Genomic DNA, 56,695 nt, shown 5'->3' on the forward strand with positions numbered 1-56,695 from the left:
TGGCCCGGTTCCGTGTGCACGGCCAGGTGGTGCAGGATCCGCGGTTCCTCGCCGGCACCGTCGATCTGCTCGCCGCCGAGAACGGAGCTCGGCTCACCGACTGCTCCGACGCGTTCTACTCCTCCCCGGCCAACATCATCCTGCCCGGGCGGGCTCGCAACATGGGCGAAGGTTGGGAAAACTCGCGACGACGCAACGGCGGCAACGACTTCGCAGTCTTCGCCCTCGCTTCACCCGGTGCTCCGCGGCACGTGGAGGTCGACACCAGCTACTACGTCGGCAACGCACCGGGGTGGATTCGACTCAGCGCCATCGATTCTCGTCGCCGACACATCACGGACCCGACGGCATGGAGCGAGATTTTGCGCCGTACCGCCGTTCAGCCGGATACGCGTCATCGCTTCCTGCTGAACGAGGTCGACGCGTACACGCACCTGCGACTGGACGTGTACCCCGACGGCGGCCTGTCCCGATTGAGATTGTTCGGGGAACTCGACGCTGAAGCCCTGGACGCCGCTGATGTGGCGTGGAAGTCGTCCGAGCTTCAGAGTGTTTCCAGTGCAGTCTGATTCGATCGATCTGGTCGTTCGCGCTTCGCGGGCGGTGATCGGCGGACGGGAGGTCGCCGCTTCGGTCTCGGTGGTGGACGGCCGGATCGTGGCGATCGACTCCTATGATGCTGGTGGTGCGGTGCTCGCCGGCACCGTGGTCGAGCTCGGGCCAGACGAGGTGCTGCTGCCGGGTTTGGTGGACACGCATGTTCACGTCAACGAGCCGGGGCGTACCGAATGGGAAGGGTTCGCCAGCGCCACCCGGGCTGCCGCGGCTGGTGGCATCACCACCATCGTCGATATGCCGCTCAACAGCATCCCGCCGACGGTCGACGTTGCAGCTCTGGAAATCAAGCGGCGGGTGGCAGCGGATCAGTCGGTGGTCAATGTCGGATTCTGGGGCGGAGCCGTGCCGGGGAACATCGATCAGCTCAGACCATTGCACGATGCGGGTGTATTCGGCTTCAAGTGCTTCCTGCTGGCGTCGGGAGTGGACGAGTTTCCGCCGCTGACGATCCCGGAACTGGAGAAAGCTCTGATCGAGATCGCATCGTTCCACGGGCTGATGATCGTCCACGCGGAGAACGCCGAGGTCATCGCCGAGGCACCGTCCGCGTCGGGCCGCGAGTACTCGGAATTCTTGGAATCGCGTCCACGTGCGGCCGAGAACCGGGCCATCGAGCAGGTGATCGAGCTGTCTCGGCGGACGGGGTGTCGGGTGCACATTCTGCACCTGTCGAGCGCGGATGCATTGCCGATGATTGCTGCGGCCAAGCGGGACGGTGTTCGGGTGACGGTCGAAACCTGTCCGCACTATCTGTGTTTCGACGCCGAGGCCGTGCCGGCCGGGGCGACCCAGTTCAAGTGCTGCCCGCCGATCCGCGAGGCCGGCAATCGCGAGTTGTTGTGGCAGGGCTTGGCTGACGGCACGATCGACACCATTGTCACCGATCACTCGCCCTGTACGCCCGACCTGAAGCGTTTCGACACCGGGGACTTCGGCGATGCGTGGGGTGGCATTGCGTCGCTGCAGGTGTCACTTGCAGCGGTGTGGACCGAGGCGCGTGCTCGCGGCTTCGCAATGACCGACATCGTGCGGTGGATGGCCACGAACACGGCCGATCAGGTGGGTATGGCAGATCGGGGGCGCATCGAAGTAGGTTGTGCTGCAGATCTCGCGGTGTTCGCGCCGGATGAGAAGTTCACCGTTGACGTCGCGCAGCTGTACCACCGTAACCCGGTGACTGCGTACGACCGACTGGGCTTGTCGGGTGTGGTGCGACGGTCTTGGATCGCGGGCTCGGAGTCGTCGACCGGACAGCTGTTGCGGCACCAGCGCTGACCTTCTAGAACGGTGGCTCTGCGGAGTCTTCGGCTATGGGTTCTGTTTCGGGGTCGTGGTTGTCGGGTGGGTTGGGTAGGCGAGGTGGCCGGATCGTTTCCGTGTGGTGGGGATGTGTGGTCTGAGGTCGTTGCCGAGGATGGGTACGGCTGTTGCGTTGGTGGGCAGGGTGATTCGGGTGGTCTTGGATGTCGATGTCCACAGGATCGCTCCGCCGGGGAGCATGACGGCCTTCCAGTAGCCGGCGGTTTTGACGGAGTGGTGGTAGTCGCAGAGGCATTGGAGGTTGTTGACGGTGGTCCAGCCGCCGCCGCGTGGGTTGGCGTGGTCGAAGGGGGTGATGTGGTCGAGTTGGCAGCGTGCGGCGGGTCGGTGGCAGCCGGGGAATCGGCAGTGTTTGTCGCGTAGTCGGACGGCGGCGGTGGTGAGGGTGTCGGGTCGGTAGATCAGGGCGCGGTCGGTGAGCGGGTCGCGGGGTACTGATTTTCCGAGGGTGGGGTCTGCGGCGATGGCGGCTTCGAGAGCCGCGGCCAGCGATGCGCTGCCGAGGTAGAGGCCTGAGGGTGTGTGACCTGTGGGGATCGTCCGGTTGTTGCGCCGCATCGCGGAGGGCACGTCGAGGGCAGAGCTGTGCCGTGTGCCCCGGCCGACGGGTGTGTGGGTGCAGAACAGGGCTGCGGCGGAGGTCAGTGTTCCCAGGCGACGCTGGCGTGGATTGTCGCTGGCGGCAGCGGCAGCGGCAGCAGCAACGTCAGCGTCAGTTGCAGTCGAGCCTGTTCTCGGTTCCGGGCCTTGGGCTGACGTCGCCCCGGATGTTGTGGAGTCGGATGGTGTTGTGGGAGAGCGTGATTCCGAACAGTTCGGTGTGATATCAGGTGCCGGCGGTGTCTGTCCCGCAGGTGACAGTGACGCTGACGCCGGTTCAGACGAAGCTGCGAGGTCAGGGCCGGTGGCCGACGTTGCCTGAGCGGGAGGGTCGATCACTGGCGTCCCTGTGCGTGTTGCGGCGTGTTTCCGGGCAGGATCGGCGTCTGGGTCGGGAGTTGCCGGCGGGTCGGTCGCAGGTGCGGGTGTGGACTCGTCGTTCTCCTCGGCATCGCCGGTCTCCCCGTTCTCCTCGGCATCGCCGGTCACGTCGACCCCATCTGCGAGTGTCTGTGGTGACTCTGGTGCCGGTGGTGGCGCTGGTGCCGATGCGGGTGCTGCTGGTTCCGGTGTCGGTGTCGAGGTGTTCCCCGGCGCAGGTGCAGGTGCAGGTGAACTGGCCGGGGTCGGTTCGGTCGAGGAATCTGTCGCCGCCCTCGAGTTCGCTTCCGGCCCAGTTCCCTCTTCGGCATCAGCATCAGGGTCCGCGTCCGAGCGCGTGTCGTTGTCTTCGTCCGTCGCTGTTTCCGTCTCGGGTTCTGTTGCAGCCGATGTCTTCTCGCTGTCTGGGCGTCGTTCCCATTCCCCGGTCTCTGGGTTCTGCACAGCGAGTCCGAGTTTCTCGGCGAGGGTCACTGCTTCGGTGGGCAGGATCTGCCAGTGACTGTTGCGTGCCAACTCTCGCGCGAGGTCGGGGTCGATGGATCCGTGCCCGGCGAGGTAGGCGGAGTTGGCCAACAACCCGATGAGGGTGGCGATGTCGACGGTGATCATCGTCAACGGCACCCGACGATCCGGCAACGCGGTGTCTTTCTTCGGGCAATCCTCGCGTTGGCACAGGCATGCCAGTCGGGGTTCGCCGTGCATGCGGGCCATGAATGCATCGCACAGGCGTTCTTTCTTCCCGCGCGGATCTTTCGGGCAGAGAGTATCGGCCATCTCCTCGAGGAGTTGCCATGCGGCGGCGGCTTCGGGGGCGGTCAACTCGGCTCGAATGCGGGCCAGTTCTCCGGCGGGACTGTAGGTGACGGTCCGGAACTTCTTCGCGAACTCCCGCAACGCGGCCGCTTCCTCGGGTGCAACGCGCAGCAGGATGTCCCAGATCGCCTGCTCGAGCGGACCAGGGGACGACCTCCTCGCCGCCTCGACCACCTCTTTCTCGACCGACCTGACGATGTCGTCGGAAAGATTGTCGAGGATCCGGCACACCGTCCGAACGCGGGGAAGGTCTATCTCACCTGCCTCGAACGCCACCCGCAGCAGCGGCATCCGCGTGTGCAGGGCGACGCCGACGGAGACATACGATTCGGCGACGGTCGCCGAGCAGCCCAATGCCACTGCCATTTCGGTGCGTCCGTATCGGCTGTAGTGCTTGTGTTTGGAGTCCCGGGTGATCCAGTCGCAGTGCACGCGATAGCAGGCGGTGATCTTGCGGGCGGCCTGTCGATTTTCCTCACGCGCGGCAGCGGTCAACGCCTCCAGTGACACAGTCGGGACTGCACCCATCTTTCACCCCCCGGTGAGCAAGAAACGAACGCGTGTTCGAATACGAGAATGGTATCTCGACCTACCGACAGAAACGTAAATACATTGGCTCGGGCGCTCTGAGCATGGGCAACAGGAGGAACTGCTGCTCGGTGCGCCCGCGAGCTCGGCGGCATTGCGAGTTTCGCGCGAATCATGTTCACCTGTATCAGTGGTGGTACGTTCCGAGCGATTTCCGCTGAAGACGCGGAAGCCGACCGCATGTTTGTCGAGTGTCGGTGGCATCATCGCGGCGTGCTTCCAGCGTGGAGGTTGTGACAGTGAACGATCAAAAGATTCCGCCCGGATCTGATCGACCGCAACGAGAGTCCCCATTCTTGTTGGCTCTCGGCATGGCGGTGATCATGACATGGGCTTCGGCGTCGACAGCGACGCTGATCTACGCGCTCCTCGGCAGAACCGGATACCCACTGTCGGTTCTACTGCTCGTGGCACCGCTGGTCCCGTTCTATGCGTGGGTGATGCGTAAGGAGAAGGCACTGCAAGCCGGACCGAATTGGGATCGGCAGAAGGACAAGTTCTTGGCGGTGGTCATCTTCCCGGTTGTGGTTGTGGCCGTCATGCTGGCTGTGCTCGCACCGGTTCCGGTCCTGACGAACGCGCTTCCCACTGGAGGGGCGTTCGGTGCGACCGTTGCCTCGGCGGTCGTGATCGTCATCGCGATCATCGCGCGTGGTCAATGGCGCTCACGACGCGAGCACTAGTTCGAGATTTCGCCGGGCACTTCTACGTTGCTCACACCACGAAAGGTCGAATCGCAACAGGCGTACGGTCGCAAGGGCCCGATTCCTCGACTCGAAATGGACTCCAGTGCCCAGTTCACATGTGCAGATTCCCATGACCGACGGCGCGGCGGACGCGTTCGTCACCTACCCTGACGGCGATGGGCCGCATCCCGCAGTCCTGCTCTACATGGACATATTCGGCGTGCGATCAGTGTTGGAGGCCATGGCCCGCGAACTGGCCGAGCACGGTTACTACGTGCTGGTCCCCAACCTCTTCTACCGACACGGACCAGCACCGGTGGTCGAGCTACCCGAGCTCATCGACAGCGAGTCACGCCCGGCGCTCGTGGAGAAGCTGATGCCGCTGTTGGCCGAGCACACCGCTGACCGAGCCCGCGCCGACGCCGACGCCGAGGACTATCTCGCATTTCTCGACGAACAGCCGGCAGTGGGCGCCGGAAAGGTAGCAGTGGTCGGCTACTGCATGGGCGGAGTCCTGGCGATCCGCACGGCGGCCGCATTCCCCGATCGAGTCAGCGCTGCTGCAAGCTTCCATCCGGGGAAGCTCGTGACCGACGAGCCGGGCAGTCCCCATCAGTTACTCCTTGACGTTGCGGCTACGTCGGATCGTTCCGCAGGCTCCACTCTTGCCGCTGTCCACATCGGCCACGCTGATGGCGATATGACGCCCGAGGCCCTCGACGAGCTCGACGGAGCCCTCGACGCGGCTGGACTCGAGTACACCTCCGAGGTCTATCCCGGTGCTGTACACGGATTTACGATGGCCGACACCACCGCATTCGATGCAGCTGCACTGCAACGGCATTGGGATCGTCTGTTGCCTTTGCTCGAACGCACGATACGTGTGGGCTGAGTCGGGCCGATACTTACGCGTACTTCGCATCCCCCGCCGCCCCGTCGTGGTGGATCGGGTCGGCCGTGCGTGTCAAGGGCAGAGCGCTACCCCCGCGTCGCACGGCCACGAATTCCGCCGCGATGGCCAGTGCAGTTTCCTCGGGCGTTCTCGCCCCCAAGTCCAAGCCGATCGGCGACTTCAAGCGTGCGAGCTCCTGCTCGGTCAACCCGACGTCACGCAACCGGACCGCGCGATCGTCGTGAGTCCTGCGTGATCCCATGGCCCCGACGAAGGCCACCGGCAATCGCAGGGCCACCTCGAGCAGCGGTACATCGAATTTGGCGTCGTGCGTCAGGACGCAAATCACCGTCCGGGCATCGACGGCCGTCCGCGCCAGGTAGCTGTGCGGCCATTCGGTGACCACCTCGTCGGCGTCGGGAAACCGTGCAGCAGTGGCGAATACCGGTCGCGCGTCACAGACCGTCACGTGATACCCGAGGAACTTACCCACGCGGGCGAGTGCGCCTGCGTAGTCGATTGCCCCGAAGATCAGCAGCCGCGGGGCCGTGGCGTAGGACTGCACGAACACGTCGAGATCAGGCCGGCACCGCACCGACCGGATACCGGTACCGCCGGAGTCCAGCATCGCCAGCGCCTCACCGACGACCACGGCGTCGACGTCGGAGAACCCGGTGCTGCCGATAGTGGCCGAGGAGGACACTGCAAGCGATTCCCCTGACCCGGAGAGCATCGTGACCGTGGCCACCGCAGCGTCCGACGCGATGGCCGCGAGCACGGCACGCGGAGGACCGAGGCGTACGAACACCTCGATCACTCCCCCGCAGGTCAGACCGACAGCGAAAGCATCGATGTCGCTGTAGCCGAACGACTCTCGCTTGGACTCACCGGTCTCGAGAACCTCGCGGCACAGCTCGTACACGGCGCCTTCGACGCAGCCACCGGAGACGCTGCCCACTGCTTCACCGTCGGCGCAGACCGCCATCGCGGCACCCGGAAGCCTTGGGGCACTTCCGGATACCGCGATGACAGTCGCTACCGCATAGGGAATGCCAGCGCGGTCCCAGGCGGACAGGCGATCGACGATCTCTTTCACGTTACGAGATTCCCAACGCTTCTTCGATCGGGTGCAGGGCGAAGTAGACCAAGAATATACCCGACATCAGATACAGCAGCCAATGCGTCTGGCGTGCTTTGCCTTTGGCCAGACGAACGAGGGTGTACGAGATGACACCTGCCGCGACTCCCACGGTGATCGAGTACGTGAACGGCATCAGCACAATGGTCAGGAAGGCGGGGATCGCGATTTCGGTGTTCTCCCAATCGATCTTGCGTACGTGCGTCATCATCAGCGCGCCCACCAGAACCAGGGCCGGCGCAGCTGCACCGACGGGAACCACCCCGGCCAACGGAGTGAAGAAGATCAAGCTGGTCAGCAACCCGCCTGTGACGACGCTGGCAAGACCGGTTCGGGCACCCTCGGTGACGCCGGCCGCAGATTCCACCACGGCGGTGTTGGCGGAGCCGTTGATTGCGCCTCCGACGATGGCACCGATGCCGTCGACGGTGAGGATTCGGCTCAGTCCGGGCATCCTGCCTTGCTTGTCGACCAGGCCAGCTTCCTCGCCGACACCGAGGATGGTGCCCATGGCGTCGAAGAAGCCCGACAACACCAGTGTGAACAGGACAACCGATGCCGTGACGATTCCGGCTCGGGCGAAGCCGCCGAACAGGTCGACGTTGAATAGCAGGTCGAATTGTGGTGTGGCGACGATGGAGTCGGGCACCTTCGGTACCACCGGGCCCCACGCCTCCGGCTCGATATCGAACACCGAGTTCAGGATGATGGCAAGATTGGTGGCCACGAAGATGCCGATCAGCATCGCGCCCGGCACCTTCCGAACGAACAGCATGATCATCAGGATGAGCCCGACGCAGAACACGAACACCGGCCAGCCGGCGAGCTTGCCGAAGGTGCCGAGGGTGACGGCGGTTGCTGCCGACTCGTGGTGCCCGACGAACCCGGCGTCGACCAGGCCGATGAGCGCGATGAATGCACCGATTCCGACGCCGATCGCTTGCTTGAGCACCAGTGGTATGGCATCCATGATGAGTTGCCGAATGCCGGTGAGAGCGAAGACGACGATGACGACGCCCTCGAGAACCACCAGACCCATCGCCTGCGGCCAGGTCATGTACGGGGCCGCCTGGAACACCACGATCGGCGTCACCCCGAGGCCGGCTGCCATCGCGAGGGGCGCGTTTCCGACGACCCCCATCAGGATGGTCGTCAGCCCGGCGGACAGTGCCACCATGGTCGACAGCTGAGCCGGATCGAGCGTGGCACCGGTGACATCGCGTGCATCACCGATGATCAGAGGGATGAGAACGATCAGGTAGGCCATGGCCACGAATGTGGTGACACCACCACGAATTTCGCGTGACAGCGTCGAACCGCGGCCGGTGATGTAGAAGAACTTGTCGATCTGGGATCGACCTCGTCCGCTTTGGCGAGTGCTGGATGTGTCTACGTCGGTCATGATCGGCCCTCCCAGGGCGTGATCAACCTCGTCGAGCGTCGGGCCGGGCCGACATGCCGGGGGAGTTGGCGTCGGTACGGTTGTGCCGGACGAGGTTTCGTCGAATGGGGATGGAACTCGGATCAGCTGTTGATGATGTGTTCGGGTCGAACGGGTACGCGGGTCAGCGCGAGTCCGGTGGCGTTGCGGATGGCGGCGACGACGGCGGGCGTCGACGAGAGGGTGGGTGGCTCGCCGGCACCACGAAGGCCGTACGGTGCCAGGGGATCCGGGTTCTCGAGGATGTCCAGCTTCATGGGCGGCATGTCGAGAATGGTCGGAATCAGATAGTCGGTGAACGACGGGTTCTTCACCAGACCGTCCACGACGACGATTTCTTCCATCACCGCGAGGCCGAGGCCCTGCGCTGTGCCGCCGTGGATCTGGCCTTCGAGTGAAAGCCGGTTGAGGATCTTGCCGACGTCCTGCACGGCCGCCATCGCGACGACCTTTACGAGTCCGAGTTCGACGTCGACGTCCACCACCGCGCGATGGACACACAGGGCGAGCTGGGTGTGGCTCGCGCCCTGTCCGGTGACCGGATCCATTCCGCTGGTAGGGCGATGGTGGAATTCACGCGTCTGCTCGATGACGCGATCGCCGAGCACGTCCTCGATCGTGGCCAGCACGCCGTCGGTGGCCGAGACGATCTTGCCGCCGTCGAGGCTGAGGTCGGCCACCGCGCGGCCCAGGTACAGGCCGGCCAGGACGAACACCGCCTCGCGCACGGCCTCGCACGCGGTCTTGACTGCGCCACCGGTCATGTACGACTGGCGCGACGCGGACGAAGAGCCGGCATTGCCGACCTTGGTGTCGGCGGGATGGATGACGACCTTGGTGACGCCGAGTTCGGTGCGCGCGATCTGCGCCTCCAACGTCACCAGTCCCTGCCCCACCTCGGCAGCAGCCGTGTGCACCAATGCCGTTGCCTCGCCGCCGATCACCTCCAGCCGGACGCGAGCAGTGGAGTAGTCGTCATAGTTCTCGGAGAAGCAGATGTTCTTGATGCCGACGCCGTATCCGATCCCACGTACGACGCCTTCGCCGTGGGTGGTCTGCGATGCCCCACCCGGCAGATTCCGTATGTCCGACGCGTCCAGCGGGGCAGGTAGTTCCATCGCCTCGGCTCGGGCGAGCATCTCGGCCAGTGGGGCAGGTGCTTCGATGACCTGGCCGGTCGCGAGGATGGAACCTTGGCTGACGGCGTTGATCTGGCGGATTGCCACCGGTCCGATACCGCAGGCCTCGCCGAGCTTGTCCATCATCGACTCGTACGCGAAACATGCTTGCACTGCGCCGAATCCACGCATCGCACCGCACGGTGGATTGTTGGTGTACACCCCGTACGCGTCGATCTCGATGTTGGGGATGACGTACGGTCCGACACCGAGCGAGGCCGCGTTGCCGACCACGTTGAGGGTGGCCGAGGTGTACGCACCGCCGTCGAGGATGATCTCGACATCGGCGAACACGAGTTTGCCGTCCCTGGTGGCACCGTACTCGTAGTGCATCTGTGCGGGGTGGCGGTGTACGTGGCCGAAGAACGACTCGTACCGGTTGTAGACGATCTTGACCGGCTTGCCGGTGTGCATGGCGAGCATCGCCGCGTGGATCTGCATCGACAGGTCCTCACGGCCACCGAATGCACCACCGACGCCGGCCAGCGTCATTCGGATCTTCTCCTCGGGCAGGCCGAGACACGGCCCGATCTGCGCCAGATCGTTGTGCATCCACTGGGTCGCGACATAGAGATCCACGCCGCCGTCCTCGGCGGGAACGGCCAAGCCGGACTCGGGTCCGAGGAACGCTTGATCCTGGATGCCGACGGCGAAGTCGCTGCTGACGATGACATCCGCGGTGGCCCGTGCGGCGGCGACGTTGCCGACGCGCACCGGCTGATGTCGCGCCACTCCGCCGCGTTCCTGCACCTTCGGGTAGTCCGGATCCAGGGCTGCGCGTCGGGCATCGGTGAGAGGCTCGAGCACGTCGTAGACCACGACGATCTTTTCCATTGCGCGCCGTGCGGTTTCGGGATGGTCGGCTGCGATCAACGCGATCGGTTCGCCCTCGTGGCGCACCTCGTCGAAGGCCAATACCGGCTGATCCCAGGTGTGGTCGAGTCCGAAGCACTTGCGTCCGGGCACGTCCTCGTGGGTGAGTACCGCCTCGACGCCGGGAGTTGCCAGCGCCTTCGAGATGTCGACGGAGACGATCTTCGCGCGGGGATGCGGGCTGCGAAGCGTTGCGCCCCAGAGCATCCCGTCGATGAACAGGTCCGACGAATATGCGAACTCGCCCTTGACCTTCAGTGTGCCGTCGGGTCGCAGCGGGCTGTCGCCGACTCGACCTCGTCCCGGGGCGGGAATGTCGGCGGGAGCTTGCCGGGGTGTGGTGGTCGGGGCGCTCACAGCACGTCCTCCGCGAGTTTCATCAGGCGACGGTGCGCATCGGCTCCGGCGCGGCCTATTTCGTCCTGCGGTGCGCTGGTCAGGACATCGTTCTCGACGATCGTTCGACCGCCCACCATCAAGCGCGCGAGCGGCGGCGTCTGCCCGTACGCGAACGCGACGACCGGATCGTCCACGGCCGAATAGAACCCGTCGGTGCGCCAGATCGCGATGTCGGCGAGCTTGCCGACCTCGAGCGAACCGATCTCGCCCTGTCGGCCCAGTACCGTTGCGCCGCCCAGTGTTCCGATCTCGAGTGCCTGACGCGCCGTCAGTGCTGTCGGACCGTACTTGGCCCGCTGCATGTACATGGCCTGACGGACCTCGCCTGCGAGGGGCACCATTTCGGCCGAGGCGGAACCGTCGACCCCCAGGCCGACGGGTGCGCCGGCGGCGAGCAGGTCCGAGATCCGTGCGATACCGGCGCCGAGCCGAGCATTGGAACTCGGGCAATGGGCGGTGCCGGTACCGGTGGCCGCCATCTTCGCGATGTCGGAATCGTGCAGGTGCACTGCGTGGGCGAACCACACGTCGTCGCCCAACCAGCCGACCTGCTCCATGTATTCGACCGGGGTGCAGTTCATCTGAGCGAGGCAGTGCTCCTCTTCGTCGAGGGTCTCGGCCAGATGCGTATGCAGCCGAACGCCTTTGGCGCGAGCAAGCCCTGCGGACTCCACGAGCAGCTCTTTACTGATCGAGAACGGTGAACACGGTGCGACCGCGATGCGGAGCATGGAACCGAAGGAGGCGTCGTGATAGGTGTCGATGGCCTCGGCGGTGGCGGTGAGGATGTCGTCGAGTGATTCGACCACCTCGTCCGGTGGCAGGCCGCCGTCGGACACACCCCGGTCCATCGAGCCTCGGCACGGCTGGAAGCGGACTCCGATGCGCTGCGCCGCGTCGATCTCGGCGGCGAACAGATCGCCTCGGCCCTGGGGGAAGATGTAGTGATGATCGGTGCTGGTGGTGCATCCCGACTTCGCCAGCCATCCGAGCCCGGCTGCGGCAGCACCGCCGACGACCTCGGCATCCATCTTCGACCACGGCTTGTACAGCGCAACAAGCCATTCGAAGAGCGTGTTGTCCTTGGCGAGGCCCTGGGACGCCCACTGGTAGAGGTGGTGGTGTGTGTTCACCAAGCCCGGGGTGACCAGGCAACCGGAGGCGTCGATGGTCTCGGCGCCGGGGATGATCGGGGCGGGGCCCGATCCGATGGCGGTGATCATCGTGCCCTCGACGACGAGGTAGCCGTCGGGGATTTCGTCGCCGACGATGGGCGCGATGTAGGCACCCGAGATGACAGTGGTCATTTGGCTTCGGCCTTTCGAGTTGCTGCAAGCCGCACGGCGTCCAGGATCTTCTCGTATCCGGTGCAGCGGCAGAGGTTTCCGGCGAGTGATTCACGGATCTCGACGTCCGACGGATTGGGAACGCGCTCGATCAGATCGTGTGCTTGCACCACGAGCCCGGGGGTGCAGAAGCCGCATTGGACGGCTCCGCATTCGACGAACGCCTCCTGCATCGGATCCAGCTTGTCGCCTTCGGCGAGGCCTTCGACGGTACGAATCTCGCGGCCCTCGACCTGACCGGCGGCCACCAGGCAGGCACATGCGGGGACGCCGTCGAGATAGACGGTGCACGAACCGCATTCACCCTGCTCGCAGGCATTCTTGGATCCGGGGAGTCCCATGCGTTCACGCAGCAGGTAGAGCAGACTCTCGCCCTCCCAGACGTCGTCGGCTTCCATGTCTTTTCCGTTGATGGTGCAGTTGACTCGCATGTTCAGGCCACCTTCCGTGCGGCTGTGAGGTCTCGCCATGCCCAGCCCAGTGTTCGCCGGGCCATCACGGACAGGGCGTGCTTGCGGTAATCGGCAGTGCCTCGTACGTCGTCGATGGGACTTGCTGCCGCACTGACCAATCGGCCGAATTCCTCCGATACCCGCGGATCGAGGGCACCGTCCCACTCGAGTTCGGCCGCGAGGTAGTTCTCGGCATCGTAAGCCCGGCGCGGCGTCGGCGCAGCGGAGCCGAGCCCGGTACCCACGCGACCCTCCTGCGGAAACAGTGCGATCGAGAACGAACAGACGGCGATAACCATCGCGTTGCGGGTGCCGATCTTGGAGAAGTACTGCGGTCCCGCAGCCGGCGCTACGTGAAAGGCGCGGATGAGTTCGTCGGGCAGGCAGGAATTGCGCTTGACGCCGAGGTAGAACTCGGTGGCGGGGATCATGCGTACTCCGCGCTCGGCCGATTCGACTTCGACGGTCGCGCCCGCCGCGAGCAGAGGCGCGTGCAGATCGCCTGCCGGCGACGCGCCGCCGAGGTTGCCGCCGACGGTCCCGCGATTGCGGATCTGCGGTGAACCGACGGTGCGGGACGCCTGGGAGATGCCGGGGAGCATGTCTCCGAGCTCGGCGATGATGCGGACGTACGGCACGCCTGCGCCGACCCGCAACGTCCCGTCGGAAAGCCGCTCCCACTCGGTGAGTTCGGTGATCGGGTTCAGATCCAGCAGTGCGCCTGGCCGGTGCAGGTCGAAGTTCATCTCGACCATGACGTCGGTGCCGCCCTGGATGGGCACCACGTCGACGTCGTCGGCCTTCGCGGCCAACGCGTCGCCCCAGGTCTGTGGTCGTAGAAATTCCATCGTGCTGCTCTCCGCTCACGTGTCTTTCGGTCGTGTTCACCCAGTACAGCCGCCGGAGGCCATGCGAACGAGAGACAGGAACGACGAAGTATGACGCCGATCACAGTGTAGGTTTTGGAGGATCCTACGAAGAGGAGGTCGATGCACCGTGAGACTGCGTGATCTGGCCGATCTCCCCGACCTGAAACTGCAGCCGATCGTCACTCCCGAGCACTTCGATCCGACCATCCGATGGGTAGTGACCACCGACATGCTCGATCCGAGCCGATACCTCAGCGGCGGAGAGCTGGTGCTGACCGGTCTGATGTGGCGGACGGGCCCCGAGGACTCGAGGACGTTCGTCCGGGCGGTGTCCAAGGCCGGAATCTCGGCGCTGGCGGCATCCGACGACGGCGTGGTGCCCGACGACCTGGTCGACGCCTGCCTCGAGCACGGCCTGCCGCTTTTTCGGGTGCCCGCCGACATCGCTTTCGCCACGGTGACCGAGAGCGTGGTCCGGCAACTGTCGACGGCCCGGGCCTCGGACCTGAGCCTGGTGCTCGATCGGCATCGACGCCTGGTGGCTAGCGCGGGGCCCGGTGGGGGTCTCGGTCCGCTGCTGGAGATGGTCAGCTCCGATCTGGGGATGAACTGCTGGGTGGTCACCTCATCGGGGCGGGTACTCGCCGGATCCGACAATCCGCCGGACACCGAAGCAGTGGCGCAGGATTTCATGAGCTCGGTACGGCTACCGCGCTATTGCCCTGAGCAGCGAGTCTCGGTGTTCGCCGTCGACGGTGAGTCCGCACCGCGGGTCGTGGATTGGTTCGTGGCCTTCGAAAGCGATTGGCAGACATGGGATGCGCCGAGGCTCTCCCTGGCCGGACAGCTGGCGTCGATCGTGGCGGTGGAACGCAGTCGCGTCGACGATCGCCTGTCCGGGTCGGGAATTCTGGCGCAGGAATTCGTGCGCACGATCGTCGGCGGTGCGACGGCCGCTGACATCCTCGCCCAGATGCACGTCATCGGGCTCGACATCGAAACACGTTATGCTGCAGTGGCTGTGGCCACGTCCGGGGAGACGTTGCGGCTCGGCGAGCTACGCCCGCTGTTACGAGAAGTGCTGGCACCGTTGGAGATCACCCTCGGAATCGTCGACGGTGAGGCCATCGCGTTGGTGGAGGCGCGAACCGATCGAACCGATTCCGTCCGGCGAGCGGTCCACACGTTGGCACCGGGACTGGTCGGTAGCGGCACCTCGATCGGTGTCAGCGCTCCGACCGCGCCCGCCGACATCCGAAGCGCGATCGAGGAAGCGCGCTACGCCCGCAGACTCGCCGAGCGTCGTGGCTCGGACTGCAGTGTCGTCGGGCACGACGAATTGGCCACGCTGACAATACTTCTCGCCAACGTTCCCGACGACGTGCGACGCATGTTCACCTCGAGACTACTGACTCCCCTGGTCGACTACGACGACCTGCACAACAGTGATCTCGTCGAGACACTGTCGGTGTACCTCGACACCAACGGAGCCTGGACGCGATGTGCCGAACAACTGCACATGCACGTCAATTCCGTCCGATATCGCATCCAGCGCATCGAGGAACTGACCGGCCGCGATCTGTCGCGACTGGAGGACAGGATCGAGTTCTACTTGGCACTACGTCTGCGGTGACCCGTCGCGGTCTACCCTGGAGCCATGGCTCTCATTGCAACACTGGATCTGACGTTCAAGCCCGAGTCTCTCGCCGACGCGCGAGCACTGCTGCGCACGGTGCTGGCCGAAACCCGCGCGTTCGAGGGTTGCCTCGGCGTCGACGTGTGGGTCGACGAGGAGAACGAGGCCCACGTGGTGGCCTACGAGACATGGGAGTCGGCCGAGGCCGATGCGAAGTACCGCGAGTTCCGCGCCGGTCCCGGCCAGATCACCGAACTGCCGCCGATGCTCGCTGCCGCTCCGACACTGACGAAGTTCACGGTCGACTCGTCGATCTAGTTCTCGGCTGGAGGGGCCGCGCAGCTAACCGGTGATGTCCGACAGCGGTAGTGGTCGTCCGGTGAGAAAGCCCTGCACCATGTCTGCTCCGAGTTCGGCGGCCACTCGGAGTTCCGCTTCGGTTTCGACGCCTTCCATGATGACCGTCGACCCGATCTCGTGTGCAAATCCGATCACCGATGCAGCGGCGGCCCTTCGGATCGGGTCGGTGTCGATTCCGTGCACAATTGCGTAGTCGATCTTCAGGGTGTCGGGGCGCAGTTCGACCACCTGGCGAAGTCCGGCGAAGCCGGCACCTACGTCGTCGACGGAGATGGATATGCCTGCCCCGCGCAAGGATTCGATGGTTCGGGCGACCGCGCGGTAGTCGTGGACCCGCTCGTGTTCGGTGATTTCGATGTGGAACTGTCGGTTCTTCTGGAACGGCTGCAGTACGTCGGCCAGGTCGGTCGAGCGAATGGTGTCGGCAGACGCGTTGAGCGAAATGAAGATCTCGCAGGGAAGTGACGCGGACGCGGCCAGCGCGCGGTCGATGGCGGCGGCTTCGAGAAGCGGTCCGATTCCCGCATTGGTGGCGTCGCGGAACCACATCGTCGGCGAGCCGTAGCCGAAAGGAAAGCGAGACAGTGCCTCGTAACCGACAACCGTTGTGGTGACCGTGTCGCAGATGGGTTGGAACACCACGTCGGGCCCGCCTCGCGAGATCAAGGTCTCGATGCGCGTGCGGATGTCCGCTCGCGTTCCGGTGCTGGTTCCACGGGCGCTGCCGTCGTCCTCGGAGAGTCGAGACTTGTCGCGATACATCTCGATATCGGCCGATGCGATCAGTTTGCGCACGATGGTAGGGGTGATGGGTTCGCCCCCGAGTAGTTCCGAGGCAGAACCGACACTGGCGGTGAAAGGCGGCCCGGAGAAGCTTTCGTCGAGACCGATCCGGATCCTGTGGTCGGCCGATTCGATCTCGCCGGGCGAACCGATGTGCACGATGACGAACTCGTCTCCGCTCAGGCGCGAGACCACCGATGTCTGCGGTACCGCGGCGGTGAGCCGTGAGGCGATCTCGATCAGTACTGCATCGCCGGTGGGATGACCGAATCGGTCGTTGATGTCCTTGAACCGATCGATGTCGAGAACGGTGACCCCGATGGTTCGATCCGAGGGGCTGTCGGTGGAGGCGGTACCGACGTCATCGATCGCCTCGAGCAATCCGCGCCGGTTGTACAGGCCCGTGAGCGAATCGATGACGGCTCCCGATGCCCGAGAACGTAGATGCCGGATGTACGCCCGCATCATCAAGGGGGTGAGGTACAACGTGACGACGGTGACTGCGGTCGCCGCCACCAGCCACGGGTTCTTTCCCTGGCCGACCGCAAGTACGCCGAGCGCAAGTACCGTCGCCACCGAGACCGCCAGGTGAATCCACATCACTCGGAAAGAGCTTGCAATGACGGTGAAGACAGCCACGATCGTGAACATCATGCATCCGGCCAGCGGCACATAATGGTCGGTGCTGCTGAAAAGGATGCCCACGATGCCGACGTCTGCGTAGAACACGAAGGCATTGGCCACACGCGGTGACGGCCATGGTCCGAGGAACCACGCGATCGCCACCGGTATCGTCGTCAATGCCCCGATGAGGACGAATACCGCCAGGCCGTCGTAGTGGATGCCGGTGGGAACCATCAGGATCCCGGACAGACCGAACAACAGTGTCAGGGTTCCGACGAAATACCGCACCCAACGCTCGCGCGCTGTGTTCGCGAAGTACGTGTAGTCGTCGTCGACGCTCGCGCGCGTGGCGTCGAGCCCAGGCCTGTATCGCGTACGGCCCTCGGCCGTCACCGCAATCCCCGGTCTGGAAATGGGCATACCTCTCATGGGCAGATCCCCGGCCGGCTGAACGCTACCAGCGCCACGTGGAGCTGTGCCGGAATCGGGCATACACGCCGTCTGCAGTGCGTCAGACCATGTCTCGCTTGGTGAGCCACCGTAGTGTCGGCCACCCGAGAAACACCGGCAACCAGCAGGTCAGGACGCGATAGAGCAAGACCGACGGCACGGCGATGGAGGCGGGCACTCCGAAGGCGGCCAGACCACCGATGAGTGCGGCCTCCACGGCACCCACACCGCCCGGCGTCGGCGCGGCCGAGGCCAGAGTTCCGCCGATCATCGTCACCACCGTCACGGTGACGAACGTGGTGCCGCCGCCGAAGGCCTCGATGCTCGCCCACAGTGCGAGCGCGGCACCCAACGTCGTGGCCGCGCAGCCGAGGATGATGATCGAGAACCGTTTGGGGTCGCGGGCGAGTTCGCCCAGTTCGCCGAGGACTTCCTTGATCTGCGGACGAACGGCGACCCGCAGCCAGCGTCGTAGCTTGGGTACGAACATGAACGTCCCGACGACGCCGAAAGCGGCACCTGCGATGAGATACAGCACGGTGTTGCCCGGCACCATGTTCGACAGACCGGACGAGGTGCCTGCGACGACGCTGAAGAAGATCAGCAGGCTCACGTGCGTGATCACCTGGACCGATTGTTGCAGCGCCACAGCCGCCGTCGCGCGAACCGTTCCCAACCCACCCTTCTGCAGGAAGCGCACGCTCAGGGCCAGTCCGCCGACGCCGGCGGGTGTCGTCGTCGCCGCGAAGGTGTTGGCGACCTGCATCACCGTCAGATTCCAGAAGCTGACCTTGCCCAGCGCGCACGCCCACAACGCGGCTCCGGCACCGACGTACGTCAGCGCGGACACCGCCAGACCGAGCAGAGCCCACCACCAGTTCGCCGAACCGAGTTCGGTGACGAACGCGGGCACCGCACTGATGAACGGGTATGCGACGTAGACCAATCCGATCAACAGCACGAGCGAGATGATCTGGTTGCGGCTGAATCGGGTGACCTGTTCGGCCTCGATCTTGGCGGCACCGGTCTGCTCGAGAACCTCGAGCCGGACTGCCTTCATCGTCTTGTCGGCGTCGCGCACCGATTGGCGAATACGCGGCGGGATGGCGGACTTGGTCAAGCGACCCGAGGCCGCAACCACGGTCTCGAAGCCGAGTACGTCGATGGCGGTGGCGACGGCGCGCTGGGAGCCGAACAGGTCTGCGGTGGTGAGCAACAACTGCGCGACGTCGGATTGCATCTGGGAATCCGAGGCACCCAGTTCGGCATGACCGAAACCGCAGAAGAGGGCCTTGCCGTCGTTGATCCGGAGTTCGTTTCGGTGCAGGTCGCCGTGGGAGATCTGGTTCTCGTGCAGAGTGTGCAGGGCCGACCACAGAGCGCCAAGGGTGGCGTCGTCGTGCTCCGCCTCGATCGGATCACCGATGGGAAGGCTGTGCGCGTACAGGGTCCATCCTCTGTCGAGCGCGGCCACCGCCAGTGGGTGACTTCCCGCCGCACCCAACCCCTTGATGGCAAGGCCCATCAGGGCACGATGCTCGACGGCCCGGCGCATCGACGCGTGCAGCGGCGCAGTTTCGCTGCCACGCAGTGTGATCCACCGCCAGGACTGGCGTAGGGCACCGCCGCTGCGCTGATTCTGCCCGTACAACTCGACCACCACATCGGCGTCGGGAGTGTGTGCGTTCAACACCAACGGGCCGGGGCCGGCCGGGCGGACGACGGTGAAGCTGCGAACGGTGACACCGCGGCTGTGGAACAGGCGAACCGCCGCGTCGAGCGGAACCTCGAGCGCGGGAGTGCCGACGAGCAACACGATGACGGCTCCGACGAGCCAGCCGACCGCAAGTCCCAGCATCGAGCGAGCCGGAACCACGGTGGAGACGACAAGGTGCATCGGTACGAAGGCGAGCAACAGCGTCCACCATGCTCGACGCCACTTCGCGGACAGGCCGGGGCCGGAGACCGTCAGAGCCGCAGCCAGCATCGCGATCCAGCGAGAATCGTCGAGGAATTGCGCGAGGAACGTGTCGAGTCGCTCCGGAACGTCGAGGTCCCAGGTGGGAGTGGAGATCCCGGTTCCGGTGATCGACAACGCCAGCGCGGCGAGCAGTGCCGCGGCCGCGTACCCGGCGAGGAGTTTCCATTTGCGGCCCGCGATCAGTCCGATCAGCACGCCGAACGGGAGCGCGAGAATGGCGACGCCGTAGACGATGTAGACGGCATTGGATTGGTCGGGGCTGAGCACGCCGACGATGTTCGACACCGATTGCTCGAGTGCGTCCCACTGATTTCTGGTGATCAGCGAACCGGCGATCACCACACCCAGTAGCGCCGCGGCCGATACGACCCGAATGATGTCGCTGGTTCTGCGCACCAGCGGCTGAAGCAGGTTCCCCGCTACGGGAACGTCCCGCCCATCCACACGCATGGGGTCAACCTACCGTGCGGTACGCCTGCGGAGTTCGTTGCGGACGGTGGGCCATTCGGATTCGATGATCGAGAACACGACGGTATCGCGCAACGAACCGTCGGACATGCGTTGATGATTGCGCAGAATCCCGTCCTGCTTCGCACCCAGTTTCGCGATCGCCGTCCGCGACTGCAGGTTCATCCAATGGGTACGGAATTCGACGGCGATGCATCCCAGTTCCTCGAATGCATGCGTCAGCAGCAGCAGTTTGCTCGCCGGATTGGTGCCGGTTCCGTGCGCGGAGCGGGCATTCCACGTGTATCCGATTTCGACGCGACGGTTGGTGGCGTCTGCGTTGCAGAACGTCGTCGCTCCGATGATCTGCCCGGTGTCGTTGCGGCGCAGCGTGAACGGAAGCATCGTGCCTGCGTCGAGCAATCCGAGTCGACGGTCGATCTCGGCCGCCATGTCCTCGGGCTTCGGAACGCTGGTGTACCAGAGATTCCACAGCTCCCCGTCGCGGGCGGCATCGCACAGACCTTCGAGGTGATCGTGGCTCAGCGGCTCGAGGGTCACGAGATCGTCGGTGAGGGTCACCGGTTGCAGAAAGGACATTCGCCGACGATACGTCGGATCTGCCCGTCCGGGAAAGCATGACGATCAGCGCTGCGGTGACGGCCATGAGTACTAGGGCAACCACCTCGGTGAAGGCGGGATCACAGCAGGCGACCATCACGGTCTCGCTACCGTTACTGCTGGATCTGATCGCCGACGAAATTCGCTGGCTCGCGGTGCGCGATGCGCCCTACGGTGGGGATCATGCACATCGCCATGATCGGCACTACGGCTCCCAGCCACATCTATCCATCCCTGGCCGTGATTGCCGAGCTGGTCCGGCGAGGACACCGCGTCACCTATGCCGTCGGTGATTCTCTGCGACACGTGGTCGAACCCGCGGGCGTCGAGGTGGTGCCGTTCACCTCGATACTTCCCGACGGAGAGGCGTCGTGGCCGGATGATCCGGCCGCGGCGATGCAGGTCTTCCTCGACGAGGCGATCGCGTCGTATCCGGTGCTCAACGCGTTCTACGACGACGATCAGCCGGATCTGTTTCTGTACGACATCGGCGGCATGACGGCACCCGTCCTCGGGGTGCGCTACGGGGTGACGGCAGTACAGCTCTCGCCGACGTACGTGGCGTGGGATGGATACGCCGAGGATCTTTCCGATGTACTGACGCCGATGCGTGAATCCGCTGGTGGCCTGCAGTACCACGCTTCGTACACGGCGTGGTTGCGAGAGAACGACATCGACGCCGATCCCTGGGAGTGGATCACCTACCCGCAGCAATGTCTGTCGCTCATCCCGAAAGTGATGCAGCCCAACGCGGATCGGGTACCGGATTCGGTGCGGTTCGTCGGGCCGTGCCTCGATCCGGTACGCCTGCAGGACCGCAGCTGGACGGCGCCCGACGCGCCGATCCTGTACATCTCATTCGGTACGGGCTACAACGAGCGACCAGAGTTCTACCGACTGTGCATCGAGACCTTCGCGAACACCGACTGGCATCTGGTGATCTCGATCGGCCGACGCGTCGACCCGGCTGCGCTGGGTCAGCTGCCTGCCAATGTGGAACTGCACGAGCATGTTCCGCAGCTCGCGGTGCTCGATGCCGCCACGGTCTTCGTCACTCATGCCGGGATGGGTGGTTGTACCGAAGCGCTGTGGTTCGGTGTCCCGACCGTGGCCATCCCCCAGGCCGTCGATCAATTCGGCAATGCGGCGATGCTCGCCGAACTCGGCGTCGGCGTGCACCTGGAATTCGAGAAGGTCTCGGCTTCGAGCCTGGCCGACGCAGTTGCCCAAGCTCGCCAATTGGCACCGCGCGCAGCGGCGATGAGTGCCCAGGTGCGGGCACACGGTGGCGTCGAACAGGCGGCCGATGCGGTAGAGGCGTTCCGGAACTAGCTCGACGTCACGCCTGTCGAGCTGCGGCCAGGATCTCCAGCTGCGTGAACGTCTCGGCGTAGGTCTCGCGAACCCGATCCCAGGATGCCGTCATGTCCACGCTGTGCGGATCGGGAATCGGCAGCGCGTAACCGTATTGGGAGCGTGGCACAGGATTGCCGGGCAGGACGAGCACCTGTGTGAACGCCGCAGAATCGGGATTGAACGTCAGGGTGTGAGACGCGACGTTCCGGTCCCAATCCTCCGACGGCCACGACAGGAAGATCACATGCTGCGGGCCCTCGGCGACGTCGGTGTACGAGACGTAGCTGCCGTAGTGATCCTCGCCCGGCGACACGATCTTGTACGCGCCGTTGTCGGTGTAGATCAGTAGGGCCTCGGCGAACGGCTTCCGATCGAACAACGCCGTGTACCTGAGCGCGTGCACGAACACGGGTTGTCCCAGCGGGATCGAGACGGACTCTGTGTGTGCGGTCATGAGAATCGACTCCATCTACAGCGAATCCGGTGCAGCCAGCCGCGCTGAGCGCGGTCCAGTGCACCCGATTCAGTCCTCCAGAACGCTGACGCTCACGCCGTAGGGCAGGAAGCGGACGCGTCGGCGCGGGTCGGTGTTGTCCTTGTGCGCACGCAGGGCATCGAGTTCGGTGGCGTAGAGCTGGTCGATCTGAGGTGATCCGGCGTCGTCGACGCTGTAGATCGCCCAGACTCCGTCCCCCTTCTGACCTGTGGTTTCGGGTTCCGGCGGAGCTTTGGGAGCCCCGGCGTTGGAGGCGAACAGCGATCCGACCACCTCTCGTAGTCCCTCGGTTGCCTCACGGGCGAACTTGTCGAAGTCGTCGGATCCGAATCCGAACGGTCCTTGGTTGGCCATGGCTGTACCTCCTGAAGGTGAAACTCCAGTATGCGCGTTCTCGCCGAACAGCCGCCGTGTTCACCGTCGAGGTGCTGCAAGGCGGCTACTGCTGTAGCCGAGCCCCGATGGTGTTGTGCAGCGCCCGCAGCGAGTTCTGGCCGAGCGAGACCGTCTGCGACTCGACGTACCGCAGCAGGTGTGAATCGTCGAGCACCTTCTCGCTGGACTGGATCAGCACAGTGCCGGCCCCGGTGAAGTCGAACTGACGCTCCTCGCCGCTGTTCGCCCCGAGGAATCCGCGGGCCGCACCGAGGAAGTTCTGCATCCAGTCGGCGTCGAAGTGATGCGACGGCGAGGGGCAATCCGCCCATCCGACAAGGGCTTCCGGGTCGATACGGAGGGGCGGCTCGGCGAACATGACGGGGCCGTTGGACGAGGCCAGGAACTTGCCGGTGCCCAGCAGGGTCAGGAATCCCGGGACGATGGACTGTTTGAGATCCAGAGTCGGCTCGAACGCAAGGAGGTTCGCCGCCCGGATGGTGAGGTTGCCGTCATCGAGGTCGTAGCTGTTGATGTTGAAACCGCGATCGCCGAGGATCAGCTTGCCCTGACCCTGCGCGAGTACCCAGTCGTTCGAGTACAGCGGAGACGAGAACCGAGCCGCGACGATGGCGGGCATGGACGTCTGCCCGAGCGGCTCGAAGCGAACGTTGCCGTAGTACGCGATCATTGCGCCCTTCGACGTGAACCACGGCTGGCCTGCGAGTTCGACGCAGAACGCGTATTCGTTGCCGGGAACGTTGTCGTTGACCGGGAGGGTGTACGGGGTGTGTATTTCCACGACAGTGCTCCCTAGAACTTCTGCTCGGACGCCTGCACCCATACGGTGCCCATGCCGGTCATCTTCAATTGGATCGCCTCGCCGCTGCCCTTGCCGACGGCGTCGCGCCATCCGACGTTCGCGGAGATGTCGACGTTGATGTTGCCGATGTGGCAGACGTACGCCTGCGGATCGACGACCACCTGGGGGTGATCCGGTCCGATCTGCAGCGGAGTCGCGCCCCCGTGCGAGAGAACCGCGACGCTGCCCTGGCCGGTCAGTTGTGTCGTGAACAAGCCCTGCCCGGTCATCGCGCCGCGGACCGCTCCGCGTACTCCGCCCTGCGAGGTCAGAGCGACGATGGAACTCTGGAGGTAGCCGTCGTGCACCAGCAGTCGATCGGCTTCGACGGTGAGCATCGACGAACCGTCGAGATGGATCACCTCGATGTACAACCCGGCATGGCCGTAGAAGACTTCGCCCTGCCCCTCGGCGGCCATCATCGCCACGTGCTCGCCTGCCATCATCCGTCCGGCCATCCCGGCGACGCCGCCCATGCCCGGCATGGCACCCGCGCCGCCGCCCATCGAGTGCGGAACGAACCGAACGTCGCCGGTGTAGTAGAGCATCGATCCTCGACGCGCGAGCACGTTCTGATTGGGTGCCAGAACGGATTTCACTACTTTGCTGTTGACCAGTTCGAGTGGCACGTCAGCGCTCCTCGGGTTGGATGTAGACGACGCCCTGGCCGTCGAAGCGGAGGGAGAACGCCTCGCCGCTGCCGCCGCCGATGGCGGAGCGCCACGTGACGTCGGTGACGAAGCTCTGGTTCAGTTGGCCGCGATGGGCGACGAACGCGTCGGGATCGACGACGAGTGGGTACTGCGGATCGACGGCGAGGGCGATGATCGGCCCACCTTTGGACAGCAATGCCACGGTGCCGGACCCGCTGACGACGGTGGTGAACAGTCCCTGGCCGGAACTGGCACCGCGCAAGCCGGAGAATTTGATGTCGGTCTTCAGTTGCCCTGTGAGAGCCAGCAATTGGGACGACTCTACGTGCAGGTTGTCGCCCTGGACCTCGACGAGAGTGATGTCCTGAGCGTCGACGGCGAAGTAGACGGTGCCCTTGCCGGACACGTCCATCAGCGATAGCGATTCGCCCGTCACCTTCTGTTTGAGTGCGGCGCGAAAACCGCCGCCGCCACCCATACCGGCGCTCTTGAAGGCGACATCGCCCTCGTACGCCACCATCGAGCCCGACATCGCGCGCAGGGAGTCGCCGGTCAGGTCGGCGACCAAGACGCGGTGCCCGTTCATCCTCAGCTGAGCCACGGGGGAACTATGCCACCGCACGCGCCCCCGCGGCTACTGCTGGAGCAAATTTCTAGACGAGCGGCTTCAGAGCTTTGCCTGCCAGTTCGACGGCTCCCGGCTGGTGACCGTTGGTGATCAGGTTGATGATGATGCCGTCGATGCCCTGATCGAGGACCCGCTTCTGTACCTGCTCGGCGACGTCGTCGGGGGTTCCGCAGAAGTGCCGATCGGTGGCCTTCGCGGCGTCCTCCTCGGACAGGTTCGTCAGGTCGAGGCCCTGCTTGAGCACGAACTCACGCTGCAGTTCCTTGGCCTTGTCGCCGTTCTCGTCGATGATGACGAACGCGAGGAAACTCGTCTCGAGGTCCTTGGGGTCGCGGTCGACCTCCTCGCAGCGGGCCTGGACGGCAGCCATCTTGCGCGGCAATTCGTTTGCGTCGCAGATGATGTTGAGGTGATCGGCGAACTGTGCGGCCAAGCCGAACGTCTTCTTCTCGCCACCGCCGCCGAGCATGATCGGCAGGTCGTCGCGGATGCGGGGCTCGTTCATCGCGTTTTCGACCTGGTACCAGAGGCCGTCGAACGTGGGACGCTGGCCGCGGAGCATCGGTTCGATGATCTGCAGTGCCTCGTCGAGTCGCTCGAAACGGTCGGTGAACGTGCCGAACTCGAGTCCGAAGCTCTGGTGCTCGAGTTCGTACCAGCCGGCTCCGATCCCGAGGATCGCGCGACCGCCGCTGACGACGTCCAACGTGGTGACGGTCTTGGCGAGGATCGCCGGGTTGCGGTAGGTGTTGCCGGTGACCAGCGCGGAGAGCTGGATGGTGTCGGTGGCCGTCGCGAGCGCGGACAGCGCAGAGTAGGCCTCGAGCATGGGCTCGTCGGGCTTGCCGATCCCGGGAAGTTGGTAGAAGTGATCCATCACGAATGCGGTGTCGAACCCGGCCGCTTCGGCCTCGCGCGCCTGCGCGATGACCTGGGGAAAGAGCTCTGCGACCGAACCGTCGTAGCTGAAATTGGGCATCTGGTAACCGAGGCGAATAGTCACGAGATCCACGCTACTCGGATATCGGCCCGTGGCATGTGCCGGAGCGCGATAATTCGACGATGACATCCTTGGAGCTGACCAGGCAGCCGTTCTCCGGATTCGCCGTAAACGACCTGCAGGCGGCGCGCACGTTCTATGCCGAGACGCTCGGACTGACGGTCACCGAGAACGAGATGGGCATGCTCGAGCTGCACCTGGGGACCGGGACGATCGTGCTGATCTATCCTCGTCCAGGGCACGTACCCGCGCAGTACACCATCCTGAACTTTCCGGTGGCCGATATCGAGAGCGCTGTCGACGCCTTGATCGCCAAAGGAGTTGTGTTCGAGCAGTATCCGGACATACAGGGTCGTTCCGCAGGCTCCACTCCTGCCATGCGTACCGACGAGAAGGGAATCTTTCGCCATGGCGGACCGCTGATCGCCTGGTTCACCGACCCGGCGGGCAATGTGTTGTCGGTGCTGCAGGACTGACCCTCAGGCTGTCGGCATTCCCGCGGCGAGTGTGATTGTGCCGGAGCTGGTTACGCCTGCGTCATCGACCCATTCGACGACGGCGGGCTCGCCGGGACGACGTCCGAGCAGCGCCTCCGACAGGTCCGACGAGGATTCGATCTCGGTGCCGTCGAACGTCACGATCACGTCCCCCGCGGACAATCCCAGCACCTCCGCCGGGGAATCGAACGTCACCGATACGACTGCCGCCCCGATCGCCGGCTTGTTCTCGAAGACCGACACATCGCGCACCGAGACCCCGAAATACGGTGTGGGGCCCACATGCACTGTGCCGCCCGACTGCCCGGCGATCACCTGATCGAGCACCGCGACCGCCTCGGAGATGGGGACGGCATACGCCTCGGGCGCCTGTGGCGGTGAGAACTCGGTGCCGTTGCGCGCCTCGTCGGACAATCCCGCGGTGTTCACACCCACCACCCGGCCCCAGGCATCGAAGAGGGGCCCGCCCGAATCCCCCGCTCGCACATCGGCATCGACGCGAATCATTCGCTCCAACGTATTTCCCGAACCGTCCACCGAACTGCGCGTACGCACCTGCTGATCGAGGGCGGTCACCGCTCCCGGTGCCGGAACCAAGACCCCTGCACCCGAGGCATTCCCGACGGCGGTCACCGCATCACCCACCTCGGGAAGTGGGTCCGGGGCAAGCTCGACCACCGGCAGGTCGGCCGCGGTGATCAACTGCACGACAGCCACGTCACGAGATTTGTCGTAACCCAACACGGTGGCGTCGTAGATGAGTCCGTTGCCCATGTGCACTGCGCTGATGTCGGTGGCGTTCTCGACGACGTGGAAGTTGGTGAGCACGATTCCGTCGGGGGCGACGACGAAGCCCGTGCCCGCGACCCCGGAGAATCCTGCGGACGCAGACAAGGTGACGACGGTGGGATCGACGCGAGCTGTGAGCTCTTCGAGCGTCAGGGGTGGCGGTTCGACGACGGGTGCGACGGCCGGTGCCGGAGTTGCGACGAAGTCCGCGGTTCCGGGATCGAGCGACGGCGTCGCGAAGAGCCACACGCCGGCAGCGACCAGCGTCAACACCACCGCTCGTCCACCCGACCGCATAGAGACCGATTATGGTCCGGTGGCGATGGTGGTGCCAGCTAGTTGGCAATCACAGCCAGCGGTACCTCCCTGTGCGCCCGGCTACAGTCTGCTCATGCCCGCGTCGCATCGACCCCGAGTTCTGATCGGCATCTCCGGCTGGACGTATGCGCCCTGGCGAGGAGATTTCTATCCGGCGGGCTTGGCGCATCGCAAGGAACTCGGGTACGCGTCGGAACATCTGACATCGATCGAGATCAACGGCACGTTCTATGCGATGCAGAAGCCGTCGAGCTTCACCAAGTGGCACGACGAGACGCCGGACGGCTTCGTGTTCTCCATCAAGGGTGGTCGGTACGTCACCCACATCAAGCGGCTCGTCGGAGTCGAGGCGGCACTCGCGAACTTCTTCGCCACCGGGGTGCTGACGCTGGGCGACAAGCTCGGACCGTTCCTGTGGCAGTTGCCGCCGAATCTCGAATTCGACGCGCAGAAGATGTCGGATTTCTTCGCCATGTTGCCCCGAACGGTCTCTGCCGCAGTCTCGTTGGCGGGCATGAGGGACGACAAGCTGGCAGAGGATCGAGTGTTGTTGCCCGCTTCTTCGTCGCGGCCGCTTCGGCACTGTGTGGAAGCGCGGCATCAGAGTTTCGCCTCTGACGCCGCAGTGGAGTTGCTGCGAGAGAACGATATTGCGTTCGTCGTTGCCGACACCGCCGGTAAGTACCCGTACGTCGACACCCCTACAGCCGATTTCATGTACGTCCGCCTGCACGGCGACGAGGAGCTGTACGCCAGCGGCTACTCAGATGAGGCGCTCGACGGATGGGCTGCGAAGATCGCGGACTGGACGGCAACTGGCCGAGACGTCCACGTGTACTTCGACAACGACATCAAGGGCTACGCACCCTTCGACGCAATGAAACTGATCGAACAAATCGGTAGATGAGTATTCGGCTCTCTAGCGCAGATCATAGATATGCGGATAGTTCAATGTTCTCCTCCTGGCGCAGGTAGAGCTTCTGCAACCCGAGACAAACTCTTCGCGGCGGCCAGAATCGTCGCGACCTTTGCGCTGAGGGCATCGCCCTCGAATGTCTCCGCTCGGCCGCCTACGCTGATCGACGCAACGACCGCGGCGTCCCGTCCGAGTATCGGTGCGCCGACGGCCGCGACGCCGGTGAGGTAGTCCGAATTGCTCAATGCGTACCCCTTCGATCGGATCTGTTCGAGGCGTGTCAGCAACTCGTCCGGGGCCGTCGGTGTTCGATCCGTGAAGGCCGGTAGATCCTGGGTGAGCCAGCGGTCGCGAATCCGAGCAGAGAATGCCAGCATGGCCATCGGGCCTGCGGTGGCGTGATACGGGAGAACCGAACCGATGGAAATACCCGCGACCACAAGGGGATTGCTCCCTTCATGGCGATCGATGCAAACGGCTCCCTCGTCTGCGGGAACCATGAGATACGCAGTGTCGCCGAACTTTTCGGCAATCTCCGACAGGTACGGTTGTGCCGCACCGCGGATGTCGAGTTGGGTCAGTGCCGACGACCCGATCTCGAACACGGGCATGCCGATTCGATACGAGCCCTCAGCCGTCCGGTCCACCCAGCCGGCGTGGATCAGTGTGGTCATCAGTCTGTGCACTGTCGTCTTGTTCATTCGACTTGCCGTCGTCAGCTCGTTGAGCGTCCACACGGGGTGCGTCGTATCGAAATGATCGAGCAGCGTGCAGGCCTTGACCACCGCGCCCACGATGTCGCGGCCGGCGTGGTCGTCGGACTCGGTGGGCGATGCCACGTGTGCTCCTTCGATCGGACTGGGAAGTGCTGCCGCCATCCTACGAACCCCCCTTGACTTGTGATCGCCACCATTCTAGTTTCGGAATGCATTCCGCAATACGAAATGGATGGTGCTCATGACCGCGACACTCAGAGATCTGACCGAACAGGGCCTGGTGTATGCCCCGGGCGTATGGGACGGACTGACGGCGAAGCTGGCCGAACAGGCCGGGTTCTCGGCCTTGTGCGCATCCGGCTTCGCCGTGTCGGCGGCCCTCGGGCTGCCCGACGCGGAGCTCTACACGATGACCGAGAACCTCCAGGCGGTGCGCACGATCGGCGAAGCGTCCTCCCTCCCGCTCGTCGCGGACATCGACACCGGCTACGGCAACGCCGTCAACGCGGCGCGGACCGCGGGCCGATTCGCGGCCGCGGGCGTGCAGGGTGTCTTCATGGAAGACCAGCTCTCACCCAAGAAGTGCCCGATCTGCGTCGGCGAGCCGGTGGACCTCATCAGCATCGAGGAAGCGTCGGGCAAGGTTCGAGCCGTCCGGGATTCGCTGCCGGAGCACGTCCTGATGATCGCCCGCACCGATGCTCGTGGCGACGACGCGATCCGACGCGCTACCGCATACGTCGACGCCGGTGCCGACATGATCATGCCCGTCACCAAGACCTTCGAGACCGCCGACGAGTGGGCTCGCTGTCATGACGCGGTAGGCGTTCCGCTGATGGCGACTTTGACCGCGTCGACCTGGACCGAGCGTGAGTTCACCCCCGAGGTTCTCGGGCAGATCGGCGTTCGACTCGCCCTGCTGCCCACCCAGGTGCTGATGGCCGCCACCGGAGCAGCTCGTGAGGCTCTGCGCCGATTGGCCGGAGGTGAAGCGCCGGCCGACGTGAGCGCCGACGCGTTGCAGCACCACGAGTTCGTCGATCTCATCGGCTTCCCGGAAGTGGAAGCAGCACAACGCAAGTACCTTCCTGCCGACGCGAAGGTGTGATCGGTATGAGCTCCGACGCACTGACGATGGTCGAGAAGATCCTCGGCCGAACCTGTGATGCCGATGTGGTGCACGCTGGAGAGAATCACGCCGTCCGGCCCGCTCGCATGATTGCCTACGATTTCCCCGGCTACACCGACGTGATGTTCCGGCAGATGCGCGAGGACTTCGGCATCACCGAACTCGACGACCCATCTCGCTACGTCGTCTTCATCGACCACATGCTCACCAAGAAGAACGCCAAAGAGCAAGAGGTGCATCAGGTCACGCGAGACTGGTGCGAGTTCTACGGCATCGAGCTGCACGAGGGCCGAGGCATCGGCCACCAGCTCACTGCCGAACTCGGACTCGCGACGCCAGGAGACTTTCTCGTCCACTTCGACGGGCACATCAGCGGAATCGGTGCCTTCGGTGCACTGGGTTGGGGCATCCGTCGGGATCTGATCGAGGCCTGGGTGACGGGACAGCTGTACGTCGACATCCCGGCCACCACACGGTTCGACCTCGTGGGTGAGTTCGGTGCCGGCGTCGACAGTCGCGATCTCGTTCACACGATCATCGACCTGGTCGGTGCCGACGGATGTGCCCATCAGGTGATGGAGTTCGGTGGTCCCGGAGCGCGGTCGATGAAGATCGACCACCGCCAGGGTCTCTGCGGAATGGCGATGTTCACCGGTGCGGTCTCGGCGATCTTCGAACCCGACGAACTGTCTCTCGCCTACGCCCACGACGTCGCCCGGCAGGCGTTCACCCCCGTGCTCCCCGACGAGGGTGCCACTTACGCGGCGCACCACACCATCGACCTGTCGACCATCGTTCCGCAGGTGGTGCAACCCGGTTCGGCTCGCGCAGCCAACACCCACACCGCTGCCGATCTGGCCGGAATCCCGATCACGAAGGCGTTCATCGGATCCTGTGCCAGCGGCCGCATCGAGGACCTGCGCGCTGCTGCACTGGTGCTCGACGGGCGGACCGTCGCCCCCGGCGTCGAGTTGAACGTGGTACCGACCTCCCAGAAGGTGCATGATCAAGCCGAAAGCGAAGGGCTGCTGGACATCCTGCGGTCAGCTGGTGCACACATCGCGGTGTCGAGCTGCGACTTCTGCTTCGGATACCAGAAGCCCCTCGCGGCCGGCGAGAACTGTATCTCCACCGGGGTGCTCAACATCTCCGGGCGAATGGGTAGCTCCGACGCCAACATCTACATGGGTTCGCCCTTCACCGTCGCGGCCAGCGCCCTCGCCGGGACGATCGCGCAGGTGGGGTCGTGAGCGCCTACCCGCCTCCGCCCGACGTCATCAACGGTGCGGTCGCGTGGATATTCGGTGACGACTTCGATATCGACCTGGTCGTGGGCGTTGCGAACATCAAGTCCTACGACCCCGATCATTTGAGGTCGGTCTGCATGGCGGCGTACGACCCGGAATTCGTGGATCGAGTTCGACCCGGAGACATCATCGTCGGTGGGCGGAACTTCGGCTACGGACATCCGCACTATCCGCCGATGGTCGCGCTGCGCAACCTGGGCATCAGCGCCGTTGTGGCGGAATCGTTCTCGCCTGGATTCTGGCGTGGAGAGACCTTCAACGGTATGCCCCTGATCACCGTTCCCGGGATATCCGACGCGGTGGCCGTTGGCGACGATGTCAGACTCGACTGGCGTCGGGCCGAGGTGTCGAAGCAGGACGGCACCACGATCACCGGCCATCCACCGAATGCCCGAACCGTCGCCGTCATCGAAGCGGGCGGTTCGTACGAACTCCTTCTCTCCGAACACCGAAGCAAGCAACCACTCACAGAAGGATCAGCGCGATGACGAACACCGAACACTCCCGCGCAGGAGTTGCACCGCCCAAGGCGGACACCACGACCGCGCGTCGAGCTGCGCTGGCCGGAGGTGTCGGTACGCTCATCGAGTACTACGACTTCGCGGTCTACGGCTTCCTCGCCGTCATCATCGCACCGCTGTTCTTTCCATCCACCAGCCCAGGCGTGTCGATTCTCGCGACCCTGGCCGTGTTCGGCGTCGCCTATGTCGCCCGTCCGCTCGGCGGAATCTTCTTCGGTCGGCTCGGAGACCGCAAGGGTCGTCGGCACGCCCTCGTCATCACCGTGGTGTGCATGGGTGTTGCCTGCGGCATTCTCGGACTGCTGCCGACGCACTCGAGTGTCGGGGTGCTGGCCCCCGTTCTGCTGGTCATCATCAGGCTCGCCCAGGGATTCTCGGCAGGTGGTGAGATCGGCGGTGCCGCAACCTACATCGCCGAGTCGGCACCGCCGAACCGTCGAGGATTCTTCGGGTCCTTCACGCCGGTGGGATCGACTCTCGGCTTCGCCGTCGCCGCAGCCGTCGTCGGGCTCGTGGCTCTGATCACGACCGACGAACAAATGTCGTCGTGGGGATGGCGCATCCCGTTCCTGCTGGCTCTGCCCCTGGCCTTCGTATGCCTCCGTGTGCGGCTCAAGCTCGAAGACAGCCCCGAGTTCGAGGAAATGGCAGCCAAGAACGAGGTCGCCAAGAGCCCGTTGAGCGACGTGGTGAAGAAGCAACCGTGGTCGGTGCTACGCGTCGTCGGCATCGCGATCGCCATGAACGGATCCGGGTACATCGGACTGACCTACTTCAGCGTGTATCTGATCAACGACCTCGGCTTCTCGAAAGACTCGGTGTACTGGACGTCGGCTGTGGCAATTGCATTGGCCTGCGCCACATTTCCGCTGAGTGGGATGCTCACCGACAGATTCGGCCGCAAACCGGTGCTGCTGTTCGGCTATGTGGCCTACGTGATCATTGCGCTGCCGGTGTTCATGATTCTCGGTGCCACGTCGAGCATTCTCGTCGTCGGCGTCGTCTACTTCGTCTACATGGTGCTCAACGGCTTGGTGCAGGTCCCGGCTTTCCCGCTGTTCACCGAACTCTTTCCTCGGGCAGTTCGCTACACCGGAGTGTCGTTGGGCTTCAACATCGGAACGATCGCGGCAGGTGGAACGGCACCCTACGTGGCGGCACAATTGGTCGAATCGACCGGCAATGCCATGTCACCGGCGTACTGGGTCATGGGCGTGTGCGTCATCGGTGTAGCGACGGTACTGACCATCAAGGAGACGGGACACAGCAAGCTTCCTGTGTAGCCCGAGCCGCTCTGCTGTCAGCAGAGATCCGAACCGGGCGTTCGGCAGAACGGACGGACTGCTCACCGGCACACTGGATTCATGAAGCTATTGGTCCTCGGTGGCAGCGACTTCGTGGGGCGAACTGCCGTCGAACATGCTCTCGATCTGCAGTGGGACGTCACGGTACTCAATCGCGGCACAACCGCGTCGGATCCTCGTGTCACACAACTTCGGGGAGACAGACGCTCGCCCGACGGACTGAATGAGATCCGAGAAGGTAACTGGGACATAGTCTTCGACACCTGGTCGTGGGAACCGGACGTGGTGGCACAGTCGGCGGCGCTGCTCGCCGGTCGAGTCGGTAGCTACATGTATGTCTCCAGCCGTTCGGTGTACGACGCCCCGCAAGCGGGAGCTACCGAGACCTGGCCGACGGTGCAGGGACCTGGCGAGGACTATGCGCGATGCAAGCTCGGCGGCGAGCAGGCCGTAGTCGCCGGCTTCGGTACTGATGCGTTGCTGGTTCGCGCCGGTCTGATCCTGGGACCCTACGAAAATATCGGTCGACTTCCCTGGTGGCTGAACAGAATCGAGCACGCCGGGGATGTGCTTGCGCCCGGTCCGGTCGATCTGGCACTGCAGTACATCGATGCCCGTGATCTGGTCGCTTGGAGTCTGGACGCTGCCGCCCGGGGTCTCGGCGGGGCATTCGACGTGGTGAGTCGGCCGGGTCACGCCACGATCGGCGAGCTTCTGCAGTGCTGCATCGACGCCACCCGGTCCGACGCACGCTTGTGCTGGGTGGAGCCGGACGTGCTCCGCACTGCAGGTGTGCAGCCGTGGACGGAGCTCCCGATCTGGATTCCGCCGGGCGCGGATCATGATTCGCTGCATGCATCCGACGTATCGAAGGCATTCGCCGCGGGGCTTCGGACGCGACCGATTCAGGAGACCGTCGCGGACACGTGGACGTGGCTGCAATCGCTGAAAGGTCGATCGCCGATGAGGAGTGATCGACGACCAGTCGGGCTCTCGGCAGACCGTGAAGCGGCGATTCTGGCGGCCTGCGGGCTCATGTGAGTTGGCGAGGTACGCGTAGGGAACAGATGCGCGCGGAATTGTCAGACGCGTTCGGAATCGTCAACGGATCGGTGTCGAATTCGCGCGCGTATGGCGAACGCGCGCGCGTTTGCGGGAAAATCGGCCCGCTACCCAACTATTCGTAACTCTTCACTCGAAGCTAGATGTCGATAGACATTGCTACGGAGTGCAGAGTCGTCGGACCGCTGCTTCGATTTTCGACGCCCGACGCTGGTGTTCGGCGTCGTCGACGGGTCCGCAATCACTGCCGGGCGCGGTCATCCAGGCCGAGGTGATGCCGAAGATCATGGTGAACAGGTCGTCGACGGTGAAGGCGTCGGAGATCAGTCCGTTCTGCTGCGCGGCCGCCATGGCGTTTCGTCGCTCGGCGATCACCGCATGGATGTCGTCGGCACCGGCGACCGCTGTGCCGCCTTGAAGTTGCGTCCACAGCAGCAGTCGGTGCTCCTGGGGATTCGCGGCGAGGTGCAGATATTCGCGCGCGGCGTATCCCCCGAGATCGTCGACGGTGAAGGGAACCGACTCCAGGAAGCGCGCGAATCCGTCTTCCACGACGGCCCGGAACAGTGCTTCCTTGTCTCCGAAGTATGCGTACAGGCGTTCCTTGCTCGCCTTGGCCGAGACCGCGATGCGATCGACCCGTGCCCCGGCCAGGCCGTGCTCGGAGAATTCTGCGCGGGCAGCGACGACGATGCGGGCGCGGGTGGCGCTTGCGTCAGGCTTCATGGCGGCCACCCTACCGCCAACCAACTAGTTCGTTTGACAGTCGGTCCATCGTCGCTTACCTTTTCGGTCGGGACATTTTTCGTGCCCAGAGAATCAACGAGTACGAGTGGGGTAGAAACATGTCGCAGGTCTCCGAACACGGGGCGCTGGCCGAGAATCCGAATTACGAACGCCGCTGGTTGGTGCTCTGCATCGTCGCCATCACGCAGCTCACGATCGTGTTGGACGGCACCATCGTCAACATCGCCCTGCCGCAGGCGCAGATCGACCTCGGCATCAGCGACACCAGCCGCACCTGGGTGATCACCGCATACGCGCTGGCGTTCGGCGCGCTGCTGCTGCTCGGTGGTCGAATCGCGGACTACTGGGGCCGCAAGCGCTCGTTCATCGTCGGCATGGCCGGCTTCGCCGTTGCCTCCGCCGTCGGCGGACTCGCCCAAGAGGGCTGGCAGCTGTTCATCGCACGCGCAGGTCAGGGCGTCTTCGCTGCACTGCTCGCACCCGCAGCGCTGGCGATCCTGACGGTCACCTTCACCGACACCAAGGAGCGCGCCAAGGCATTCGGCGTGTTCGGCGCGATCGCCGGTGGCGGCGCAGCCGTCGGACTGCTCCTCGGTGGAGTGCTCACCGAGTACGCGAACTGGCGCTGGTGCCTGCTCGTCAACATCCCCGTCGCCATCATTGCGATCGCCGCCGCAGTCCCGCTGGTCAAGGAGAGCAAGGCACACGGCGACACCCGCTACGACCTGCCCGGAGCGATCCTCGTCGCGCTCGGACTGGCCTCGCTGGTCTACGGCTTCACCGAAGCCGAGGACGGCTGGGCGACGGTACCCACCATCTCCTTCATCGCTCTCGGCCTCGCGCTGCTCGCCGCGTTCGTCGTGGTCGAATCCAAGTCCGCCAACCCGCTGCTCCCCCTGAGCGTTCTGCTCGACCGCGACCGCGGTGCCGCATACATCGGGTCGGCCGTCATCGGTGCAGCACTGCTCGGTGGCACGTTGTATCTGACCTTCTACTTCCAGATCGTGCTCCAGATGAGCCCGGTCATCGCCGGTGTCGCGTCGCTGCCGATGACCGGCGGAATCCTGATCACCGCCGCGATCGCCTCGGCACTCGTACCGAAGATCGGGCCCAAGCCGATGATGGCCGTCGGGCCCGTCGTCTCGGCGATCGGCCTGCTGCTGCTCACGCAGATCGGCGTCGACACCTCGTACTGGACGCACGTGCTCCCCGGAGTCGTACTACTCGGGCTCGGTCTCGGCCTGCTGATGGTGCCGATGCAGAACGTCGCTCTCATCGGCGTCCCCGATCACGATGCGGGTGCCGCATCCGCGCTGATCAACGCGACGCTTCAGGTCGGCGGCGCACTCGGCGCAGCGGTGTTCACCACGGTGTACACCTCGTCGAAGACGACGTTCCTCGCCGAGAACCCGGCACCGACGCCGCCCGCAGGAGTTCCTGCGGAGGCTCTTGCCGGCCAGGAAATCCCCAGCGACGAGATGCTGGCCGCGCTACCGGAACCGATCCGCAACTTCGTGCTCGCCACCATCGATCACGCTTTCGCAGCCGAGGTGTCGGGCTACGCGTGGGCCTTCGGAACCGCCGCGATCCTGGTCGCGTTGGTGTGCCCGGTCGTGCTGGTACTGGTCCGTGCCAAGAAGGACGACCTGCCAGTCGGGGACACTCCGGTCCACATCGGCTAGCGCATACGAGAACAGAACCCCGCTGCTCGCCCGTCGAGCAGCGGGGTTTTTCGTTGTGGTGACCGTCAAGCCCGATCGGGGTCGATCGCCTCGGCCTGCGCCGTGAGCAGCATGTGCAGCAACTCGGGAGGCAGAGCCATGGGCGGCAGCGCGCCGAGAGCGATGGAGTTCTCCGCCTCGCCGCCCAGCTCGACCACCTCGTCGTGCAGGCTTTCCATCTTCTCGTCGAGCTTGTTGGCGCTCTCGGCCGCCTCGGTCAGCTCCGCCAACAGAGTCTCCGGAATCTGCCCGCGATACTTGTAGAAGATCTTGTGCTCGAGGCTCGCCCAGAAATCCATCGCGATGGTTCTGATCTGCAGTTCGACGAGGACCGGCTGGACGCGATCGGACATGAACACCGGAATCTCGACGATCAGATGCAAGCTCTTGTAGCCGTTGGCTTTCGGGTTCGCGATGTAGTCCTTGATCTCGACGACGCGCACGTCGCTCTGACTGCTGAGCATGTCGGCGATGCGGTAGGTGTCGGAGATGAAGCTGCAGGTGATGCGCACTCCGGCGACGTCGAAGATGTTCTCGCGAATCGCATCGAGAGTCAGGGCGCACTTCTTCCGCTGCGCCTTCTCGAAAATGCTCTCCGGAGTCTTCAACCTCGACGAGACGTGCTCGATGGGGCTGTACCGGTGAATGTGGGTGAATTCCTGCTTCAAGATGTTGATCTTCGTGATCAGCTCGTCGATCCCGAACTTGTAGCTCATCATGAATCGCGTGAAATCTTGTCTCAGTTGACCCAGATCGACGACGGGCTCACTGTTGTTCATACCGTCGATTGTCCACGACGGGCGACTGTGTTCGCGCAGCGCGGGAATCGAAGCTGGCGTCACTGCACGAGTTGCGTAGCTCCGGCGTGAACAGCACGACGCCACAGCGTTCGCACTGATGGGTGCGGTGATGTCCGCGGTCGCACGAACAGGCCCGTGAACCCACCAATACCGAACCGGCGACGAGTGGATGGCCGTTGGTGCAGCGAGAAGGCGCTCGTTCTGCCCACCGATCGCCGACGCGATAGAGCGATCCGGCAACCGGGTCGGTGTCGCGCTCGTCGGATGCCATCGCGCGCAACCGCCTTCGACACTGTCTACCGTCCGATATGGACCGCCCGAAGTGGCTCCGCTGGCCGCATCGCCAACTTCGGGGGCCCGCTCAGACTAACAGAAATCGAACGTGTGTTCTAACTCGTAGGTCAAAACCACGTCTTGCGGCCACCGACTGCGCGCCCCATCGAACCGAGCAACGTCAGAACCGCGCCGACGACGACAAGAATGATGCCGATGGTCGTCAAGATCGAGATGCCGGCGAAATAGCCGATGAGGGCGAGGATGATTCCGAGAACGATCATGACTACTCCTGGTGCCACTGTGAGCCCGCTACCGACGAATTGCCGATGGGACCGAACCTACTCGGGCGCGTGGACGATTGCTCACAATTGTCGCTATTTTCCGGCGTCCACTTTCGCGGCGAGAAACGCCTCCGGGTCGATGAGATCCGCCTGCCCGACGATCGATCCCAGGTCAGCGATACGTTCGATACCGGTCAGCACCATCTCTTCTTCGACCGTGCCCTCGGCGTAGCCGTAGTAGCAGGTCGACGTCGTGTGGTTGTGGTCCTTGTCTATTCGGTTGGCCCGGCCCTCGATCTGCCGAATGTCGATGGGCGTCCACCGGGGATCGTGAATCAGCGTCACGCGTGGTGCGAGGGTGGAAACCGTGCCCTCCGGGAGCAGTAATTCGTTGGTGTGCAGGTTGATCGCACTGGTGGTTGTCGAGACGATGACCGACGCGTCGCCGGTTTGAAAGCGTCTGATCGACGCCTCCTGATCCGGGCTGCTCATACTCCCGTCGACGACCGCGACCTCGAGGCCCTCGTCCCGAAGCGTCTGCGCCAACGCCGCCACCGACTCGCGGTAGAACATCGAGACGAACACCTGATTGCCGGCCTTGACCCAGGTGCGCACCTGATCGGCCGACGCGGGAATGCGTAGGTACGAACACTTCTGGCGGAATCGCAGGGTCGCGGCACGAGTGCTCGGGTTCTTCTGCAGCACGCGCTTGCCGCCGACGGCCTTCCAGATCGGTAGCCCGACTTCCTTGCGGTAGTCCACCCACGCCGAGTTGTACAGCCGCTTCTGCGCGGCGGTGAGTTCCTGGCCGAGCGGCTCGCGTGGGGTCGGCGGCGAGGGGCGCGAAATCGACCACGGCACAGCACCTCCCGACAGCCACCCATGTACGGACGCGATATCGCGGGCGCGTCGGGCCGCGTCCTCGGGCTCCCACCGCCACGTCGTCAATCCCGTCGTCGCCTTGCCTGCCTTGACGGCGAACCCCGATTCGATGAGGAACTCGGCCCACTTCATCGTCACCGCATAGCCGAGATACTCGTCGTCGCCGAGGATCTCGACCCCGCGGCTGCGCTCGACGGCCCTCGCCATGTAGGCGAAGTGCAGCGGCTGATAGCCGGGAGTGGCAGACATCCACACCACCGAGCGCGCCGCCTCCTGATACCGCCAGAGGATCTGCGACTGCTGGGATTCGATGTTCATCAACGCATGCGATTCGTCGGCGATCACCACGTCGATGTCGAACCGCAGTTCACCGAGCGAGATGGTCCGCTTGTTCTGTGTCCGTTTACGTTTGCCCAGATCGGTCTCCGGCGGCACCGACAGCAGCTTCTTCGTCGACTGATACGTGATCAACAGCCAGCGTTTGCGATCGGACGGCTCGATATCGGCCTCGCTGTCGGCAATGGTTCGACGCCATCCCGGCAACGCGCCCTTGGGCGCAACCACCAGTACGGTCCCGATCTCGGCCGCCGACATCTGCCGAACGGCCTCGCATACCGCGAGCGTCTTGCCCAGACCCGTCGAATCCATCTGCGCGAAGTACGGGAACCCGGCCTCGAGGGCAGCGAGATGCCGTCGTACCGATTCGAGCTGCGTGTCGCGAGGCTGCATCGCACGGTCCCGAACCACCTCGTCACGCCATGTTTCGTTGGCGTCGTCCTCGAGCCACCGCTGCAGGCTGTACGGCATCGACTCGTACGGCTGCAGATACTCCGGCAACGCGGTGCCGTAGTACGCGAAGACCCGCGGACCCGGGTACCAGCGCGCCCCGGCCGCACCCGCCGCCGACCTGTCCTCGAACGGCACGTCCAACACCCAGACCCGCTCCCCGGGATCGGGAACCCGGAGATCCGGTGCTGCAGCCTTGCGGGACGAGGTCTTGCGCGGAGCCGCTCTCTTGCGTGGTGCGGCCTTCTTCGGGGCAGCTTTCGTCGTTGCAGGCTCGCCGTTCTTCGCGGCCGCGAACTTTCGCGCAGCGCTGCTCTGCCCGGCCTTGACGGTGCGGGCAGTGGTGGATCGGGCTGTGCGTCTACGAGGTGGCATCGGATCCAGTCTGTCGTACGGTGTGCACGAACACCGTAAAGGAGCCCTGTGACATACCCGAACGACCCGCGCGCTGTAGTGCTCGTCCACGATCAGGACCCGGCTCTCGCGCGACGCGACATCGGCACTCTCGACGCCGAGTTACGCACCAGGGGTTTCCAGTTGGACGTGCACTCCTTCGACCACAGCCCAGACCTCGCGCCGCCACCACTGTCCGGCGCACAGCTGCTGGTCGTCATGGGCTCGCCCGACGCCGCGTACGACGACACGCTGGCCTGGCTCGCGCCGGAGATCGCGTACGTCCGGGAGGCGATCGACACAGGGGTCCCGATCCTGGGTGTCTGCTTCGGCGGACAGTTGCTCGCTCGGGTACTCGGCGGCACCGTTCGCAAGTCCGAGCATCCCGAGTACGGATTCGTCGACGTCGAGACGTCCGAGCCCGAGCTCATCGCCCCCGGACCGTGGATGGAGTTCCACGGCGATACGTTCACCGCTCCCCCGCAGGCCACGGTGATCGCCCGCAACGAGTCCGCGCAACAGGCCTTCGTGCTCGGGCCGCACCTCGGGTTGCAGTTCCACCCCGAGATCGACCTCGACACCTACGACGCGTGGGCTGCGGCGTGGGACCGCGACGGCGTCGAACATGCGGTGGACACCCGCGAGATCAGACGAGCGATCGCGGACGCCGAACCTGCAGCTCGGGTGCGTTGCTCGGCTCTGCTCGACGCATTTCTCGCCCGATCCTCGGCGGTGCCCCGGTAGGGTCGAACGATGACCGAGGCCAGGCCCAGCAACTTCAGCGATCACCAACTCGGCATCTACGCCGCCGGGATGTTCGCGCAGCAGACACCGTCGATTACCACCAATCTGGCGAGGCTGGAGGAGCAGGCTGCCGAGACGCTCTCTCCGGAGGCCCTCGGCTACATCGTGGCCAGTGCGGGCAGCGGCTCGACGGCGCGTGCGAACCGCACCGCCTTCGACAAGTGGGCCATCACGCCCCGGATGCTGCGCAGCTCGGCGGCTCGTGATCACGCGTGCACCGTGCTCGGCACCGACATGCCTGCCCCGCTCATGATCGCTCCCGTGGGCATTCAGACTCTCGCGCACCCCGAGGGGGAGCTCGCCACCGTCCGCGCCGCCGCGGAACTCGGTGTGCCGTACATACATTCGACCCAGGCCTCGCACTCGTTCGAGCAGATCGCCGAGGCAGGTGGCGACGCTCCGCGCTGGTATCAGCTCTACTGGCCGACGGACGAATCGGTGTTGCTGAGCTTCCTGCAGCGTGCGAAGGATTCCGGATTCAGCGCGCTGGTGCTGACGCTCGACACGACGCTGCTGGGCTGGCGGCCCGCCGATCTGGACCGCGGTTACCTGCCGTTCCTGGCCAACCTCGGCATCGAGAACTACCTGAGCGACCCGGCGTTCCAGGCCGGCCTGGGGCAGCCGGTCGAGGAGAATCCCGTTGCCGCCGCTATGCATTGGGCGCAGATGTTTCCCAACCCCGGTCTGTCGTGGAAGAATCTGGCGTTCCTCCGGGAGCACTGGAGTGGGCCGATCGTGCTCAAGGGAATCTGCACCGTGGGCGACGCCCGAGAGGCGGCCGCGCACGGGGTCGACGGCATCGTCGTCTCCAACCACGGCGGCCGGCAGATCGACGGGGCCAGAGCGTCACTCGACGCGTTGCCGTCCATCGTAGAGGCGGTGGGCGATGAATTGACAGTCCTGTTCGACTCCGGAGTACGCACCGGAGCCGACATGGCCAAGGCTCTTGCTCTGGGAGCCGATGGGGTGCTGCTCGGCCGACCGTTCCTCTACGGCCTGGCGCTCGGTGGTCAGGAGGGCGTCGCGCACGTATTACGTTGTCTGCTGGCCGAATTCGACCTGGTGACCAGCCTGTCCGGCCATACCGGCGCAGGCGAACTGGGCCGCGACTCGATCATGGAGTCCTGATGGAGTGGACGAAGCACGCCATCTGGTGGCACCTGTACCCGCTCGGCTTCACCGGTGCGCCGGTGCACGGCTGGGACGGTGAATCTCAGGCGGATCTGCACCGGCTGAACAGAATCGAGAACTGGCTCGACTACGCACTCGAACTCGGTGCGTCGGGCATCGCCCTCGGTCCGATCTTCGAGTCCGAGAAGCACGGATACGACACTGTCGACTATTTCCACATCGACGGCAGGCTCGGCACCGACGAAGATATCGACTCCCTGATCGCCGCGGCGCACTCCCGCGGTCTGAAGATCATGTTCGACGGCGTCTTCAACCATGTGGCGCAGAGTTTTCCGAAGTTTCAGGAAGCGCTGACCGAGGGTGCGGACTCCGAGGCCGCGGGGTGGTTCCACCTCGATTGGTCCGGTGAAAAGCCGACGCATCGCAACTTCGAGGGCCACGACGAACTGGTCGCACTCGATCACGAGAGCCCGGATGTGCAGCAGTACGTCGTGGATGTCCTGTCGCACTGGCTCGAGCGAGGCGTCGACGCCTGGAGGCTGGACGCGGCCTATGCGGTATCGCCGCGTTTCTGGGCCGCGGTGTTGCCGAAGGTTCGGGAAAAGCACCCGGACGCATACTTTCTCGGCGAGGTCATTCACGGCGACTACGACCGAATCGTCTCGGCCTCCACGCTGGACTCGGTCACTCAGTACGAGCTGTGGAAGGCCGTCTGGAGCGGTCTGAGCGAGCTCAACTTCTTCGAGCTCTCCCATGCGCTCGAGCGTCACAACGGCTGGCTCGACGCCTTCGTGCCCGCCACGTTCGTCGGAAATCACGACGTCAACCGCATCGCCAGCGTCATCGAGGACGAGCGACATCTGCTGCACGCCTTGGTGGTTCTGTTCACCGTGGGCGGTATGCCGATGATCTACTACGGCGACGAGCAGGCGTTTCGCGGAATCAAGGAGGATCGAGTCGGCGGTGATGACGAGGTGCGTCCGGAGTACCCCGACACGTCCGAGAATCTCGCTCCGTACGGTTGGCCGGTCTACCGAGTGCATCAGGAGCTGATCGCACTTCGGCGTCGCAATCCGTGGCTGTACTCCGCGCGCACCGAGACGCTCGAACTCACCAACACCGCACTGCTCTATCGCGCGCACGCCGACGGCGAATCGCTGACGGTCGCGCTCAACCTCGGTGACGACGCCATCGACTACCCGGTTCAAGGCGACGAGGTGCTCGCAGGCGAAGCGGATCTGCACGACGGGCGGGTGAGCGTCCCGCCGCACGGCTGGGCCGTGATCGGCTGAACGCGTGTATTCGGTTCCATTTGCTTCTCTAGCGTGAAAACAAGACACGGCGAGAAACCGCTACAGGTACAGTCGACCGCGACACGGGGTGCCCGTCAGGGCTGAGAACACACCCGTCGAACCTGATCTGGTTAGGACCAGCGAAGGGAATGTCGTGGCGTTGCGGTATTCCTGTCCCCTCGTGACGGTCCCGACCTCGAACGAGAGGCGAGGCGCATGAAATTCGACGAGCAGACAGTGTTGGTCACCGGCGGTGGACGCGGACTGGGAGCAGCGATCGCCGCGGCGTTCGCCGGCCAGGGTGCCCGAGTGGTGATCGACTACCGCAACAGCAAAGATGCCGCCGAAGCGCTGGCGAACCGACTCGGTGAGAACGCGATCGCGGTCCAGGGTGATGTCACCGACGACGCCGCGGTGGCCGCGCTGTTCGATACCGCGCGTGAGCATTTCGGCACCCCGATCACCACCGTCGTCAACAACGCGCTGGCCGATTTCTCGTTCGACGGAGACGCACGGCCCAAAGCCGACACGATCACCTGGGAGCGTTTCGACGCTCAACTGCGCGGCAGCGTCCGCGCGGCGTTGTTGACCACCCAGGCCGCACTGCCGGGCATGCGCGAGGCGGGGTTCGGACGAATCATCAACGTGGGCACCAACTTGTTCCAGAATCCAGTAGTCCCGTACCACGACTACACGGCCTCCAAGGCGGCGCTGCTCTCGCTGACCCGCACTCTGTCCGCCGATCTGGGCGCAGACAACATCACCGTCAACATGGTCTCGGGTGGACTGCTCCGCACCACCGACGCCAGCTCCGCGACCCCGGCCGAGGTGTTCGATTTCATCGCCGCCTCGACCCCGCTGCAACGCGTCACCACCCCCGAGGAATTCGCCGACGCTCTGCTGTTCTTCGCCTCGCCGTGGGCGCGGTCGGTGACCGGCCAGAATCTCGTCGTCGACGGTGGCCTGGTCAAGGACTGACATGCATCTCAACGCTTTTCTCTACGGTTGCGGCCACCACAGCGCGGCGTGGCGTCACCCCGATTCGCGAGTGGAGGACTTGGGCGATATCTCGTACTACGAGGAACTCGCGCGGCTCGCCGAGCGGGGCAAGTTCGATGCGGTGTTCTTCGCCGACGGTCATTCGGTACGCGACCCGGCCGGGGCAGGCACCTGGTTCCTCGAACCGATCACCGCGCTGTCCGCCATGGCGCGGGCCACCACGCACATCGGCCTCGTCACCACGGTCTCGTCGACGTTCTACACACCGTTCCACGCTGCACGCATGTTGGCGTCGCTCGATCACATCAGTGGCGGCCGTGCTGGTTGGAACGTCGTCACCTCCATGTTCGACGCCGAAGCACGCAACCACGGGATGGACGTCATCCCGGCTCGTGAGGAGCGATATGCCCGCGCCGAGGAGTTCGTGGATACGGCTCGGGCGCTGTGGGATTCGTGGGATGCCGACGCGTTGACGCTCGATCGAAGCGGACACTACGCCGATCCGGCGAAGGTGCACTCGATCGACCACGACGGCAAACACTTTCGGGTCGACGGCCCGCTGACGGTGCCGCGGTCGCCGCAGGGGAAGCCGGTGCTGTTTCAGGCCGGCGCGTCGGGCCCGGGCCGGGATCTGGCCGCGAAGTACGCCGAGGCGATCTATGCCGTTGCCTACGATCTCGTTGCAGCGCAGAGCTATTACAACGACGTGAAGGCGAGAATCCGGCATGCGGGCCGCGACAGCGCGACAGTGGGCATCATGCCGGGTTTGGTGACGTACATCGGGTCGACCATGGACGAGGCTCGCCGCAAGAAGGCCGAACTCGATGAGCTGCTGCCCACGGAGCAGTCACTGGCGATGCTGTCGACGTTCACCGGACAGGACTGTGCTGCCTGGGAACTCGACGCGCCGGTACCGTCCCTGCCTCCGGCGGCCGAGTTCGCCGGACCGCAGGGTCGCTACGAGACGATCCTGCGGATCATCGAGAAGGACGCCCCGACTGTGCGGGAGTTGCTCGGCACCCTCGCTGCGGGCGGCGGCCACGCGACGATGATCGGCACGCCGGAGTCCATCGCCGACGAGATGCAGTCGTGGATCGGCCGCGGTGCCGACGGCTTCAATCTGATGTGTCCGCGCTACCCGGACTCATTGGCGGACTTCGTCGATCAGGTGGTGCCGATCCTGCAGCGGCGCGGTGTGTTTCGCGCCGACTACACCGCGTCGACGCTACGCGGGCACCTGGCCGGGTGATTCGTGAACATCAGTCCAGCGAGTCGATGAATTCCCTCGTCAGTCTTGCGATGTCGTCGGCATGGGAGATCGGCGACCAGTGTCCCGCCGGAATGTCGTTGCGCGTGAGGTTCTTCACCCACTTGCCGGTGTCGTCGTAGTGGTACGGACGCACCGCGACGTCCTCGGTGTTGACGATGAGGTGCACGGGGATGTCGATGTACCGCTCACGTGGATTGCCCAGGAGCGGAATGATGTTGGCCCGGTAGAGTTTGGTGCCGTTGGTGGCATCCGACCACAATGTGGGGTTCTGGGTGACGAGCTTCGGATCGACGCCCGAGAACTCCTGGAGGAACGCCGGCCACCCCTTGGCGAACTGCCGCTTGATGCGCAACGTGGACAGGCCGGGGATGTGGAAGGTGACGGTGTACCACGACGCGCGTACCTGGGCGAGCACCTGCTTGATGCCGGTGAGGGTGGGTTTGCGCAGGCGCGACTGCGACCACTTGCCGAGGTGATCGAGGTTCGGCCCGGAAATCGATGTGTACGAACGAATTCGGTCCTTCGCCTGGGGCTGGGCTGCGGCCTCCCATACCTCGACGGCACCCCAGTCGTGGGCGAGCACGTGCACCGGGGCGTCGGGGCTGACGGCGTCGGCGACGGCATAGAAATCCGAGGCGAGCCGGGCCAGCTTGTACGCCGACTGCTCCGCGGGGACCGAGCTCTCGCCTGCGCCGCGGGAGTCGTAGCTGATCACCCGGAAGCGGTCCTCGAGCTGCGGCACGATGTGGCTCCACAGCTCGTGAGTATCGGGCCAGCCGTGCACGAGGACGATGGGATCGCCGTCGGGATTGCCGCTCTCGAACACCGCCAGCCGGATTCCCTCGTTGATGACCGTGGTACGAACCGCGTTGCTGCTCAACAGTTTTCCGTTCTATAGATCGAGTACGAGACGCCCGCTGCGTGCGCGTGAAACGCAGATGAGCATGTGATCGCGCTGCTCTTCCGGCGTCAGTCTGTTTTCCAGGTGCTCGGGCTCACCGGAGAGCACCCGGACCTTGCAGGTACCGCAGAAGCCCTGCTGGCACGAGTACGCGACGTTGGGTTTCTGCTCCTTGACCGCCGTCAGCACGGAGGCGTCGGCGGCGACGTCGAGCACAGCGCCCGTGCTGATCAACTGCACCTCGAACGGCGTGCCGTCGAGAATCGGCGGCGGACCGAATCGCTCGAAATGCAGTGCGGTGGATGGGCATTGGCGAAAGTCGCGGCGGACTGCGTCGAGCATGGGGGTGGGGCCGCAGCAGTAGACGGCACCGCCTGCGGGTGCGCGCTCGAGCAATTCGCCCTCGGTGGGGTACCCGTGCACGTCGTCGGTCCGGACGAACACCCGGTCCGATTCCCAGCTCTCGATCTCGTCGAGAAAGGGCATCGTGTCGCGTGATCGACCGCAGTACACGAATTGCCAGTCCATGCCGAGAATTCTTGCGGCGCGGACCATCGCGATGATGGGAGTGATCCCGATACCGCCGGCGATGAACAGTGCGCTGCCGTCGCCGACGAAAGGGAATCCGTTGCGGGGGCCACGGACGGTGACCTCGGTGCCGGGTTGCAGTCCGTGCATTTCGATGGATCCGCCTGCGCCGGTCGGGATTCGGCGCACCGCGATGCGATAGGAGCTGCGATCGGAGGGATTTCCGCACAGTGAGTACTGCCGGCGACGGCCCGAGGGCAGGTGCAGATCGAGATGACAGCCCGGATGCCAGATGGGCAGCTGTGCACCCGTCGGCGACGCAAGGGTGAGGGCTGCAACATCGTTGTCCTCGGCGACGATCTCGCGTTCGGTGACGACCAACTTCAACGCCGAATCGGGGTTGTGGCCGGCGACGGCGTCGTTGTACTCCGCTCCGGCCGCCGCCTGCATGTACCCGTTGAGAAACGTACCGAGCAGCTGCATCGAGCGATCCGGACGCCCACGCCCGCGCAGGTCCGGCGGAGCATCCTTGGGGAGCAGCCGCGGGACGCGCCGTGAAGACAGCTTCACCTCGCTGCAGCCTGAGCGGCCGGCGAGGACGCAAGGTACCGGACGGCCTGAGCTGTGGAGCCTTCCTGGCTGGGGTGATACGACTTCTTGAGGTAGCGCGACATGCTGCGACCGACGTGCGTCAGCGCGGGAAGGGTGCCGCGTTTGACCGACTTCCGCCACAGTGCCGAGCGCGGCTTGCGGACGGACTTCGGTGCCGACTGCAGCTCCGGGTCGTTCTTCATCAGGAAGATGATCCCGCGCATCCAGATGTAGGCCATCAACGGCACGACCACGACGAACGTACGCAACCGGCGAACCTCGCGCTTGTCGAAGTATCGCAGCGTGTCGTAGGCGACCGAGCGGTGCTCTACTTCCTCGGCACCGTGCCAGCGCAGCAGATCGAGCATGGTGGGGTGGATGCCCGCGCGGTCGAGACCGTCGGCGTTGAGTACCCAGTCACCGAGAAATGCCGTCACGTGCTCGATCGCGGCGATCAGAGCCAAGCGTTCGACCAGGTTGTTCTTCGATCGAAGGCTGGTCACCGAATCGGAGCCGAGGACCTTGCCGAAGGCCCACTCCATCTGGTCGGTGAACGGAGTCGGGTCGAGTCCTTTGGCCTGGAGATGCACGAGTACGCCGGTGTGTGCCTCGGCGTGCACGGCTTCCTGGCCGATGAAGCCGATGACGTCGTCGCGCAGCTTCTCGTCGTCGATGTACGGCAGGGCTTCCTTGAACGTGTCGACGAACCAGTGCTCGCCGGCGGGCAGCAGCAGATGCAGCACGTTGAGTACGTGCGTGGTGTACGGATCGCCCGGCACCCAGTGCATCGGCAGATCGCTCCAGTCGAACTTGACGTTTCTGGCTTGCAGCATCACTTCACCGGGATCCGATGCGACGATCTTCCGTTCGCTCATCGAGCCACCTCCTCCACGTTCGCAGGTGTGGCCGGTGCCACAGTGCGAGACTTAGTATAAACACCGGTAACAGATAAAGGGAACCGTGACGGTATCCGATGAGACACTTCTGTCATGACCGACTCCTCCCCCGTGTCGACTCCCCCGAGTCGGATGCCCGTCACCTGGCCTGCCGAATGGCCCGCCGAAGTTCGGCGCATCGCTGATGCCACGAATGATGCGCTGGCTGCTGTCGCCTTGCAGAATTCGGTGGCGTTCGACGATGCCGTCGAATCGTTGGGCCGCTCGGACTCGGCAAAGGCCGGGCACGTGCATGCCGAGATGGTACGCACGTTGCTCGAAGAGGTATACAGCGACGGATTGACCGGCGAGAACGTCCAGGAGGTCCTCGGCCGAACCGTACGAGGAGCGGACTGGCTGCCGAACCTGGACATCGACGGGTTCGTCGAGGTGCTCACCGGAGCGCTGGGGGTGTCCGACATCGAAGAGCAGTCGCGAGTGAGGCCGCGTCCGGCGCACGCGTTGCTGGTGGTCGCAGACCTGCTCGCGGTGCGCCGTGGCCGAGCCGAGACCTATCTGCGGTACGCACTGGCCGAGGTGCGCCGCGCCGAGACGATCGAGATGCCCTAGGAAAGTCTTCGCCTGTCTTGCATACGCGCTAGACCGTCGAAGAAAGCGCTACCGATGCAGGACGTGGCGTCGTGTCCGCTAGCGATGCAGAATGTTCGCTCCGGCGATGACGGCTCGCACGGCCGACAGGTGTGCGTCGGGATCCATGCCCATCGACCATTCGCGGCGACCGTCGTGCTCGGCGAGGACGAAGGTGGCGGTCTCGTCGCCGATGATCTGCTGGTGGAACGAGAGGATCTCGATGCGGAATCCGGCGTCGTGGAGCATCGACGTCAATGCCTCGATCGGCCCGTAAGTCGTTGCCGCACAGGCGATGATCGTATCGCCGACGCCGAAGGTCGCGTCGAACTCGATCCTGCAACCCGTCGACTTGGTCCCGGTCCATGACCCCAGTCGAAGAGGCCCGGTGCTGGGCGAGAAGCGGTCGGTGAAGTTCGTCCACGACATGTGTTGCCAGGTGATCTCGTCGCGCATCGTGCGCGGCAGGGCGCAACCGAAACGGGCGTGGAACGGATCTGTGGCGAGAGTGGAAGCAAATGCATTCATGAGGGTGGTCCTGGCGAATGTGAAGGGAGGACCGAGAGAGCACGACGACCCGCAGCGAGGGGTCGGTCCGAATCAGACCCCGCTACGGCGGCGTACTACGAGAATGCGCTTCACACCCCAGAAAGTAGTCCTCCGTCGCAGCCGCGCGCAAGTATCGAGTGAATACAGATCTCTAGGACACGAACTAGATGTCCGCATATATCGCACGATTCGTTGTAACTTTGGCCCCATGGACCCCGTGCGTAACCCCTACGCCCCCGGCGCCGGCCAGCGCCCACCCGAGCTCGCAGGCCGAAAGAAGCAGCTCGACGCCTTCGACGTCGTACTCGAACGCATCACCCGCGGCAGGCCGGAACGCAGCGTCGTTCTCACCGGGCTGCGAGGCGTCGGGAAGACGGTGTTGCTCAACCAACTCCGATCCGCGGCGATCGCCCGCGGCTGGGGCACCGGCAAGATCGAGGCTCGGCCGGACCAGGAACTGCGTCGACCGCTGTCGTCGGCGCTGCACATGGCGGTCCGCGGGATCGCGGCATCGCATCGCGATCCCGAACGCGTCGACGAATTCCTCGGCGTCCTCAAGGCCTTCGCCCTACGCGCCACCGCGGACAAGGGCATGCGGGAGCGGTGGCAGCCCGGCATCGACGTCCCGGCGAAGACCGGCCGCGCCGACTCCGGCGACATCGAGATCGACCTCGTGGAACTGCTGCTCGACGCCTCCGCGCTGGCCGGCGACGTGGGCGTGGGCATCGCCATCTTCATCGACGAGATGCAGGATCTGGGTGCCGCGGACATCTCCGCGTTGTGTGCGGCGTGCCATGAGCTCAGTCAGGACACCGCGCCGCTGATCATCGTCGGGGCCGGCCTGCCACACCTACCTGCGGTGTTGTCGGCATCCAAGAGCTACTCCGAGCGCCTGTTCAGTTACCACCGGATCGGTCGACTCGAGCGAGCCGCGGCCGACCTGGCGTTGATCGCTCCGGCCGACCGCGAGGACGTCGAATTCACCCCCGACGCGCTCGACGCGCTGTATGCGGCCGCCGACGGCTACCCGTATTTCGTCCAGGCCTACGGCAAGGCGACGTGGGATCTCGCGGCCGACACCCCGATCACCGTCGAGGACGTGCGCGTCGCCGCTCCGACGGCGGAGGAGGAACTGGCCGTCGGATTCTTCGGTTCTCGCTACGAGCGTGCGACGCCTGCCGAGCGTGAATACATGCGTGCGATGGCCGAACTGTCCGTGGACGACGGCTCGGTGCCGACCTCGGCCGTGGCCACCGAGCTGAAGCGCAAGCCTGCATCGCTGTCTCCCGCTCGCGACGGACTGATCAAGAAGGGCCTGATCTACTCGGCCGAGCGCGGAACCATCGCGTTCACGGTGCCGCACTTCGGTCGCTACCTGCGGGCACAGACCGACGAACCTGCGGCGGTGTGAACTCTCACTACGCCTCAGCGCGCTCGACGCACAGTTGCTCGAGTTTCCGCACTGCCTTGGGGTCGGAGTGGTCGACGTTGACGAGCTCGGCGTCGCCGTCGTAGAAGTCGATCAGTCGCTGATCCATCACCTTGCGCCACAACGGCGGAACCAGCGCGCAGAAGATCATCACTGCATATCCGGCCGGTAGCTGCGGGGACTCGTCGACGGTGCGCAGTGCCTGGTAGCGGCGCACCGGATTCGCGTGATGGTCGCTGTGCCGTTGCAGGTGGTACAGAAACAGGTTGCTCCACAGGTGATCGCTGTTCCAGCTGTCGCGGTGGGTCGGTTTGCCGTATCGACCGCTCTTGCGCTTCTGCCGCAGCAGCCCGTAGTGCTCGAGGTAGTTGGCTGCCTCGTAGAGGACGATCGCGATCGCAGCCTGCAGGAACAGATACGGCACGGTCACCACACCGAAGACGGCGATCAGCACGCCGAACAGCACAACGCTCATGGCCGCGGCATTGAACAGGTTGTTTCGGTACGACCAGGGAGACAGGCCCTGGCGGGCGAGGCGTCGAGTCTCGAGCTCCCAGGCCGAGCGCAGGCCGTGCACGATCGTGCGCGGCAAAAACTTCCAGAACGACTCGCCGAACTTTGCCGACGCCGGATCCTCCGGGGTGGCGACGCGGAGGTGGTGGCCGTGATTGTGCTCGACGTAGAAGTGGCCGTACAGGGACTGTGCCAGTGTCACCTTCGACAGCCATCGCTCCAGACGCTCACGCTTGTGGCCCAGCTCGTGCGCGGCGTTGATGCCGACCCCACCGACGATGCCGACGGTGATGGCCAGGCCGATCCGCTCCGGAACTCCCAGCGGGCCGTGCGCCCAGAGATAGCAGGCCGCAACGAGTCCCGCGTACTGCAACGGCAGGAACAGGTAGACGCACCAGCGGTAGTACGGATCCTTCTCCAGCGCGGCGATCGCCTCGTCCGGGGGATTGCTGCGGTCCACTCCGGCGAATCTGTCCACCAGTGGCAGTGCGACACCCATGATCATCAGGCCGAGGGTCCAGAACGCACCGGGCCCGAGAAGGGTCACCAGCCCCCAGGCCAGGAACGGGCTGAGAGGAATCGTCAGCCCCAGCGGCCACAGGTAGCGTTTGGGGTCGCGCCACCGCGGCGACGTGCTCGTGGCGGACTCATCACGCATTCTGGATTCTTCACTCCTGAGTCCTGGTCGGTGCCGTGCCCCGAGGTGCGGGGACAAACGGTAGTGGCGTGTCACAACTACATCGCCCGTTCCACCAGGATAGTTACCCAAGCAAATTTTGCAGGTTCTCCGATGGGCCGTCGAACGCCCCGCTGCCCTTGTACGGTGACCGGATGAAGCATGTCGAGTCGTCGTTCGTCGGAGTTCACGGAACCCGAATCGTCTACGACGTCTGGACCCCCGAGACCACGTCGACCGGGATTGTGGTGCTCGCCCACGGCCTGGCCGAGCACGCGGGCCGGTACCGGCACGTCATCGAACGGCTTGGCTCGCTCGGCCTCGTCGTCTACGCGCCCGACCACCGCGGACACGGGCGATCCGGTGGCAAACGGGTGTCAGTGGACAAGTGGTCCGACTTCACCGACGACCTGCACACGCTGTTCGGCATCGCAGCTGCCGAGCATCCGAATCAGCGCACCTTCCTGCTCGGCCACAGCATGGGCGGTGCCATCGCACTGTCCTACGCCCTCGACCATCAGGCCGATCTCGACGGTCTGATGCTGTCCGGCCCTGCCGTCGTCCCCAGCGTCGGGCAACCGAAAGCCCTGGTGGCGGTCGGTAAGCTCCTCGGACGCTTCGTACCGGCCGCCCCGGTGCTCAAGCTCGATCCCACTCTCGTCTCTCGCGACAAGGACGTCGTCGACGCCTATGTCGCCGACCCGTTGGGCTACCACGGCAGCGTCTCGGCGGGCCTTGCCGCGGCGATGCTGGGCGTCGGGGACACGTTCCCTGCTCGCCTGCCGTCGCTGAAGATTCCCGTGCTGCTCCAGCACGGGACGGCGGACCGCTTGGCCGACGTCTCGGGCAGCGAGCTCATCGCCGAACTCGCCGGATCCGACGACCTGACCCTGAAAACGTACGACGGGCTGTTCCACGAAGTGTTCAACGAACCGGAGAAGGAGCGCGTACTCGACGATCTCATCGACTGGCTGCGTCCACGTGTACACACCGGCGCTGTAAGTTCCTGACGGATCTTTTCGAAGAAGGGGTACGACCATGACCAGGCGAGCACTCGTATTGGGCGGCGGCGGAGTCGCAGGCATTGCGTGGCAGACGGGTGTCCTACTGGGATTGGCAGAAGCCGGAGCCGACGTCAGCGACGCCGAGATGCTGTTGGGGACCTCGGCCGGGTCCTCGGTCGCAGCCCAGATCTCGAGCGGAGCCGCCTTGACCGAGCTGTTCGAGCGGCAGGCAGACGAAGCGAAGCAGGACCACGAACCGCATGCCGAGGCGACCATCGACGAACTGGTCTCCATGTTGGCTCGGGCTGCCCAGAACTCCGACGGCAGTGCCATCGACACGCGCAGGCGTATCGGCACCGAGGCGCTGTCGGCCTCGACGATCAGCGAGCGTGAGCGCAGGGCCATCATCGAACGACGGTTACCGTCGCACTCCTGGCCGAACCGCGATCTGCGTATCGTCACGGTCGACGCGGTGAGCGGTCGTCATCGGGTTCTCGATCGTGGCTCGGGCGTTCAGTTGGTCGATGCGGTGGCCGCGAGCTGCGCCATCCCGGGAATGTGGCCGCCGGTGACGATCGGTGATCATCGTTACGTCGACGGTGGTATCCGCGCCAGCGAAAATGCGGATCTGGCAGTCGGTTTCGAGAAGGTACTGGTGTTCAGAGTCGGTGCACTCGACCTGGAGCACGATCCGTTCGACATCGAACGTGAGCGGCTGATCAAGGGCGGCTCGAAGGTGGAAGTGATTGCCCCCGATGCAGATTCGGCAGCCGCGATCGGCCCCGATGCCACCGACATCGCGGTCCGATCGGCTGCGGCCGTCGCCGGACGAGCGCAGGGCAATGCCATCGCCGAGCGTATTGCCGAGTTCTGGGTCTAGAGAACCTCTCTAGCCGAACAGCGCGGCTCCGTTCCCCCAGCACACTGCACGAACCCAGTCGTCTCCCAGGTCGAGTCGGCGCACCGCCTGCAGGGCATGCAGATACGGGTACGGGATGTTCGGATAGTCGCTGCCGAACAGAATGCGATCCTGCAGGTCGACCAGCCGGGGCAGTTCGTGTTTCGGAAACGGTGCGCTCGCCTCGGAGAAGTCGGTGAACGACATCGTGGTGTCCAGCCGCACGTTCCGGTAGCGATCGGCCAGATCGAGGAAGTCGCCGTACTCCGGCATCCCCATGTGCGCGATGATCAACGGGAGCTCGGGAAACCGTTGCAGCAGTGCCGCAATCGGCTCCGGGCCGGTATGGGTGCCGGGTGCCGGACCGGATCCGCAGTGGATCACCACGGGCGCCTGCGCGTCCGAGAGTGCGCCCCAGACGCCGTCGAGCAGGGGATCGTTCGGTGAATAGTTCCCGACCTGAATGTGCGACTTGAAGATTCGGGCACCGCTCGTCAACGCCTGCTCGACGTACTCGGTGGCACCGTCCTCGGGGTAGAAGGTGGCGGTGTGCAGGCAGTCGGGGGTGCGCGCCGCGAAATCTGCTGCCCAGGAATTGAGCCAGGCTGCCATCGCCGGCTTGTGCGGGTAGATCATCGACGTGAAGTGCCGGACTCCGAACCCCCGAATGACCTCGAGCCGTTGCTCTTCGGCGAACCGGTAGGAGATGGGCCAGACGCTGCCGGTCAGCGGCCCGGCGCTGTCGAAGTAACTCCACACCTTGTCCATCACGTTCTTCGGCATGAAGTGCGTGTGGACGTCGAACAGTCCCGGCAGCGACAGTTCGGTCCAGAATGCGACGATGCCTTCGGTCTCGTCTGCGAGTTCGGCGCCGGAGCGGGGCGGCTCAGCGCGCGACATGGGCGTCGAACCACTCGAGCGTCTTGCCCCAGGCGTCGGCGGCGGCGTCGGCGTCGAACACGGCGGGGCGGTCGTTGCAGTGGAATCCGTGCTTGCCGTGCTCGTAGCGGGTGATCTCCGTGTCGACCGGCGCCGTCGCGGTGATCTCGCGCAGCGTCTCGACTTCCTGAACGGGGATGCCCTCGTCCAGATCCCCGAAGAATCCGTGCCAGGGCGTCTGCAGTGCGTCGCCCACCGACGCCATTGCGGGGTAACCGAAGCGGCCCTTGGCGATTCCGCCGCCGTAGAACGTCGCTGCCGCACCGAGTTGCCGTCGAACAGCGGTGTGGAACGCGACGGTGCCGCCCATGCAGAAGCCGACGATCGCGATGGACGAGGGCTCGAATCCGAGCTCGGCGAGCGCACTCGCCGCCGCGTCCACGTCGGAGTCCACCTCGTCCGCCTGCAGCCGCCCGATTGCCGCCATCGCCGAATCCATGTCCGAGTACGACAACACGGTCACACCCTCCTGCCGGTGGAACAGGTGCGGTGCGACCGCGACCCAACCGGCGGCGGCGAGGCGGTTGCAGACGTCGACGATGTGATCGGTGACGCCGAAGGCTTCCTGGATGACGATGACGCCGCCGCGGGCATCCCCGTCGGGACGGACGACGGTGAGGGGAGTGGTGTTCATCCTTCGATTGGAGCACACCACCAGGAGTGGAGCCTGCGGAACGACCCAGCAGGCAGGAGTGGATGCCGGTAGCGACGGTGATTGCTGCAGTTTTGTACGGTGGCGTGCAGGGAACGATCCCGACCGAGAGGACAACTCATGCGCGCGGTACAGATCTCCAGCCTCGACGGACCCGACTCGGTGAGTGTGGTGGACATCGACGAGCCTGCTGCGCGCGACGGGTCGGTGGTCATCGAGGTCCATGCCGCCGGGGTCGCTTTTCCCGATGCGTTGCTCACTCGCGGGCTCTACCAGTACAAGCCCGAGTTGCCGTTCGTCCCCGGCAGCGAGATCGCCGGCATCGTTCGGTCGGCTCCGCCGGAGTCCGGCTTCTCCGCAGGTGATCGAGTAGCGGCCTTGACAGGACTGAGCGACGGTATGGCCGAGGTCGCCGTCGTATCCCCGGACACGGTGTTCGCGCTGCCGGAGTCGGTGTCGCTCTCCGCAGGGGCTGGGTTGTTGTTCAACGATCTGACGGTGCACTTCGCGCTCCGGGAACGTGGCCGGTTGGCACCGGGCGAGACGGTTCTGGTGCACGGCGCAGCAGGGGGCATCGGAACCTCCGCGCTGCGAATGGCTCCGGTACTCGGGGCATCTCGGGTGATTGCTGTGGTGAGCTCGGAGGCCAAGGCCGACATCGCACGATCCGCCGGAGCCACCG

At 64.8% G+C, this 56,695-nt stretch carries 54 protein-coding genes and 1 riboswitch (2 of these 55 only partly in view); of the genes, 25 read left to right on the plus strand and 29 right to left on the minus strand.

The genetic code is table 11. From position 1 onward, the window contains the following. Nucleotides 1-569 carry the 3' portion of an allantoicase gene (alc, locus tag AB0362_RS17960; protein ID WP_317809023.1) on the plus strand. 475 nt of this gene lie to the left of the window's left edge, so the window shows 569 of its 1,044 coding nt (coding positions 476-1,044); the start codon falls outside the window, past its left edge; it ends in the stop codon at nt 567-569. A 4-nt stretch (nt 570-573) separates the two neighbouring features. Continuing rightward, a complete protein-coding gene (gene allB, locus AB0362_RS17965) occupies nt 574-1,893 on the plus strand; it encodes an allantoinase AllB (RefSeq protein ID WP_317809296.1) in 1,320 nt (439 codons plus the stop codon). 33 nt (nt 1,894-1,926) lie between these two features. Here allB and AB0362_RS17970 read toward each other — a convergent pair whose 3' ends face one another. Continuing rightward, nucleotides 1,927-4,263, minus strand: coding sequence for a DUF222 domain-containing protein (locus tag AB0362_RS17970; RefSeq protein ID WP_317809022.1), 2,337 nt, complete (start codon nt 4,261-4,263; stop codon nt 1,927-1,929). Between the two features lie 383 nt (nt 4,264-4,646). On the opposite strand from AB0362_RS17970, the gene AB0362_RS17975 reads away from it, so the two are divergent. Further along, nucleotides 4,647-5,006, plus strand: a complete 360-nt coding sequence (locus AB0362_RS17975; RefSeq protein WP_317809020.1) for a hypothetical protein — start codon at nt 4,647-4,649, stop codon at nt 5,004-5,006. Between the two features lie 133 nt (nt 5,007-5,139). Then, nucleotides 5,140-5,901, plus strand: coding sequence for a dienelactone hydrolase family protein (locus tag AB0362_RS17980; protein ID WP_317809019.1), 762 nt, complete (start codon nt 5,140-5,142; stop codon nt 5,899-5,901). 13 nt (nt 5,902-5,914) lie between these two features. Here the strand turns inward: AB0362_RS17980 and AB0362_RS17985 are convergent, their stop codons facing one another. The 6 genes from AB0362_RS17985 to AB0362_RS18010 form a co-directional block, all read right to left on the minus strand. Further along, nucleotides 5,915-6,997: an XdhC family protein gene (locus AB0362_RS17985; protein WP_366236016.1), complete on the minus strand. Its 1,083-nt coding sequence runs from the start codon at nt 6,995-6,997 to the stop codon at nt 5,915-5,917. 1 nt (nt 6,998) lies between these two features. After that, on the minus strand, nt 6,999-8,441 hold the full coding sequence (locus AB0362_RS17990; protein WP_317809017.1) for an NCS2 family permease: 1,443 nt from the start codon (nt 8,439-8,441) through the stop codon (nt 6,999-7,001). 122 nt (nt 8,442-8,563) lie between these two features. Further along, entirely contained in the window at nt 8,564-10,888 is a 2,325-nt protein-coding gene (locus AB0362_RS17995) for a molybdopterin cofactor-binding domain-containing protein (protein WP_317809016.1), read from the minus strand. After that, nucleotides 10,885-12,237: an 8-oxoguanine deaminase gene (locus tag AB0362_RS18000; protein WP_317809015.1), complete on the minus strand. Its 1,353-nt coding sequence runs from the start codon at nt 12,235-12,237 to the stop codon at nt 10,885-10,887. Before AB0362_RS18000 ends, AB0362_RS17995 begins: the two co-directional genes overlap by 4 nt. Next, nucleotides 12,234-12,707: a (2Fe-2S)-binding protein gene (locus tag AB0362_RS18005; RefSeq protein ID WP_068048485.1), complete on the minus strand. Its 474-nt coding sequence runs from the start codon at nt 12,705-12,707 to the stop codon at nt 12,234-12,236. Before AB0362_RS18005 ends, AB0362_RS18000 begins: the two co-directional genes overlap by 4 nt. 2 nt (nt 12,708-12,709) lie before the next feature. After that, the gene (locus AB0362_RS18010) at nt 12,710-13,576 is read right to left on the minus strand and encodes an FAD binding domain-containing protein (RefSeq protein ID WP_317809014.1); all 867 of its coding nucleotides are present in this window, start codon (nt 13,574-13,576) and stop codon (nt 12,710-12,712) included. A 148-nt stretch (nt 13,577-13,724) separates the two neighbouring features. Between AB0362_RS18010 and AB0362_RS18015 the strand changes: the two genes are divergently transcribed. Beyond that, on the plus strand, nt 13,725-15,230 hold the full coding sequence (locus AB0362_RS18015) for a helix-turn-helix domain-containing protein (protein ID WP_317809012.1): 1,506 nt from the start codon (nt 13,725-13,727) through the stop codon (nt 15,228-15,230). A gap of 24 nt (nt 15,231-15,254) precedes the next feature. Beyond that, nucleotides 15,255-15,551, plus strand: a complete 297-nt coding sequence (locus tag AB0362_RS18020; RefSeq protein WP_068048495.1) for an antibiotic biosynthesis monooxygenase — start codon at nt 15,255-15,257, stop codon at nt 15,549-15,551. Nucleotides 15,552-15,575: 24 nt separating this feature from the next. On the opposite strand, the gene AB0362_RS18025 is transcribed toward AB0362_RS18020, so the two are convergent. The 3 genes from AB0362_RS18025 to AB0362_RS18035 all read right to left on the minus strand — a co-directional run bounded on the left by AB0362_RS18025 (nt 15,576) and on the right by AB0362_RS18035 (nt 20,478). Beyond that, the gene (locus AB0362_RS18025) at nt 15,576-17,420 is read right to left on the minus strand and encodes a bifunctional diguanylate cyclase/phosphodiesterase (protein WP_317549190.1); all 1,845 of its coding nucleotides are present in this window, start codon (nt 17,418-17,420) and stop codon (nt 15,576-15,578) included. Between the two features lie 91 nt (nt 17,421-17,511). After that, nucleotides 17,512-19,881 (minus strand): lysylphosphatidylglycerol synthase transmembrane domain-containing protein, encoded by a 2,370-nt coding sequence (locus AB0362_RS18030; RefSeq protein ID WP_317549191.1) that lies wholly within the window; start codon nt 19,879-19,881, stop codon nt 17,512-17,514. Nucleotides 19,882-19,890: 9 nt separating this feature from the next. Beyond that, on the minus strand, nt 19,891-20,478 hold the full coding sequence (locus AB0362_RS18035) for a GNAT family protein (RefSeq protein WP_068048498.1): 588 nt from the start codon (nt 20,476-20,478) through the stop codon (nt 19,891-19,893). Nucleotides 20,479-20,682: 204 nt separating this feature from the next. On the opposite strand from AB0362_RS18035, the gene AB0362_RS18040 reads away from it, so the two are divergent. Continuing rightward, nucleotides 20,683-21,831: a macrolide family glycosyltransferase gene (locus tag AB0362_RS18040; RefSeq protein WP_317549192.1), complete on the plus strand. Its 1,149-nt coding sequence runs from the start codon at nt 20,683-20,685 to the stop codon at nt 21,829-21,831. A 7-nt stretch (nt 21,832-21,838) separates the two neighbouring features. On the opposite strand, the gene AB0362_RS18045 is transcribed toward AB0362_RS18040, so the two are convergent. The 6 genes from AB0362_RS18045 to AB0362_RS18070 all read right to left on the minus strand — a co-directional run bounded on the left by AB0362_RS18045 (nt 21,839) and on the right by AB0362_RS18070 (nt 25,872). Continuing rightward, nucleotides 21,839-22,309 (minus strand): hypothetical protein, encoded by a 471-nt coding sequence (locus AB0362_RS18045; RefSeq protein WP_283347203.1) that lies wholly within the window; start codon nt 22,307-22,309, stop codon nt 21,839-21,841. A gap of 69 nt (nt 22,310-22,378) precedes the next feature. After that, the gene (locus AB0362_RS18050; protein ID WP_037194906.1) at nt 22,379-22,705 is read right to left on the minus strand and encodes a hypothetical protein; all 327 of its coding nucleotides are present in this window, start codon (nt 22,703-22,705) and stop codon (nt 22,379-22,381) included. Between the two features lie 85 nt (nt 22,706-22,790). Continuing rightward, nucleotides 22,791-23,570, minus strand: a complete 780-nt coding sequence (locus AB0362_RS18055) for an AIM24 family protein (RefSeq protein ID WP_317809009.1) — start codon at nt 23,568-23,570, stop codon at nt 22,791-22,793. Beyond that, nucleotides 23,540-24,217 (minus strand): AIM24 family protein, encoded by a 678-nt coding sequence (locus AB0362_RS18060; RefSeq protein ID WP_094669906.1) that lies wholly within the window; start codon nt 24,215-24,217, stop codon nt 23,540-23,542. The genes AB0362_RS18055 and AB0362_RS18060 overlap by 31 nt, the downstream gene beginning before the upstream one ends. A gap of 1 nt (nt 24,218) precedes the next feature. Further along, nucleotides 24,219-24,827 carry an AIM24 family protein gene (locus AB0362_RS18065; RefSeq protein WP_068048507.1) on the minus strand — a complete coding sequence of 203 codons (609 nt, stop codon included), beginning with the start codon at nt 24,825-24,827 and terminating at the stop codon, nt 24,219-24,221. Between the two features lie 67 nt (nt 24,828-24,894). After that, the gene (locus AB0362_RS18070; protein ID WP_283347205.1) at nt 24,895-25,872 is read right to left on the minus strand and encodes an LLM class F420-dependent oxidoreductase; all 978 of its coding nucleotides are present in this window, start codon (nt 25,870-25,872) and stop codon (nt 24,895-24,897) included. Between the two features lie 59 nt (nt 25,873-25,931). Between AB0362_RS18070 and AB0362_RS18075 the strand changes: the two genes are divergently transcribed. After that, nucleotides 25,932-26,345, plus strand: coding sequence for a VOC family protein (locus AB0362_RS18075; RefSeq protein WP_283347206.1), 414 nt, complete (start codon nt 25,932-25,934; stop codon nt 26,343-26,345). 3 nt (nt 26,346-26,348) lie between these two features. Here the strand turns inward: AB0362_RS18075 and AB0362_RS18080 are convergent, their stop codons facing one another. After that, the gene (locus tag AB0362_RS18080) at nt 26,349-27,452 is read right to left on the minus strand and encodes a trypsin-like peptidase domain-containing protein (protein WP_317549194.1); all 1,104 of its coding nucleotides are present in this window, start codon (nt 27,450-27,452) and stop codon (nt 26,349-26,351) included. 94 nt (nt 27,453-27,546) lie between these two features. Here AB0362_RS18080 and AB0362_RS18085 point away from each other — a divergent pair, with 94 nt between their 5' ends. Further along, the gene (locus tag AB0362_RS18085; protein ID WP_317549195.1) at nt 27,547-28,380 is read left to right on the plus strand and encodes a DUF72 domain-containing protein; all 834 of its coding nucleotides are present in this window, start codon (nt 27,547-27,549) and stop codon (nt 28,378-28,380) included. Between the two features lie 41 nt (nt 28,381-28,421). Here AB0362_RS18085 and AB0362_RS18090 read toward each other — a convergent pair whose 3' ends face one another. Beyond that, nucleotides 28,422-29,228 carry an IclR family transcriptional regulator gene (locus AB0362_RS18090; protein ID WP_317549196.1) on the minus strand — a complete coding sequence of 269 codons (807 nt, stop codon included), beginning with the start codon at nt 29,226-29,228 and terminating at the stop codon, nt 28,422-28,424. A 118-nt stretch (nt 29,229-29,346) separates the two neighbouring features. On the opposite strand from AB0362_RS18090, the gene AB0362_RS18095 reads away from it, so the two are divergent. The 5 genes from AB0362_RS18095 (at nt 29,347) to AB0362_RS18115 (ending at nt 34,407) form a co-directional block, all read left to right on the plus strand. Beyond that, nucleotides 29,347-30,213, plus strand: a complete 867-nt coding sequence (locus AB0362_RS18095) for an isocitrate lyase/PEP mutase family protein (RefSeq protein WP_283347210.1) — start codon at nt 29,347-29,349, stop codon at nt 30,211-30,213. Between the two features lie 26 nt (nt 30,214-30,239). Continuing rightward, nucleotides 30,240-31,484 (plus strand): aconitase family protein, encoded by a 1,245-nt coding sequence (locus AB0362_RS18100; RefSeq protein ID WP_149407071.1) that lies wholly within the window; start codon nt 30,240-30,242, stop codon nt 31,482-31,484. Beyond that, on the plus strand, nt 31,481-32,029 hold the full coding sequence (locus AB0362_RS18105; protein WP_317549197.1) for a 3-isopropylmalate dehydratase: 549 nt from the start codon (nt 31,481-31,483) through the stop codon (nt 32,027-32,029). Before AB0362_RS18100 ends, AB0362_RS18105 begins: the two co-directional genes overlap by 4 nt. After that, nucleotides 32,026-33,345, plus strand: a complete 1,320-nt coding sequence (locus tag AB0362_RS18110; RefSeq protein WP_317549198.1) for an MFS transporter — start codon at nt 32,026-32,028, stop codon at nt 33,343-33,345. The genes AB0362_RS18105 and AB0362_RS18110 overlap by 4 nt, the downstream gene beginning before the upstream one ends. A gap of 81 nt (nt 33,346-33,426) precedes the next feature. Beyond that, a complete protein-coding gene (locus tag AB0362_RS18115) occupies nt 33,427-34,407 on the plus strand; it encodes an NAD-dependent epimerase/dehydratase family protein (protein WP_317549199.1) in 981 nt (326 codons plus the stop codon). Between the two features lie 180 nt (nt 34,408-34,587). On the opposite strand, the gene AB0362_RS18120 is transcribed toward AB0362_RS18115, so the two are convergent. Continuing rightward, nucleotides 34,588-35,154 carry a TetR family transcriptional regulator gene (locus AB0362_RS18120; protein ID WP_149406825.1) on the minus strand — a complete coding sequence of 189 codons (567 nt, stop codon included), beginning with the start codon at nt 35,152-35,154 and terminating at the stop codon, nt 34,588-34,590. Nucleotides 35,155-35,273: 119 nt separating this feature from the next. Here AB0362_RS18120 and AB0362_RS18125 point away from each other — a divergent pair, with 119 nt between their 5' ends. Further along, entirely contained in the window at nt 35,274-36,857 is a 1,584-nt protein-coding gene (locus tag AB0362_RS18125; RefSeq protein WP_094640520.1) for an MFS transporter, read from the plus strand. 65 nt (nt 36,858-36,922) lie between these two features. Here AB0362_RS18125 and AB0362_RS18130 read toward each other — a convergent pair whose 3' ends face one another. The 3 genes from AB0362_RS18130 to AB0362_RS18140 form a co-directional block, all read right to left on the minus strand. After that, nucleotides 36,923-37,675 carry a GTP pyrophosphokinase family protein gene (locus tag AB0362_RS18130; RefSeq protein ID WP_068282717.1) on the minus strand — a complete coding sequence of 251 codons (753 nt, stop codon included), beginning with the start codon at nt 37,673-37,675 and terminating at the stop codon, nt 36,923-36,925. Nucleotides 37,676-38,097: 422 nt separating this feature from the next. After that, a complete protein-coding gene (locus AB0362_RS18135) occupies nt 38,098-38,253 on the minus strand; it encodes a DUF6131 family protein (RefSeq protein ID WP_094611554.1) in 156 nt (51 codons plus the stop codon). A gap of 93 nt (nt 38,254-38,346) precedes the next feature. Continuing rightward, complete coding sequence (locus AB0362_RS18140) at nt 38,347-40,296, minus strand: DEAD/DEAH box helicase (RefSeq protein ID WP_317549200.1); 1,950 nt, start codon at nt 40,294-40,296, stop codon at nt 38,347-38,349. Between the two features lie 48 nt (nt 40,297-40,344). Between AB0362_RS18140 and AB0362_RS18145 the strand changes: the two genes are divergently transcribed. From AB0362_RS18145 to AB0362_RS18165, 5 genes are all read left to right on the plus strand, one after another. Further along, nucleotides 40,345-41,058, plus strand: coding sequence for a type 1 glutamine amidotransferase (locus tag AB0362_RS18145; RefSeq protein ID WP_317549201.1), 714 nt, complete (start codon nt 40,345-40,347; stop codon nt 41,056-41,058). 9 nt (nt 41,059-41,067) lie between these two features. Further along, nucleotides 41,068-42,246, plus strand: coding sequence for an alpha-hydroxy-acid oxidizing protein (locus AB0362_RS18150; RefSeq protein ID WP_317549202.1), 1,179 nt, complete (start codon nt 41,068-41,070; stop codon nt 42,244-42,246). Further along, entirely contained in the window at nt 42,246-43,541 is a 1,296-nt protein-coding gene (locus tag AB0362_RS18155) for an alpha-amylase family glycosyl hydrolase (RefSeq protein ID WP_317549203.1), read from the plus strand. Before AB0362_RS18150 ends, AB0362_RS18155 begins: the two co-directional genes overlap by 1 nt. Before the next feature lie 74 nt (nt 43,542-43,615). Continuing rightward, nucleotides 43,616-43,708: riboswitch (TPP riboswitch) on the plus strand. 49 nt (nt 43,709-43,757) lie between these two features. Beyond that, the gene (locus AB0362_RS18160) at nt 43,758-44,519 is read left to right on the plus strand and encodes a 3-oxoacyl-ACP reductase (protein ID WP_317549204.1); all 762 of its coding nucleotides are present in this window, start codon (nt 43,758-43,760) and stop codon (nt 44,517-44,519) included. A gap of 1 nt (nt 44,520) precedes the next feature. After that, entirely contained in the window at nt 44,521-45,789 is a 1,269-nt protein-coding gene (locus tag AB0362_RS18165) for an LLM class flavin-dependent oxidoreductase (RefSeq protein WP_317549205.1), read from the plus strand. A 10-nt stretch (nt 45,790-45,799) separates the two neighbouring features. On the opposite strand, the gene AB0362_RS18170 is transcribed toward AB0362_RS18165, so the two are convergent. The 3 genes from AB0362_RS18170 to AB0362_RS18180 form a co-directional block, all read right to left on the minus strand. Then, nucleotides 45,800-46,690 (minus strand): alpha/beta fold hydrolase, encoded by an 891-nt coding sequence (locus tag AB0362_RS18170; protein ID WP_317549206.1) that lies wholly within the window; start codon nt 46,688-46,690, stop codon nt 45,800-45,802. 12 nt (nt 46,691-46,702) lie between these two features. Beyond that, a complete protein-coding gene (locus AB0362_RS18175) occupies nt 46,703-47,722 on the minus strand; it encodes a PDR/VanB family oxidoreductase (protein WP_259468195.1) in 1,020 nt (339 codons plus the stop codon). A gap of 83 nt (nt 47,723-47,805) precedes the next feature. Continuing rightward, nucleotides 47,806-48,705: a metal-dependent hydrolase gene (locus AB0362_RS18180; RefSeq protein ID WP_094669920.1), complete on the minus strand. Its 900-nt coding sequence runs from the start codon at nt 48,703-48,705 to the stop codon at nt 47,806-47,808. A gap of 114 nt (nt 48,706-48,819) precedes the next feature. On the opposite strand from AB0362_RS18180, the gene AB0362_RS18185 reads away from it, so the two are divergent. Next, the gene (locus AB0362_RS18185) at nt 48,820-49,335 is read left to right on the plus strand and encodes a hypothetical protein (protein WP_149406833.1); all 516 of its coding nucleotides are present in this window, start codon (nt 48,820-48,822) and stop codon (nt 49,333-49,335) included. A gap of 78 nt (nt 49,336-49,413) precedes the next feature. Here the strand turns inward: AB0362_RS18185 and AB0362_RS18190 are convergent, their stop codons facing one another. Then, nucleotides 49,414-49,881 (minus strand): 2-isopropylmalate synthase, encoded by a 468-nt coding sequence (locus AB0362_RS18190; RefSeq protein WP_317549207.1) that lies wholly within the window; start codon nt 49,879-49,881, stop codon nt 49,414-49,416. 229 nt (nt 49,882-50,110) lie between these two features. Here AB0362_RS18190 and AB0362_RS18195 point away from each other — a divergent pair, with 229 nt between their 5' ends. Next, complete coding sequence (locus AB0362_RS18195) at nt 50,111-51,313, plus strand: ATP-binding protein (RefSeq protein ID WP_068048586.1); 1,203 nt, start codon at nt 50,111-50,113, stop codon at nt 51,311-51,313. A gap of 7 nt (nt 51,314-51,320) precedes the next feature. On the opposite strand, the gene AB0362_RS18200 is transcribed toward AB0362_RS18195, so the two are convergent. Then, nucleotides 51,321-52,502, minus strand: coding sequence for an alkane 1-monooxygenase (locus AB0362_RS18200; protein WP_317549208.1), 1,182 nt, complete (start codon nt 52,500-52,502; stop codon nt 51,321-51,323). A 173-nt stretch (nt 52,503-52,675) separates the two neighbouring features. On the opposite strand from AB0362_RS18200, the gene AB0362_RS18205 reads away from it, so the two are divergent. Together AB0362_RS18205 and AB0362_RS18210 are read left to right on the plus strand one after the other, a co-directional pair. Continuing rightward, on the plus strand, nt 52,676-53,530 hold the full coding sequence (locus tag AB0362_RS18205) for an alpha/beta hydrolase (RefSeq protein ID WP_317549209.1): 855 nt from the start codon (nt 52,676-52,678) through the stop codon (nt 53,528-53,530). A 28-nt stretch (nt 53,531-53,558) separates the two neighbouring features. Continuing rightward, a complete protein-coding gene (locus AB0362_RS18210; protein ID WP_317549210.1) occupies nt 53,559-54,404 on the plus strand; it encodes a patatin-like phospholipase family protein in 846 nt (281 codons plus the stop codon). A 9-nt stretch (nt 54,405-54,413) separates the two neighbouring features. Here the strand turns inward: AB0362_RS18210 and AB0362_RS18215 are convergent, their stop codons facing one another. Next, nucleotides 54,414-55,322 carry an amidohydrolase family protein gene (locus AB0362_RS18215; RefSeq protein WP_283347216.1) on the minus strand — a complete coding sequence of 303 codons (909 nt, stop codon included), beginning with the start codon at nt 55,320-55,322 and terminating at the stop codon, nt 54,414-54,416. After that, complete coding sequence (locus AB0362_RS18220) at nt 55,309-55,995, minus strand: dienelactone hydrolase family protein (protein WP_283347217.1); 687 nt, start codon at nt 55,993-55,995, stop codon at nt 55,309-55,311. Before AB0362_RS18220 ends, AB0362_RS18215 begins: the two co-directional genes overlap by 14 nt. Before the next feature lie 138 nt (nt 55,996-56,133). Between AB0362_RS18220 and AB0362_RS18225 the strand changes: the two genes are divergently transcribed. After that, nucleotides 56,134-56,695 carry the 5' portion of an NADPH:quinone oxidoreductase family protein gene (locus AB0362_RS18225; protein ID WP_283347218.1) on the plus strand. The gene runs 416 nt beyond the window's last position, so 562 of the gene's 978 nt are visible here — the first part of the coding sequence; the start codon lies at nt 56,134-56,136; the stop codon falls past the right edge of the window.

Source organism: Rhodococcus sp. NPDC079359 (assembly GCF_040702585.1).
In the GTDB taxonomy this organism is placed as follows: Bacteria; Actinomycetota; Actinomycetes; order Mycobacteriales; family Mycobacteriaceae; genus Rhodococcoides.

Excerpts from the sequence above, each read along its gene's own strand:
- AB0362_RS17970 (WP_317809022.1), bottom strand. The coding sequence starts at position 4,263 with ATGGGTGCAGTCCCGACTGTGTCACTGGAGGCGTTGACCGCTGCCGCG.
- AB0362_RS17975 (WP_317809020.1), top strand. The coding sequence starts at position 4,647 with ATGACATGGGCTTCGGCGTCGACAGCGACGCTGATCTACGCGCTCCTC.
- AB0362_RS17980 (WP_317809019.1), top strand. The coding sequence starts at position 5,140 with ATGACCGACGGCGCGGCGGACGCGTTCGTCACCTACCCTGACGGCGAT.
- AB0362_RS17990 (WP_317809017.1), bottom strand. The coding sequence starts at position 8,441 with ATGACCGACGTAGACACATCCAGCACTCGCCAAAGCGGACGAGGTCGA.
- AB0362_RS18000 (WP_317809015.1), bottom strand. The coding sequence starts at position 12,237 with ATGACCACTGTCATCTCGGGTGCCTACATCGCGCCCATCGTCGGCGAC.
- AB0362_RS18005 (WP_068048485.1), bottom strand. The coding sequence starts at position 12,707 with ATGCGAGTCAACTGCACCATCAACGGAAAAGACATGGAAGCCGACGAC.
- AB0362_RS18010 (WP_317809014.1), bottom strand. The coding sequence starts at position 13,576 with ATGGAATTTCTACGACCACAGACCTGGGGCGACGCGTTGGCCGCGAAG.
- AB0362_RS18020 (WP_068048495.1), top strand. The coding sequence starts at position 15,255 with ATGGCTCTCATTGCAACACTGGATCTGACGTTCAAGCCCGAGTCTCTC.
- AB0362_RS18025 (WP_317549190.1), bottom strand. The coding sequence starts at position 17,420 with ATGCCCATTTCCAGACCGGGGATTGCGGTGACGGCCGAGGGCCGTACG.
- AB0362_RS18030 (WP_317549191.1), bottom strand. The coding sequence starts at position 19,881 with ATGCGTGTGGATGGGCGGGACGTTCCCGTAGCGGGGAACCTGCTTCAG.
- AB0362_RS18035 (WP_068048498.1), bottom strand. The coding sequence starts at position 20,478 with ATGTCCTTTCTGCAACCGGTGACCCTCACCGACGATCTCGTGACCCTC.
- AB0362_RS18040 (WP_317549192.1), top strand. The coding sequence starts at position 20,683 with ATGCACATCGCCATGATCGGCACTACGGCTCCCAGCCACATCTATCCA.
- AB0362_RS18045 (WP_283347203.1), bottom strand. The coding sequence starts at position 22,309 with ATGACCGCACACACAGAGTCCGTCTCGATCCCGCTGGGACAACCCGTG.
- AB0362_RS18050 (WP_037194906.1), bottom strand. The coding sequence starts at position 22,705 with ATGGCCAACCAAGGACCGTTCGGATTCGGATCCGACGACTTCGACAAG.
- AB0362_RS18055 (WP_317809009.1), bottom strand. The coding sequence starts at position 23,570 with ATGGGTGCAGGCGTCCGAGCAGAAGTTCTAGGGAGCACTGTCGTGGAA.
- AB0362_RS18065 (WP_068048507.1), bottom strand. The coding sequence starts at position 24,827 with ATGAACGGGCACCGCGTCTTGGTCGCCGACCTGACCGGCGACTCCCTG.
- AB0362_RS18075 (WP_283347206.1), top strand. The coding sequence starts at position 25,932 with ATGACATCCTTGGAGCTGACCAGGCAGCCGTTCTCCGGATTCGCCGTA.
- AB0362_RS18080 (WP_317549194.1), bottom strand. The coding sequence starts at position 27,452 with ATGCGGTCGGGTGGACGAGCGGTGGTGTTGACGCTGGTCGCTGCCGGC.
- AB0362_RS18085 (WP_317549195.1), top strand. The coding sequence starts at position 27,547 with ATGCCCGCGTCGCATCGACCCCGAGTTCTGATCGGCATCTCCGGCTGG.
- AB0362_RS18095 (WP_283347210.1), top strand. The coding sequence starts at position 29,347 with ATGACCGCGACACTCAGAGATCTGACCGAACAGGGCCTGGTGTATGCC.
- AB0362_RS18100 (WP_149407071.1), top strand. The coding sequence starts at position 30,240 with ATGGTCGAGAAGATCCTCGGCCGAACCTGTGATGCCGATGTGGTGCAC.
- AB0362_RS18110 (WP_317549198.1), top strand. The coding sequence starts at position 32,026 with ATGACGAACACCGAACACTCCCGCGCAGGAGTTGCACCGCCCAAGGCG.
- AB0362_RS18115 (WP_317549199.1), top strand. The coding sequence starts at position 33,427 with ATGAAGCTATTGGTCCTCGGTGGCAGCGACTTCGTGGGGCGAACTGCC.
- AB0362_RS18120 (WP_149406825.1), bottom strand. The coding sequence starts at position 35,154 with ATGAAGCCTGACGCAAGCGCCACCCGCGCCCGCATCGTCGTCGCTGCC.
- AB0362_RS18125 (WP_094640520.1), top strand. The coding sequence starts at position 35,274 with ATGTCGCAGGTCTCCGAACACGGGGCGCTGGCCGAGAATCCGAATTAC.
- AB0362_RS18130 (WP_068282717.1), bottom strand. The coding sequence starts at position 37,675 with ATGAACAACAGTGAGCCCGTCGTCGATCTGGGTCAACTGAGACAAGAT.
- AB0362_RS18135 (WP_094611554.1), bottom strand. The coding sequence starts at position 38,253 with ATGATCGTTCTCGGAATCATCCTCGCCCTCATCGGCTATTTCGCCGGC.
- AB0362_RS18140 (WP_317549200.1), bottom strand. The coding sequence starts at position 40,296 with ATGCCACCTCGTAGACGCACAGCCCGATCCACCACTGCCCGCACCGTC.
- AB0362_RS18150 (WP_317549202.1), top strand. The coding sequence starts at position 41,068 with ATGACCGAGGCCAGGCCCAGCAACTTCAGCGATCACCAACTCGGCATC.
- AB0362_RS18155 (WP_317549203.1), top strand. The coding sequence starts at position 42,246 with ATGGAGTGGACGAAGCACGCCATCTGGTGGCACCTGTACCCGCTCGGC.
- AB0362_RS18160 (WP_317549204.1), top strand. The coding sequence starts at position 43,758 with ATGAAATTCGACGAGCAGACAGTGTTGGTCACCGGCGGTGGACGCGGA.
- AB0362_RS18165 (WP_317549205.1), top strand. The coding sequence starts at position 44,521 with ATGCATCTCAACGCTTTTCTCTACGGTTGCGGCCACCACAGCGCGGCG.
- AB0362_RS18175 (WP_259468195.1), bottom strand. The coding sequence starts at position 47,722 with ATGCAGCTGCTCGGTACGTTTCTCAACGGGTACATGCAGGCGGCGGCC.
- AB0362_RS18180 (WP_094669920.1), bottom strand. The coding sequence starts at position 48,705 with ATGAGCGAACGGAAGATCGTCGCATCGGATCCCGGTGAAGTGATGCTG.
- AB0362_RS18185 (WP_149406833.1), top strand. The coding sequence starts at position 48,820 with ATGACCGACTCCTCCCCCGTGTCGACTCCCCCGAGTCGGATGCCCGTC.
- AB0362_RS18190 (WP_317549207.1), bottom strand. The coding sequence starts at position 49,881 with ATGAATGCATTTGCTTCCACTCTCGCCACAGATCCGTTCCACGCCCGT.
- AB0362_RS18195 (WP_068048586.1), top strand. The coding sequence starts at position 50,111 with ATGGACCCCGTGCGTAACCCCTACGCCCCCGGCGCCGGCCAGCGCCCA.
- AB0362_RS18200 (WP_317549208.1), bottom strand. The coding sequence starts at position 52,502 with ATGCGTGATGAGTCCGCCACGAGCACGTCGCCGCGGTGGCGCGACCCC.
- AB0362_RS18205 (WP_317549209.1), top strand. The coding sequence starts at position 52,676 with ATGAAGCATGTCGAGTCGTCGTTCGTCGGAGTTCACGGAACCCGAATC.
- AB0362_RS18210 (WP_317549210.1), top strand. The coding sequence starts at position 53,559 with ATGACCAGGCGAGCACTCGTATTGGGCGGCGGCGGAGTCGCAGGCATT.
- AB0362_RS18215 (WP_283347216.1), bottom strand. The coding sequence starts at position 55,322 with ATGTCGCGCGCTGAGCCGCCCCGCTCCGGCGCCGAACTCGCAGACGAG.
- AB0362_RS18220 (WP_283347217.1), bottom strand. The coding sequence starts at position 55,995 with ATGAACACCACTCCCCTCACCGTCGTCCGTCCCGACGGGGATGCCCGC.